Source organism: Janthinobacterium sp. PSPC3-1 (assembly GCF_049896105.1).
GTDB lineage: Bacteria > Pseudomonadota > Gammaproteobacteria > Burkholderiales > Burkholderiaceae_D > Janthinobacterium.
Genome location: NZ_JAFCTQ010000033.1, coordinates 1 through 56,321, shown reverse-complemented (window position 1 = coordinate 56,321; position 56,321 = coordinate 1). Strand labels below are relative to the sequence as shown.

The following is a 56,321-nucleotide window of genomic DNA, read 5'->3' as shown; positions in this document are numbered from 1 at the left end:
CCTTCGAACAGAAGGACATGGCGCTGGAAGAGGGCATCGTCACGGCGCAAGTGCACCATATCACCCTGACCGGCGACGAGCACGACTGGTACAAGGTCGAGTCGACCGAGGAAGTGCTGCTGTCGACCTTTGACGCTATCATCGAGCGCAAGGACCCGCCGTTCGACATGGAATATGTGTACGGCACGTATTTGCTGGAACTGGCCGAAAAGCAGGGCGCGCGCGTGTTCAACAAGCCGTCGGCGATCCGCGACAACAATGAAAAACTGGCGATCGCGCAGTTTTCGGAATTTACCTCGCCGACCCTGGTGACCTCGAGCGAAGCGCGCCTGCGCGCCTTCCACGCCAAGCACCAGGACGTGATCTTCAAGCCGCTCGACGGCATGGGCGGCACCGGCATTTTCCGCGTCAAAGCCGATGCGCTGAACCTGGGCGCCATCATCGAGACCCTCACCGAGAACGGCGCGCAGACCATCATGGCGCAGCGTTTCATTGCCGACATCGACAAGGGCGACAAGCGCATCCTGGTGATCGGCGGCAAACCGGTGCCGTATTGCCTGGCGCGCATCCCGCAAAACGGCGAAGTACGCGGCAACCTGGCCGCCGGCGGCAAGGGCGTGGCCCAGCCATTGACGGCGCGCGACCTGGAAATCGCCGAAAAGCTGGGCCCCATCCTGGCCGCGCGTGGCCTGATGCTGGTAGGATTGGACGTGATCGGCGACTATCTGACGGAAGTCAACGTCACCAGCCCGACATGCTTCCAGGAAATTGCGCAGCAGACCGGTTTTGACGTGGCCGCCATGTTCATCGATGCGGTCGAGCAGGGCGTGGCGCAGTCGCCAGAGCGCCCGGCATAAGGAAGCCATATGGTAGGGATTTTGCTCATGACACACGCGCCGCTGGGCCAGGCTTTCATTGCCGCCTGCGCGCACGTGTTTCGCGGACCGACCGAGCGTTTTGAAGCGATCGACGTGCTGGCCGACCAGGACCTGGCCGAAGTGCAGAAGCTGGCCTCGGCCGCCATCTGCCGCCTCGACGACGGCGCCGGCGTGCTGGTGATCACCGACGTGAAAGGCGGCACGCCGTCGAACTGCTGCAACAAGCTGGCCGATGCGGGCCGCGTGGAAGTGATCGCCGGCATCAGCCTGCCGATGCTGCTGCGCGCCATCACGTATCGCCGCGACACGCTCGACGTGGTGGTCGAGATGGCGCTGGCCGGTGCGCAAAGCGGCGCCGTGCGCGTCGACAACCGCATTCGCGTGGGCGAATAAAGCAGGACATGGCCGCCGCCCTGAAGGCGGCGCAAGTTTTTTTTCAGGGATAGAGACTAGACAAAAATGATTCAAAAAGAACTCGAAATCATCAACAAGCTGGGACTGCACGCACGCGCCTCGGCCAAATTTACCCAGATGGCCGCCCGCTACAAGAGCGATGTCTGGCTGACCCGCAACGCGCGCCGCATCAACGCCAAGTCCATCATGGGCGTGATGATGCTGGCCGCCGGCAAGGGCGCGAAAGTGACCCTGGAAGCGGAAGGCGCCGATGAGCAGGCCTGCGTCGATGCCTTGAGCGCCCTGATCAACGACAGGTTTGGCGAAGGCGAGTAATGCCCGCCGAACGCAGCCGCAGCCGCTTTCCCACAGGTCATCCCATGGCTTCTTTCACGCTCCACGGCATTCCGGTCTCGCGCGGCATCGCCATCGGCCGCGCGCACTTGCTGGCGCCGGCGGCGCTTGACGTCAAGCATTACCTGGTGGCCCAGGAGCAGATCGAAGCTGAAGTATTGCGCCTGCAAAACGCGATCGCCGCCGTCCACAAGGAATTGCAAACCCTGTGGAACGAGCTGCCGAAAGATGCCCCCACCGAGCTGGGCGCCTTTATCGACGTGCATGCGCTGATCCTGTCCGACCCGATGATTTCCGAAGCGCCGCTCGACATTATCCGTTCGCGCCACTACAACGCCGAATGGGCGTTGCTGACGCAGATCGATGAATTGTCGGCCCAGTTCGACGAAATCGAAGACCCGTATTTGCGCGAGCGCAAGGCCGACATCCAGCAGGTGGCCGAACGGGTGCTGAAAGTGTTGCTGGGCACCGAGCAGCTGTTGCCGAAGGCGGCCGCCGAAGACGAATTCACGGCGCAGATGATCGTTGTCGCGCACGATATCTCGCCGGCCGACATGCTGCAGTTCCGCGACCGCTCGTTTGTCGGTTTCATTACCGACGTCGGCGGACAGAACTCGCACACGGCCATCGTCGCGCGCAGCCTCGACATTCCGGCCGCGGTCGGCATGTCGCAGGCCTCGACCCTGATCGAGCAGGACGACTGGCTGATCATCGACGGCGACGCCGGCGTGGTGATCGCCAACCCGAGTCCGCTGGTGCTGGAGCAGTACCGCGAGCGCCAGGTGGCGATGCAGCGCGCGCGCAAAAAGCTGGGCAAGCTCAAAAAAACCCCGGCCGTCACCAAGTGCGGCACCGCCATCACCCTGCTGGCCAATATCGAGCTGCCCGACGATTGCCCGTTCGCGCTGGAGTCCGGCGCGGTCGGCGTGGGCCTGTTCCGCTCCGAATTTTTGTTCATGGGCCGCGCCCACAAGATTCCGTCCGAGGACGAGCAGTTCGAGGCCTACCGCAAGACCGTCATGTCGATGAAGGGCAAGGTGGTCACCATCCGCACGCTCGACATCGGCGCCGACAAGCCGCTCGACCAGTCCGACCATACGGCCCTGAACCCGGCGCTGGGCCTGCGCGCGATCCGCTATTGCCTGGCCGAGCCGCAGCTGTTCCTGACCCAGCTGCGCGCGATTCTGCGCTCCTCGGCCTATGGCAAGGTGCGCATCCTGATCCCGATGCTGGCGCATGCCTTCGAGATCGACCAGTCGCTGGCCATGATCGCGCAAGCCAAGGCGGCCCTGCGCGACGAGGGCGTGAAATTCGACGATGCGGTCGAAGTGGGCGCCATGATCGAGATCCCGGCCGCCGCGCTGGCGCTGCCGATGTTCGTCAAGCGGCTCGACTTCCTGTCGATCGGCACCAACGATCTGATCCAGTACACGCTGGCGATCGACCGCGTCGACTACGAAGTGGCGCACCTGTACAATCCGTTGCATCCGGCGGTGCTGCAGCTGATCTCGATGACGATCGCGGCCGGCCACAAGGCGGGCATCGACGTGGCCGTCTGTGGCGAGATGGCGGGCGACGTGAAACTCACGCGCTTGCTGCTGGGCCTGGGCCTGCGCGAGTTTTCCATGCATCCGGCCCAGCTGCTGGCCGTCAAGCAGGAGATCCTCAATAGCGACCTGGCGCTGATTGCGCCACAAATGCGCAAAATCATGCGCTCGATGGAGCCAAATGTGATCGCCGAAGCTGTCGAGCAGCTGCAGCTGATGTAAACTGTCGTTTCAACACCAGCAGGATGCATTGCGCGCGGCAAGATGCGTCCTGCTGAAGCTGCGGAGCCTTTCATCGCGACTCCGCATCGATCATGGCCCGTGGGGCCGCCCCCTAGATAAACCGACACACTCATGTCACCCATTGGAATCGTCTCGCCGCAAACCATGTATTTTGCGCAACCCCTGCAGCTGCAAAGCGGAGCATCGCTGCTGGACTATATGTTGATGTATGAAACCTACGGCACCCTGAACGCCGACAAATCGAACGCGGTGCTGGTCTGCCACGCGCTGAACGCCTCGCACCACGTGGCCGGCACCTATGCCGACGATCCGAAAAGCACCGGCTGGTGGGACAATATGGTCGGTCCCGGCAAGCCGCTCGATACCGACAAGTTCTTCGTCATCGGCGTCAACAACCTCGGGTCCTGCTTCGGCTCGACCGGCCCGATGCACACCAATCCCGCCACCGGCAAGCCATATGGCGCCTCGTTCCCGGTGGTGACGGTGGAAGACTGGGTCAGCGCGCAGGCGCGCCTGGCCGACGAACTGGGCATCACCCGGTTCGCCGCCGTGATGGGCGGCTCGCTGGGCGGCATGCAGGCGCTGGCCTGGAGCATCATGTACCCGGACCGCCTGGCTCACTGCGTGGTGATCGCTTCGACGGCCAAGCTGTCGGCACAGAATATCGCCTTCAACGACGTCGCCCGCCAGGCGATTCTGTCGGACCCCGACTACCGTGGCGGCGATTTCTATGCATACGGCGTGGTGCCGAAGAACGGCCTGCGCGTGGCGCGCATGGTCGGCCATATCACCTATCTGTCGAATGACGACATGGCCGAAAAATTCGGCCGCAAGCTGCGCGACGCGGCAAAGACGGGCGATTACAAATTCGGCTTCGGCATCGATTTCGAGATCGAATCGTATCTGCGCTACCAGGGCGACAAGTTCTCCGAGTATTTTGACGCCAACACCTATCTGTTGATCACCAAGGCGCTCGATTATTTCGACCCGGCGCGCGCCCATGGCGGCAACCTGGCCAAGGCGCTGGCCGGCACGAAAGCAAAATTCTTCCTGGCCTCGTTTTCCACCGACTGGCGTTTTTCACCCGAACGCAGCCGCGAAATCGTCGAGGCGCTGGTGTGCAACCGCCGCCAGGTGACCTACGCAGAGATCGACGCGCCGCACGGCCACGACGCCTTTTTGCTGGAAGACGCGCGCTACATGAACATGGTGCGCGCCTATTACGGCCAGGTGTGGGACGAGATCAAGGCCGGCGTGCCGGCCGTACAGAATAATCATCTGCGCCAGGGCGCCAGGGAGACCGCATGAATTTCGAAGAACTGAGCGCGCTGCGCCCCGACCTGGCCTTTATCGCCCACTGGGTGCCGGACCAGGCCCATGTGCTCGACGTCGGCTGCGGCGACGGCGTGATGCTGGAATACCTGCAAAGCAGCGGCAAGGGCTGCAGCGGCTACGGCCTGGAGATCGCCGACGACAAGGTGCTGGCCAGTACCCGCCGCGGCGTGCAGGTGATCCAGCAGGACATGGAAAAAGGCCTGGCGATCTTTGGCGACAACAGCTTCGACACGGTGCTGTGCCTGTCGTCGCTGCAGATGATGAAGCAGGTCGAGCCGCTGCTGCGCGACATCGTGCGCGTCGGTACCGAGGCCATCGTCTCGTTCCCGAATTTCGCCTACTGGCCGCACCGCGTATCCTTGCTCAAGGGCCGCATGCCGGTGTCGAAATCGCTGCCCTACCAGTGGTACGATACGCCCAACGTACGCTGCGCCACCATCAACGACTTCCGCGAACTGGCCGAGGAATGCGGCTTGGAAGTGATCGATTGCGTGGCGCTGGCCGAAGGCAAGATGGTGTCCGTGCTGCCCAACCTGCGCGGCGACCTGGCCGTGTTCCGCCTGCGCAAGAAGAAAATGCACTGAGTCTCTTGCACTGAGTCCAGCACGAGTGTTGGCGTAGTGCAATATGGCGGACGGCCTGTATGCTAATGTATAACATTGTTTCCGGAGGCTTCCCAAATGACGTACTACCCCAACTCGTTCAAACGTTTTACGATCGCCGCCAGCCTGTGCGCTGCGGCTGTACTGGCGCCCCTGCCGGCCCTGTCGCAACAGGCCGTGGTCCAGGACGGCATCAAGGTCCGTCCCTTGTCGAGCACGCGCATGTTTGCCGGCGGCGTCGATTTCAATGAACAATCGAAGCAGCAATATACGCAGCTGGTCAACGAGGCCAGGGAAAAAAACGCGCTGGTGCCCGACAGCGACCCGCAGGTCAAGCGCCTGCGCGCGATCGCCCAGCGCATCATCCCGTTCGCCACGCGCTGGAACGACGCTTCCTCCAGTTGGAACTGGCAGGTCAACCTGCTCAATTCCGACCAGGTCAACGCCTTCTGCATGCCGGGCGGGCAGATCGCTTTTTACAGCGGCATTATCACCAAGCTGAACCTGACCGACGACGAAGTGGCCATCGTCATGGGCCATGAAATTTCGCATGCGTTGCGCGAGCACTCGCAGGCGCAGGCCGGCAAGGGCAACCTGGCCGCCGTCGGCTCGAAGCTGGTCGGCGCTGGCCTGTCGGCCTGGCTCGGTGTGGACCCGAATATCACCGGCACCGCCACCAATATGGCGGCGCAGGGCGTGATGCTGAAGTTTTCGCGCGACGACGAACGCGAAGCGGACCTGATCGGCATGGACCTGGCCGCGCGCGCCGGTTTCGACCCGCGCGCCGGCGTCATCCTGTGGCAGAAAATGGCCGCGCTGAACAAGGGCGCGCCACCGGAATTCCTGTCGACCCACCCGTCGGGCAAGGACCGCATCGCGCAGATGAACAGCCATATGGCGCAGGTGCTGCCGCTGTACGCACGTACCAAAGGCGTGTCCGTCAACGACTTGCCGGCCTACCGCAGCAACGCCGTCGCCTCGCGCTAAGGACATGACGGCCTCTCCACTGCCCATGCGCGACGGCGTGGCGGCCAGCTACCTGTGGCTGCCGCAAGGGCAGTGGCCCGACATGCTGGCGTTTCTCGTCGAGCGCTACCCGCAGGTCGGCGCCGCGCAATGGCTGGACCGCATGGCGCGCGGCGAGGTGGTCGACGGCGATGGTGAACGGCTGGCGCCCGGCAGCGCCTGCCGGCGCGGCATGCGCATTTTTTATTACCGCGAACTGGAACGCGAAACGCCGATCCCGTTCCAGGAACAGATATTGTTCGAAGACGAGCACCTGGTGGTGGTCGACAAGCCGCATTTTTTGCCGATGACCCCCGGCGGGCGCTTCGTGCACGAGACCTTGCTGACGCGGCTGAAGAAAAAGCTGGACAATCCCGAGCTGACGCCGATCCACCGCCTGGACCGCGAGACGGCCGGCGTGGTGATTTTTTCACGCCGCCAGGCCAGCCGCGGCGCCTACCAGACCCTGTTCCAGCGCCGTGAAATCCATAAAGTCTATGAAGCGCTGGCGCCGCGCCTGCATGGCCGCGAGTTTCCGTTCATCTACCGCAGCCGCATGGTCGACGGCGACAAGTTTTTCATCATGCGCGAGGAAGCGGGCGAGCCGAACTCGGAAACCATCATCGACATCATCGAAGAGCGTGGCGAGTTCAATCTGTACCGCTTGCAGCCGCACACGGGCCGCAAGCACCAGCTGCGCGTGCACCTGGCCGCGCTGGGCATCCCCATCGTCAACGACGCGTTTTATCCGGTGGCGCTGCCGTGCAAGGAAGACGACATGTCGCAGCCCTTGCAGCTGCTGGCGCGGGCGATTGCATTTAGCGATCCGTTGACAGGCGAGATGCGCCGCTTTGAAAGCCGGCGCAGTTTGTGAAATTTACGTCCGGACCGTGTAATCGATAATCAACGGTGCATGGTCCGAAAACTTCTCGTCCTTGTACACGCTGACCGTATGCGCCTGGGCCGCGATGCCGGGCGTGGCGACGTGATAATCGATGCGCCAGCCGACGTTTTTGGCGTAGGCCTGGCCACGGTTGCTCCACCACGTATATTGGTCTTCACGCTTGTCCAGGCCGCGGTGCACGTCGACAAAGCCCACTTCATCGAACACGCGCGTCAGCCATGCGCGCTCTTCCGGCAGGAAGCCCGAATTCTTCTTGTTGCCCTTCCAGTTTTTCAGGTCGATCTCGTGGTGGGCGATATTCCAGTCGCCGCAGATGACCACTTCGCGGCCCAGCGCCTTGAGCTGCAGCAGATGGGGCAGGAACACTTCCATGAAGCGGAACTTGGCTTCCTGGCGCTCGGGGCCGGACGAGCCGGACGGGCAGTAGACGGAAATCACCGACAGACTGCCGAAGTCGCAGCGCACGTAGCGGCCTTCGGCGTCGAATTCAGGGCAGCCGAAGCCGATATGCACGGCGTCCGGCTCCACCTTGCTGTAGACACCGGTGCCGGAATATCCCTTCTTTTCGGCATAGTGAAAATGGCCATGATAGCCGTGCGGATTGAGGAATTCCGGCGTCATGTCGGGCAGTTGCGCCTTCAGTTCCTGCACGCAGATGAAGTCGGCCGTTTGCGTGCCCATCCAGTTGAAAAAGCCTTTTTTGGCGGCGGAACGGATGCCGTTCAGGTTGGCGGAGATAATTTTTGGCATACAGGGCAGTCGAAAGGGCGCGGGCCGCAAGGGGCGGCGCGGCATGGCGATTGTCTCGCCGGTGCGCGCGGATTAAAATACAGGCACTTTTAAAAAATGAGGCTCATGTGAATAATTTACGCCAGCAGTTTATCGCGTTTTCGGTATCCAAGGGAGTCTTGCGGTTCGGCGAGTTCACCACCAAGGCCGGCCGCCAGTCGCCGTACTTCTTCAATGCGGGCCTGTTCCATGACGGCGCCACCCTGGCCGAACTGGCCCAGTTCTACGCGCAGACCCTGCTCGATTCGGGCGTTGAATTCGACATGCTGTTCGGTCCCGCCTACAAGGGCATCACCCTGGCTTCGGCCACCGCCGTGGCGCTGGCCGGCAAGGGCCGCAACACCTCGTTCGCCTTCAACCGCAAGGAAGCCAAGGACCATGGCGAAGGCGGCACGATCGTCGGCGCCAAGCTTCAAGGCAAAGTCGTCATTATTGACGACGTGATCTCGGCCGGCACCTCGGTGCGCGAATCGGTGGACATGATACGCGCCGCCGGCGCCGAACCGTGCGCCGTGCTGATCGCACTGGACCGCATGGAACGCTCGGGCCCGGACGGCCAGCTGTCGCCCAGCTCGGCGGTGCAGGAAGTGTCGAAACAGTATGGCATTCCCGTTATCTCGATCGGCAACCTGGACGACCTGTTCGGCTACCTGAACGGCGCGGGCGCCGATCCGGAACTGTTGCAATATAAAGAAGCCGTGTCGGCCTACCGCACGCGCTACGGCATCTGACGCAGTTGAACGTCCTGTTCGTCTGCAGCCGCAACCAGTGGCGCAGCCCGACGGCGGAGCGGGTATGGCGCCGCCATCCCGCGCTGTCGGTGCGCTCGGGCGGCACCAGTTCGAATGCGCGCCATCCCGTCAGCGAGCAGGATGTGGCCTGGTGCGAGATCATCTTCGTGATGGAAGAAAAGCACCAGTCGCGCCTGCGCGCGCAGTTCGGCCGGCTGCTCGAGGGCAAAACCATCCACGTGCTCGATATTCCCGACGACTATCGGTTCATGCAGCCGGAACTGGTCGAGCAGCTCGAATCGTCGGTCGCGTCCATCCTTGGCCTGGATTGATGTTGTTTAACCCAGCCAGGGTTTGAGCGCCGAATGCAGGCCCAGTACGAACAGGCCGGTAAAAAAGCACTTTTTGAACAGCTCCGGCGCGATGCGTCCGCGCAGCCACTGGCCGGCCAGCATGCCGCCCAGCGCGGGCAGCAGCGCATAAGCGGAAGCCTGGGCGTCGCCCATATGAAAATCGCCGTGCAGTGCCAGGCTGGCGGCCAGCGCCACGGTCGACGCGGTAAACGCCATGCCCAGCGCCTGCACCAGTTCATCGCGCTTGAGTCCCAATCCCTGCAGATACGGCACGGCGGGAATCACAAATACGCCGGTGGCCGCCGTCACCAGCCCGGTCAGCGCGCCGATCAAGGGCGCCAGCCAGCCTTCATGGCGCGGCTGTATCGTCAGCCGCAGCGAACATAGTCCCGCCAGCGCATACGCCATCAATGCCACGCCCAGCGCCACCACTGCCCACGTACCGCCATCCGTCGGCAGCAGCGCGCCGCCCAGCAGCGTGCCGGCCATGGTCCAGGCCAGCAGCGGCCATAGCCGGCGCAGCAGCAGCATTACGCCAGGGCCGGCCGCCAGCTGCCACAGATTGGTCACCATCGACGGCACGATCAGCAGGGCCGCGGCCTGCACCGGTGGCATGGCCAGGCTGAGCAGGCCCATGGCCACGGTCGGCAAGCCCAGGCCCACTACGCCCTTGACGAAGCCAGCGAGGATAAAGCTGGCGCCGACGGCCAGTAAAAAGGAAGTCTGCATGGTGTATCAATCAGAATGAACGTGGCGAGATTCTGCGCGCCAGGCGCGATTGTGAACAGCGCGATTTCGCAGCGCCAGCCTCAGTCTCAAACGAAGGCTGATAAGATGGCGGCAGGAGGTGGCCATGCGTTTTGACCTGGTTGATTTGCAGCTGTTCGTCCACGTGGTGGAAGAGGGCAGCCTGACGGCGGGCGCCGCGCGCAGCCATCTGGCACTGGCGTCGGCCAGCGCCCGCGTGCGCGGCATGGAAGACGCGCTGGGCATGGCGCTGCTGCTGCGCGGACGGCGCGGCGTGGCGGCGACGCCGGCCGGGCAGACCCTGCTGCACCATGCGCGGCTGGTGTTGCAGCAGATGGACAAGCTGCGCGGCGACCTCGGTGAATTTGCGCACGGCCTGAAAGGGCAGCTGCGTTTGCTGTGCAATACCTCGGCGCTCAGCGAATTCCTGCCCGAAGCGCTGGGTACTTTCCTGGACCGTCATCCGAATCTGACCATCGACCTGGAAGAGCGCCTCAGCTACGATATCGTCAAGGGAGTCTCGGAGGGGCTGGCCGACATGGGCATCGTCTCCGATTCGGTCGACCTGCGCGGCTTGCAGACGTTTTTGTTCCGGCCCGACCGGCTGGTGGCGATTGCGGCGGCCGACGGCGTGCATCACCGCGCCATCGGGAGCGCGGACACCGTCGATTTTGCCAGCCTGCTCGGCCACGACTTTATCGGCCTGGCCGACGACAGCGCGCTGCAGCAGTACCTGGCCCTGCACGCGGCGCGCCTGGGACGGCCATTGAAAATGCGCGTGCGCCTGCGTAGTTTCGACGCCGTCTGCCGCATGGTGGCCAGCGGCGTGGGTATCGGCGTGGTGCCGCAGGCGGCCGCGCGCCGCTGCCAGCAGACGATGGCGCTGCGCAGCATTACCTTGCTTGACCCCTGGTCGGTGCGCAACCTGACCATCTGCGTGCGCCAGTTCAGCGAATTGCCCCTGTACGCGCGCCAGCTGATCGAGCATCTGAAGGCGTAACGATGCAATGCGTAGTGTGCGATGGCGCGCGGACACGGCGTTGCGGCACGCCTATAATAAGTTTTACACAGTACAAAACAAGGAAACCACCATGCGCTTATTGATTGCCCTGATTCTTCCATGGCTGACCTTTTTCACCATCGGCCGCCCTATCGCCGGCATCATCTGCCTGATCCTGCAGATCACCCTGATCGGCTGGCTGCCGGCCGCCATCTGGGCCGTGTATGCACTGAGCCAGTTCAAGACCGACCAGAAGATCGCCGACGCCACGCGCCGGTATTAAGCCCATCTGACCTGAGGAGCCTCTTATGCAAAGCCATCGATTCGCCCTAGGCGCGACCGCTGTACTGAATGCGATCGTGTTGTCTGCCGTGATGCTGCAGGTGCCGGCCCATGCGCAAGCTGAAGGCGCGCTGCCGGCGGTGCAGAAAAGCGGCGCGGTGGAATACCTGACGGGTGGCATTGGCCTCGATGAATCGACGGCCATCAAGAGCGCCAGCGGCCAGTGGCCATTGAGCCTGGTGTTTTCCGTGCAGGCCGATGGGCGCGCCCAGTTTGCCTCGGACGTGAAGCTGCAAATCCACGACGCGAAAGGCGCGCTGGCGCTGGACGTCACCGCCACCGGCCCGTATCTGCTGGCGCGGCTGGCGCCCGGCAGCTACAGCCTGCGCGCCACGCTGGCGGGCAAGACGCTGGAGCGCAAGGTGCAGGTCAAGGCCGGCAGTTCGGCGAAAGTGGAACTGGTCTGGCCGGCCGGCACCAACCAGAACGCTTCCTGATATTACGCCGCAGCGGACACGTTCAGCACGCGGCCTTCGCTTGAGCTTTGCAGCGCCAGTTCGATCAGCCTGATGGTCAGCAGTGCATCCTCGGCCGCCACCGGCGCCGGTTTGCCTTCGCGGATGGCGTCGGCCATGTCCTGGTAAAAATCCTGGTAGCGGCCCGGCTGCAGGTCCAGATGGTCGAACTGGCCATCGGGCTGCGTGCCCAGGTGCAGCGCGCCGCGCACGCCATCCTGGCCCCAGCCCGGCTGGCCTGGCCTGCCGCCCGCCCTTAACGCGTCTTCCTGCGGATCGAGGCCGAATTTCACGAAGCTGCCCTGGTCGCCATGCACGGCAAAACGCGCCGTCGGCGCCTTGACCAGGCAGCCTGCCTGCAGCACCACGCGCAAGCGGTCGTAATACAACACGATATGCATGTAGTCGACCGCTTCGGCGCCGTCGCGCTGCAGCACGATATCGGCGTAAATTTTTTCGGGTGTGCCAAACAGCTGCACCGCCTGGTCCAGCATATGCGGCCCCAGGTCGTACAGCAGGCCGCCACCGGGTGCGGCGGACTCGCGCCAGCGCTGGCGGATCTCGGGCCGGAAGCGGTCGAAATGCGACTCAAAACTGGTGACGCGGCCCAGGGTGCCCTGCGCCAGCAGCGATTGCAAGGTGAGGAAATCGCCATCCCAGCGGCGGTTGTGGTACACGCTGAGCACCAGCTTGCGTTCTTTGGCCAGGGCGATCAGCGTCTGCGCCTGGGCGCTGGTAATCGTGAAGGGCTTGTCGACCACCACATGCTTGCCTGCCTGTAGCGCCGCCTGCGCCAGGCCGAAATGCGCTTCGTTGGGCGCGGCGATGACGACCAGTTCGATCGAGGCATCGGCAAACAGCTGGGCCGGATCGGCATACACGGTGGCGTGCGGCCAGTCCTTGTGCACGAGGTCGGGCTTGCTGGAAGCGACGGCAGCCAGTTCCAGGGCATCGATGGTGGACAGGACGGGAGCGTGAAAGGTGGAGCCGGCAAAGCCGTAGCCGACCAGGCCGGTTTTGATTTTTTTCATGGCGGTCATCATGGTGCGTGAGAGGAGCCATGATCATACCTGCAAGCGGACGCACACAGTATCGCGACGCTACGTCCGCATCATGCTTGGCTCAAAAAGCGATGCCGCCTATGCTCTGTTTGCTACGACGGTGCTTGGCCGGAGACCACATTGTTCACCCCCTCCAGGCCATACTGTTTGCCCTACGCAGCGAACGGGACGCGTCTTATATTAATGCCATGCTTCAATTTTTTGAACAAGTCCATGCCAGGGGCACTATTTAAACTTTCAGCCTGTGTATTTTCAAATGTCAGGAGGAGCAAATGGCCCGTCCGCTCATCGTACTTGGCGACAAGACCGATCATGGTGGCACCGTGATCAGTGCCGACATGACAGTCGATATCAACGGCAAGTATGTGGCCAGGATGGGCGACATGACCGTATGCCCCAAATGCAAGGGGACATTCCCGATCAACTCTGCCGCCGACGACCTGGTCGACGGATCAGGCAAGGGTTATGCCCGGCACCTGGACACGACCGCCTGCGGCGCCAGGCTTATATCCGGACAGATCACGACGATCTGGTTGGACCAGTCCAGCCTTGGCGACCCGGCTGATGTCGATGCGAACGAGATGACGGAAGCTGCCGGCAAGATTGCCGCAAATACCGACTCCGGCATTTGCCTCGAATGCTTGGTGTCTGCGGCGGCCGCTGGCGCGACCACCTTTATCCGGGAGTAATATATTGATCGACGTCCTGGAACGCCTGAACCAGCTTCAGCAACATCATTCGGCGCTGTGCTTGTACGCACTGGTCGACGGTGTTCAATATGAGACACACCGCCAAACGCGCATGACGGAGGATGCGACGCGCTACCCGCTATTTACCGGCACAGCCGACGCTGCGCTTGCGCATGCAGGCCCCTGGTTGGTGGATTTGGCGAGATCGGTGCCTTCTTTTCTTGAAGAGCTGGCCGCATTGGAGCAAGAGAGTCCTTCCGTTACCTGGCTATTTACCGTACAGGACCTTGGTGGCCCGCCGCGCGTGATTATCAGGCCCGGATCAGTGGTTTCCTTGGGTGTTTGCAGGCAAGGATTTTGACGGCTTCCAATCCCGTTTATGCTTGTTACAGGAAGCGAAAGCGGATTATGACCAGTTTTTTAAGGCAAGCGGTAAATTTAAATACGATTTTCAAGAAAATATTTTCCTGAGGATGGAATTAAAGCAGGCCACGGACCAGTCAAAGATTGTCAGGCGTAACCCGCCGGCCTCGCTGAAATGGTATTTCCAAACGCCCTATGCTTACGAATATATGGAACCCAAATTAGCTGCGTTGGGGATTACTACCTACTACGTCCCATAATTATATGACAATAATCAATGTTTCCTATAAGCGCGATGCAACGCGCACTTCCCTTGCTTTCCGACCCAACCTTGAGGAAATCGCTATCATTGTCCAGTTTTTGAATAAAACTGCGGCATTTGGGAAAAACTGGTTTCTATCGCAAGATACAGAAGCAAAGTCGTTTCTTTATCCGGTTTTCGATGCGTCGGGAGAGCTCACGACAGTGGCCGAAGCCGTACTCGAGACCGAATTCAAGGGTGAGACATCCCGATTTCTCAGCGCCTGGAATGGCGAGCTCGGCGACGATGATGGCGCGACCATGGCGCTTGGATTCAGCGACAGCGATTGGCCCGCCCGGACCTTCCGGATCAGCGATCACGGTCAAGGCGTGAAACGGCTTGGTATTGATGGGGTAAAAGAGCTCCTGTCCATAATCGCGGGGTCTCTGCGGCCGGCCTTTATCACGGTAGCACGTAATCAGTATTTTAAAAAACAAGTCTTCAAGGATCGTCCAGGTGTAGGCTGGATGTTGTACCTGCCGCGTGTACTGACGGTCCAGCAAGTGCCGGAAGCCCGAGCCCTGGTGCCCGTGATGGCGGTGGGCGAGCAAGGCAAAGACCAGCAGATCGGCACTATCATCGTCAGCGTCACCGACGAGCCTTTTTCTGATGAGAATCCCGAGCACGTCAAGATCGCCAATGCCATTGAAATTCGTCTGGTCGATCAGGACTTGCTGCCACGCTATGTCGATATTTGACGCACGACAACGCGTTCTGTTCGCGCGAAAATTTTCAGCCATGCATGGCGACACCTTCATGAGAAGGTGTCGCACTTGGCTTTAGAGGCTGCCCAGTTTAACCGGCCAGCTTGGCCTTCAGCAGTTCCGTCAGCTGGGCCGGGTTGGCCTTGCCTTTAGACGCCTTCATGGCCTGACCGATCAGCGCATTGATGGCCGCTTCCTTGCCGGCGCGGTACTGCTCGACCGACTTGGCGTTGGCTGCCAGCACTTCGTCGACGATCGCTTCCAGGGCGCCCGAGTCCGAGATCTGTTTCAGGCCCTTGGCCTCGATGATGGTGTCGACCAGGTTTTCATCGCTGGACTTCGCTTCCCACATGCCGGCGAAGACTTCTTTTGCGGCCTTGTTGGAAATCGTGCCGTCGGCGATACGCTTGAGCATGGCGGCCAGCTGGGCCGGCGAGACCGGCGCCGCATCGAGGTCCGTGCCTTCGCGGTTGACGGTCGAGGCGACGTCGCCCATCAGCCAGTTGGCGGCGGCCTTGGCGTTGTCCTTGCCGGCCTTGTCGACCACGGCGACGAAATAGGTGGCCATCGCTTTCGACTGCGTCAGCACCAGCGCGTCGTACTCGGGCAGCGCGTATTCGCTGATGAAGCGCGCGCGCATGGCGGCCGGCAGTTCCGGCATGTCGGCTTTCACGCGGGCGATCCACTCGGGCGAGATGACCAGTGGCGGCAGGTCCGGGTCCGGGAAGTAGCGGTAGTCCTGGGCGTCTTCCTTGCTGCGCATTTCGCGCGTTTCCTTGCGGTCCGGATCGTACAGGCGCGTGGCCTGCACCACCTTGCCGCCGTCTTCGATCAGTTCGATCTGGCGGCGCACTTCGACGTGCACGGCTTCTTCGATAAAGCGGAACGAGTTCAGGTTCTTGATTTCGCAGCGGGTGCCGAATTCCGTCTGGCCGACCGGGCGCACCGAGACGTTGACGTCGCAGCGGAACGAGCCTTCCTGCATGTTGCCGTCGCAGACGCCGAGCCACATCACCAGCGAGTGCAGGGCCTTGGCGTAGGCCACGGCTTCGGCGGCGCTGCGAATTTCCGGTTCCGAAACGATCTCCAGCAGCGGCGTGCCGGCGCGGTTCAGATCGATGCCGCTCATGCCGGCGTAGTCTTCGTGCAGCGACTTGCCGGCGTCTTCTTCCAGGTGGGCGCGCGTCAGGTTGACGGTCCTGGTGACGAATTGCCCATCCTTTTCATAGCCGAAGGTCAGCGCGCCGCCGATCACCACCGGATCTTCGAACTGGCTGATCTGGTAGCCCTTGGGCGAATCCGGGTAAAAATAGTTCTTGCGCGCGAAGACCGAATGCGGCGCGACGGTGGCGCCCACGGCCAGGCCGAAACGGATGGCGCGGTCGACCGCCTGCTTGTTCATCACCGGCAGCACGCCCGGCAGCGCCAGGTCGACCGGGCTGGCCTGGGTGTTGGCCTCGGCGCCGTACTTGATCGGCGAACCGCTGAAAATTTTGGAGTCGGTCGTGAGCTGCACGTGGTTCTCAAGACCGATGACGACTTCCCATTGCATAGTGTTCTCGCTTCTTTTTTTAGTTAAACGCCTGGGGCGCGCGTGTGCCAGTCCGTCACCAGCTGGAACTGGTGGGCCACGTTCAGCAGCCTGGCCTCGCCAAAGTAATTGCCGATGATTTGCAGGCCGACCGGGCGCCGGCTGTTTTTCTCGCCGTCGCCGAAGCCGCACGGGACCGACATGCCGGGCAGGCCGGCCAGGCTGGTCGACAGGGTGTAGATGTCGGCCAGGTAGTTCGCCACCGGGTCGTCGGTCTTGTCGCCCAGGTCCCAGGCCACGGTCGGTGCGACCGGTCCCATGATCACGTCGCATACCGCGTTCGGGCCGTTCAATACCGCGTCGAAGTCCTGCGCGATCAGGCGGCGGATCTTTTGCGCCTTCAGGTAGTAGGCGTCGTAGTAACCGTGGCACAGCACATAGGTGCCGACCATGATGCGGCGCTTGACCTCGGCGCCAAAGCCTTCGGCGCGGCTTTTCTTGTACATGTCCTGCAGGTCCTTGTAGGCGCTGGCACGGTGGCCGTAGCGCACGCCGTCATAGCGCGACAGGTTGGACGAGGCTTCGGCCGGCGCGATCATGTAGTAGGCGGGAATCGACAGCGCCGTGTTCGGCAGCGAGATATCGACCAGGGTGGCGCCCAGTTGCTCGTATTGCGCCAGCGCGCCGCGCACGGCCGCTTCCACGTCCTTGGCCAGGCCGTCGCCGAAGTATTCGCGCGGCACGCCGATGCGCAAACCTGTGAGGGGTTGATCCAGGCTGCGCGTAAAGTCTTCGGCCACGCCGCCCTGTTCCGGCGTCAGGCTGGTCGAATCGCGCTCGTCGAAACCGGCGATCACGTTCAGCAGCAGCGCGCAGTCTTCGGCGGTTTTCGCCATCGGGCCGCCCTGGTCCAGCGAGGAGGCAAACGCGATCATGCCGAAGCGCGACACGCGGCCATAGGTGGGCTTGATGCCGGTGATGCCGCAAAAAGCGGCCGGCTGGCGGATCGAGCCGCCCGTATCGGTGCCGGTGGCGGCCGGCGTCAGGCGCGCGGCGACGGCGGCGGCCGACCCGCCGGACGAGCCGCCCGGTACGGCAGTCGCGTCCCACGGATTCTTCACGGCGCCGAAGGCCGAGTTCTCATTGCCGGAACCCATGGCGAATTCGTCGCAGTTGACCTTGCCCAGGCTGACCATGCCGGCCGCCAGGCATTTTTCCACCACCGTGGCGTCAAACGGGCTGACGTAGTCGGCCAGCATTTTCGAGCCGGCCGTGGTGCGCCAGCCTTTGGTGACAAACAAGTCCTTGTGCGCGATCGGCACGCCGGTCAGGGCGGTGGCGGTGCCGGCGGCGATGCGCGCGTCGGCCGCTTCGGCCTGTGCCAGGGTCAGCGCACGGTCGACGTGCAAAAAGGCGTTCGAGCCGTCGGCTTCGATGCGGTCGAGGAAATGCGTCGCCAGTGCCACGGCGGAAATTTCCTTGTTCTGCAAGAGCGCGGACAGCTGTTTGATGGATTTTGTATGCATGGCGTTTCTATTCTGATATTCGACAGGAGGACAGGGCGCAGTGGTCGCCGATGATTATTCGATCACTTTGGGCACCAGGTACAGGCCATCCTGGACTTTCGGCGCCATCGCCTGGTAGTCGTCGCGGTGGTTGGTTTCGGTGGCCTGGTCTTCGCGCAGGCGCAGCGCGATATTGTCCATATGGGCGGCCAGCGGGTGGCTCAGCGGCGCCACGCCGTCGGTATTGACGGCCTGCATTTGTTCTGCCAGCGCAAAAATTTTGTTCAATTGTTCCAGTGACGTGGCGGCCTGGTCGTCGGCCATGTCGAGTTGTGCCAAATGGGCAATGCGTTTTACATCGGAGAGTGTCAGGGACATGGCGAAAGGTGCGCGGGGCACGCAATAAGTATTAAGTTGGCGCTTTGATAAAACGCGGGTATTTACTGCTCTTTTGCTCACAAAAACTCGGGAATGCCGCGTAACTCGCGGCGGCAAGCGTCGCACTTTTCCATGGTTTTTGAGCAAATCGCATTCAAATTATAAGGTAGAATGGCGGGTTAATGCGTTGCCGGCGCCGATGGACTGCTGCCGCAGCATAGAAACGATTGCGCAAGCGCCAAGCGAACCGCCGAAAAACGCCCGTATGGGTTTTCGAAGGAGCCTGAAAGCGCCCGCTTTGAAACTCCCCATAAACAGCTTTTGCGCAGCTCGATGCGCTACAGGACACTCATGTTTGGTTTTTTACGCAGGTATATCTCCACCGATCTGGCCATTGACTTGGGCACGGCCAACACTCTGATCTATGTACGCGGCCTGGGCATCGTCCTGGACGAACCGTCGGTCGTCGCGATCCGCCAGGAAGGCGGCCCGAATGGCAAGAAAACCATCCAGGCGGTCGGCAAGGAAGCCAAGCAGATGCTGGGCAAGGTACCGGGCAATATCGAAGCGATCCGTCCGATGAAAGATGGCGTGATCGCCGACTTCACCGTCACCGAACAGATGCTCAAGCAGTTCATCCGCATGGTGCATGACTCGAAATTCTTCCGTCCGTCGCCGCGCATCATCATCTGCGTGCCGTGCGGCTCGACCCAGGTGGAACGCCGCGCGATCCGCGAATCGGCGCTGGGCGCGGGCGCCTCGCAGGTCTACCTGATCGAAGAACCGATGGCTGCGGCCATCGGCGCCGGCCTGCCCGTGTCGGAAGCGACCGGCTCGATGGTGGTCGATATCGGCGGCGGCACCACGGAAGTGGGCATCATTTCGCTGGGCGGCATGGTCTACAAGGGCTCCGTGCGCGTCGGCGGCGACAAGTTCGACGAAGCCATCGTCAATTACATCCGCCGCAACTACGGCATGCTGATCGGCGAACAGACGGCCGAAGCGATCAAGAAGGCCATCGGTTCGGCCTTCCCCGGTTCGGAAGTGAAAGAGATGGAAGTCAAGGGCCGCAACCTGTCCGAAGGCATCCCGCGCTCGTTTACCATTTCGTCCAACGAAATCCTCGAAGCGCTGACCGACCCGCTGAACAATATCGTCTCGGCCGTGAAAAACGCGCTGGAACAGACGCCGCCGGAACTGGGCGCCGACATCGCCGAAAAAGGCATGATGCTGACCGGCGGCGGCGCGCTGCTGCGCGACCTGGACCGCCTGCTGATGGAAGAAACCGGCCTGCCGGTACTGGTGGCCGAAGACCCGCTCACCTGCGTGGTGCGCGGTTCCGGCATGGCGCTGGAACGCATGGACAAGCTCGGCTCGATCTTTTCCTACGAGTAATCGGATCAACGGGCCGGAAAGCGGGTTTCCGGCGTTGGTTTTGGCGCCGGCGTGAGGCCGGGGCCCGCACGTTGGCGCACTGCGCCTGGCCTGATTATTGGAAGTCATGGAATACAGTCCTCCGCCACTTTTCAAACAGGGCGCCTCCGCCCGCGTCAAGATGATGGTGTTCGCCGGCATTTCGATCGCCTTGCTGCTGGTCGATTCGCGCATGCATGCGCTGACCGCCGTGCGCCAGGCGGTCGGCACCGTGCTGTATCCGGTGCAGATGGCGGCGCTGGTGCCGCGCGACGTGGCGCTCGGTGTCGGCACGTATTTTTCCTCGCTGTCGGCGCTGGAAAAACAGGTGCGCGACCTCAAGCACGAACAGATCGCCTCGGCGCAGATCCTGCAGCAGGCGCAGCTCAATATCGTGGAAAACAACCATCTGCGCAAGTTGATGGAAGCGCGCGAGCGCGTGCCGGTGAAATCCATGCTGGCCGAAATCCTGTACGACACGCGCGATTCGGCCACCCGCAAGATCGTGCTCGACCGCGGCATCCAGCATGGCGTGGAACTGGGCCGGCCCGTGATCGACAACCTGGGCGTGGTCGGCCAGGTCACGCGCGTGTTTCCGTTTACCTCGGAAGTGACCCTGCTGACCGATGAAGAGCAGGCGATTCCCGTGCAGCTGCTGCGCAACGGCGTGCGCAGCGTGGCCTATGGCCGCGGCAAGTCCGGCACCATGGAATTGCGCTTCACGGAGCCGACCGCCGACATCCAGATCGGCGATATCGTGATTACGTCGGGCCTGGACGGCCTGTACCCGGCCGGCCTGGCCGTGGCGCGCGTGACCCTGGTCGAGCGCAATGCGCATGGTCCGTTCGGCCGCGTGGTGTGCCAGCCGCTGGCCGGCATCGAGCGCAACACGCAGCTGCTGATATTGACCAGCTCGCCCGATATTCCGCCGCGTCCACCGGTCGAAGAAATCAAGGTCGGCCGCAAGATCGCCGGCAAGATGGCGCCGATCAAGGATACGGCCAAGCCGGCCACCCCTACGCCGGCTGCTGGCGCACCCGCCGCTACGCCCGCTGCGGCGCCGGCCGCCAAGCCGCCTGCCGCCGCCCCTGCCAACCCGACCACCGAGGCGACACGATGAACCGCCCGCATTACATCCTGCTGCCGGTCAGCCCCCTGTTCATCGGCTTTTCGCTGCTGTGCGCGTTCCTGCTGAACCTGCTGCCCTGGGGCCATTTCGTCGGCGTGCCCGATTTTGTCGCGCTGGTGCTGGTGTTCTGGGGCATCCACCAGCCGCGCAAGGTCGGCATCGGCGTGGCCTTTTTCATGGGCCTGATGATGGACGTGCACGATTCGACCCTGCTGGGCGAAAATGCGCTGGCCTATACCTTGCTGTCCTATTTCGCCATCATGATGCACCGCCGCGTGCTGTGGTTCCCGATCATGACGCAGGCGCTGCATGTGCTGCCGCTGCTGCTGCTGACACAGGCGCTGCAACTGGTGACGCGGCTGATCGTGTCGGGCCGCTTTCCTGGCTGGCTCAATTTCATCGAGAGCTTTATCGCCGTGATCCTGTGGCCAATCATTACCTGGATGCTGCTGGCGCCACAGCGCCGCGCCGTGGACCGCGACCATAACCGGCCGATCTGACCTTGACCCGCGATGACCGAACTTAAAAACACCGAGCGCGAACTGCATTTCTTCCGGCTGCGCCTGACGATACTGGGCGCGCTGGTCTTTGTCTGCTTTTCGCTGCTGCTGGCGCGCTTTATCTGGCTGCAGGTGATCAAGCATGAAGACTATGCCACCAAGGCCGAGGACAACCGCATCGCGCTGGTGCCCATCGTGCCCACGCGCGGCCTGATCCTGGACCGCAACGGCGTGGTCCTGGCGCGCAATTATTCGGCGTTTACGCTGGAAATCACGCCGTCCAAGCTGAGCGCCAGTCTGGATTCGGTGATCGATGAACTGGGCACCCTGGTCCAGATCGACATCAAGGACCGCCGCCGCTTCAAGAAACTGCTGGAAGAATCGAAAAATTTCGTCAGCGTGCCGCTGCGCACCCGCCTGACCGACGAGGAAGTGGCGCGCTTCTCGGCGCAGCGCTTCCGCTTTCCCGGCGTCGAGGTGCAGGCGCGCCTGTTCCGCCAGTATCCGATGGGCGAAGTGGCTTCGCACGTGGTGGGCTTTATCGGCCGCATCAACCGCAATGAATCGAAGGCGCTGGAAGAGGGCGACGACGCCGCCAACTACAATGGCACCGACCACATCGGCAAAGAGGGCCTGGAAAAAAGCTACGAAAAGCAGCTGCACGGCACCACCGGCTATGAAGAGGTGGAAGTGTCGGCCGGCGGGCGCGCCATGCGCACCCTGTCGCGCACGGCGGCCGTACCCGGCAATAACCTGGTCCTGTCGATCGACATCGAGCTGCAAAAAGTGATGGAAGAGGCCTTCGGCGAATGGCGCGGCGCGGCCGTGGCGATCGACCCGGCCACCGGTGATATCCTGGCGTATGTCTCCAAGCCCGGCTACGACCCGAACCTGTTCGTCGATGGCATCGACCAGCAAAGCTGGAACGAACTCAATACCTCGCTGGACCGGCCGATGGTCAACCGGCCATTGTCCGGCACCTATGCGCCCGGTTCCACCTTCAAGCCCTTCATGGCGCTGGCGGCGCTGGAACTGGGCAAGCGCACGCCCAGCCAGGCTATCTCCGACCCCGGTTTCTTCATGCTGGGCGGCCATATGTTCAGGGACGACAAGGTCGGCGGCCACGGCACGGTCGACATGCACAAGTCGATTGTCGTCTCTTGCAACACCTATTATTACCAGCTGGGCCGCGACATGGGCATCGACGCCATCCACGACTTCATGAAGCCGTTCGGTTTCGGCCAGCTGACCGGCATCGACCTGAATAACGAAAAGACCGGCGTGCTGCCCTCGACCGAATGGAAGCGCAACCGTTTCAAGACGGCGCAGCAAAAGAAATGGGTGGGCGGCGACACGATTTCGGTCAGCAACGGCTCCGGCTACAACTCCTATACGCCACTGCAGATCGCCCATGCGACGGCCACCCTGGCCAACAACGGCGTGGTGATGAAGCCGCACCTGGTCAAGATCATCGAAGACGCCGCCACCCGTGCGCGCACCCTGACGGTGCCCAAGGAAAGCTATCGCATTCCTTTGAAACAGGAAAACATCGACACCATCAAGCGCGCCATGGTTGGCGTCACCAGCGAAGCGGGCGGCACGGCAGCGAAAATCTTTACCGGCGTGCAGTACACGGTGGGCGGCAAGACCGGTACGGCGCAGGTGGTGGGCATCAAGAAGAACGAGAAGTACAATGCCAAGCTGCTGGCCGAACGGCTGCGCGACAACGCCTTGTTTACCGCCTTTGCGCCGGCCGACAAGCCGCGCATCGCGATGGCCATCGTGGTGGAAAACGCCGGCTTTGGCGCGGGCGTGGCCGCGCCGATCGCGCGCAAGGCGCTCGATTACTACTTGCTGGGCAAGCGTCCGGGCGAAAAGGAGCGCGACACCACCAAGGTGCCGAAGGAAGACGTCGACGAAGTGCGCACCCTGGAAGAAATCACCGACGAGCAGGCCGGCGCGCCGCCTGCGACGCAATAAGGAAATGCATGTCCATTAACGAAAGGCGCTCGCTGTGGCGGCGCGCCAAACCCTATCTGGCGGTATTCGATCCGCCGCTGATGCTGATCATCCTGATGCTGCTGGCCACCAGTTTGCTGACCCTGGCGTCGGCCAGCCTCGGTATCCCCGGCAAGATCGAAGACCACCTGCGCAATATCGTGCTGTGCTTTTTCGTGATGTGGCTGACGGCCAATGTGACGCCGCAGATGATGATGCGCATCGCCGTGCCCGCGTATACGATCGCGGTGCTGCTCCTGATTGCGGTGGCGCTGTTCGGCACCATCAAGCTGGGCGCGCGGCGCTGGCTGCATATCGGCGTGATCGATATCCAGCCGTCGGAATTTTTGAAGATCGCCGCGCCGCTGATGCTGGCCTGGTTCTTCCAGCACAATGCGGGTTCGCTGCGCTGGCAGTCGTTCGCCATCGCCGCCGTGCTGCTGCTGGCGCCCGTCTACCTGATCGCGCGCCAGCCCGACCTGGGCACGTCGCTGCTGGTGGTGGCGGCCGGCTTTACGGTGATTTTCCTGGCCGGCCTGCCGTGGCGTATCATGCTGGGACTGGCGATTGTCGTCAGCTGCTACCTGCCGATCGCCTGGTCGCACATGCATGACTACCAGCGCGACCGCGTGATGATGCTGATCGACCCCACCAAGGACCCGCTGGGCAAGGGCTTTCACATCATCCAGTCCATCATCGCCATCGGTTCGGGCGGCATGACGGGCAAGGGCTGGACCCACGGCACCCAGGCCCACCTGGAGTTCGTGCCGGAACGCACCACCGACTTCATCTTCGCCGTGTATTCCGAAGAATTCGGCCTGGCCGGCAACCTGGTCCTGATGCTGATGTATTTGCTGCTGGTGGGCCGCGGCCTGATGATCGCCGCCAATGCCCCCAGTTTTTTCACTCGCCTGCTGGCAGGAGCGATTACCATGATTTTCTTTACTTACGCCTTCGTCAACATGGGCATGGTCAGCGGCATCCTGCCGGTGGTCGGCGTGCCCTTGCCTTTCCTCAGCTATGGCGGCACCGCCCTGATCACGCTGGGCGTGGCCACCGGCATCCTGATGAGCATACAGCGCCACCGCAAGCTGGTGCAGACCTGATGCGCGCGCCCCTCGACACCCTGTTTTCCCGTGGTTGTGGCCTGGCCGTCCTGCTGACCCTGGCCGCCTGCGGCACGGCGCCGCAAAAGCCGGACAATGTCAGCATGCCGCGCGCTGGCAAGGTCAAGATTCCCGTGCGCCAGGATCCGACCCTGCCGGCCTTGCCGGCAGCCGGTTCCGGCCGTGGCGGCTACTACAAGGATGACGGCCCGGGCGACAATCCGCCGGCCAACCTGCGCGACGTGCCCGATGCGGAAGTGCGCAACGAACCGTATTCGACGCGCTCGAACCGTCCCTACGTCGTGTTCGGCAAGACCTATACGCCGATCACCGACAACGAACCGTTTACGCAGCGTGGCACGGGCACCTGGTATGGCAAGAAATTCCACGGCCAGCGCACCTCGTCGGGCGAAATCTACGATATGTACAAGATGACGGCGGCCCATCCGACACTGCCGATTCCGTCGTATGCGCGCGTGACCAGCATCGACAGCGGCGAACAGGTGATCGTGCGCATCAACGACCGCGGACCGTTCCACGCCACGCGCGTGATCGACGTGTCGTACACGGCCGCGCTGAAACTGGGTTTCCTCGGCAAGGGCAGCCACCAGGTGATCGTCGAACGGCTGCTGCCGGCCGAGATCGACGCCATCCTGGCCGCCCGCGCGGCGCCGAAACCGGTGCCGTCGGTGGTGGCCAGGTCGATCGAGACCCCAGACGACAGCGAACCGGAATTGAAAGCCGTGGTGCAGCCGGAAATCACCGCGCTGTCAGCGGTCGACGCGACCGTCGCGGCGCCCGCGCCCAGCGCGCTGGCCACCGGTTTTTATCTGCAGCTGGGCGCCTATTCGCGTGCGGACAATGCGGAAGCTGGCCGCGCGCAGCTGGCGCCGTATGCGCAGACGCTGGGCAACCTCGACGTGGTGCCGGCAGGCCCGCTGTTCCGTTTGTACGGCGGCCCCTTCACCAGCCGCGCCGATGCGGCGCGCGCGGCGGCCAGCCTGCCGGCATCGGCTGGCGTCAAGCCAATCGTGATCGAACGCTAGGTTTTACTTGCAGCTGCGCAGTTCCTGCTCGTCGAACTGCGCAGTGATGGCGGCCAGCCGCGTGCGCGTGGCCGCGTCGAGGTTGCGGAACTGGTAGGCGAGCTGCTTGCTGGAGCTGTAGCGCGGCGCCACGCGGGCGCTGTGCACGCCCTGTTTCTGCAGCGAGGCCAGATGGCTTTGCGCGCTGGTTTCCGACTTGAAGACGCCCAGCGAAATGCCCCAGCGCTGCGGGCTGCCTTCTCCCATGATGAAGTAATTCGTCACGCCCAGCTGCTTGAGTTCACCGGCCTTGCGGTCGGCGCCTTCCTTGCTGCCCTGCGGCGGAATGAACACCATATAACTGGAAATATCCTGGCCAGCCACGTTGCGGCGCGACTGGCGCTCGCCCAGCTCCAAAGGTTCGAGCCTGGCTTCGAACTTGCGCGCGTCCGCCAGCACGAAGTTGCCCACTTCGGTGCAGGCGAACACCTGCGGCGCAGCGGCTGGGGCCGGCACCGGTACTGGCGCAGTTGTGGCCGCCGCCGGTGTTGCCGCTTCGGCTGGCGCGGTCGCCTGGGCTTGCGTCAGCAGGGTGATTTTTTCGGCGTGCAGCTGGTTTTTCAGGCGCGCCGGTTCACGCGTTTCGGTGCGAAAGCTGCCCAGGTAGCCCTGGCCGATGGCCAGCACCAGCAGGTTGATGGCGGCCAGCAGCCAGAAGACGAATTTCAGCATGGTTGTGTTCCTTGCGCACGGTTTGCCCTGGCCGCCGTCTGCAGGCCGAGCATGACGATATTGTCCACCAGTTGAAACGGCAATGCCAGCGCTGGGGCGATGCGTGGCGCGGCGCCGCCCGACAGCAGACAGGCTTGCGCGCCATGTATGCGCACGGCGCGCTCGATGGCGCCGGTTTGCGCCGCCAGGCAGCCGGACAGGATGGCGTCATCGGTATTGTCGGCAAAACCGGCCGGCAGCGGGGCCATATCGGCAATCTGCGGCAGCTGCGCCGTATTGCGCGCCAGCGAACTGGCCATCAGGCCCAGTCCCGGCAATATCATGCCGCCCAAAAACACGCCCTCGGCGGTGAGGGCGTCGATGGTGGTGGCGGTGCCGCAATTGGCGACGATCACGGCTTGATCCGGCGCCAGCGCGCGCGCGCCGATGGCGGCGGCAAAGCGGTCGCAACCGAGCTGGGCCGGGTTGCGGTAGCCGTTGGTCACGCCGGCCAGCTGCGGCAGCGAGATAAAATCACGCGGCGCGACTGGCAGCATGGCGCGCAGGCGTGCGGCGATGGCGGCACCCGCCACATTCGACAGCAGCGCCCCGGTGATCGGCAGTGGCGCCCACTGCGCGCCCAGGGTATCGAGCTGCGCATGCGCCACCGCGCCGCTGGCCAGCCAGCCGCCCAGCGGCGCATCGGGCGCCACCAGTACCCATTTGATGCGCGTATTGCCCGCGTCGATCAGCAGTAGCATGCGCTTACTCCTGCGCCAGGCGCAAGGAGACGTCGCCGGACATGATCTCCACCAGGCCGCCCTCGGTCGCCAGCAGCAGCCGGCCCAGCTGGTCGACGCCGGCGGCGATGCCCTGTTGCAGCAGCTGGCCGTTGTCGAGGATTTTCACTTCCCGGCCCTGCCAGGCGTGCAGGGCGTTCCAGCGCTCCGTAAACGGCGCGAAACCGGTATCGTCGAATTCGGCCAGCACGCCGGCCAGCCGGCTGAGCAAGGCGGCGACCAGGGCGTTGCGTTCCATCTGCGCCAGCCAGGGCACGGCCGACACGCTGCGCCCGATCTGCTGTTCCAGCGCATCGGGCATGGTCAGATTGATGCCGCAGCCGATCACGGCCCATACGCCGCCGTCTTGAGCCTGCCGGGTTTCGACCAGGATGCCGGCCAGCTTGCTGCCGTCCTTGATCAGGTCGTTCGGCCATTTGAGTTGCACCGGCACGCCCAGCGAACCCATGGTCTCGGCCAGCGCCACGCCGACGGCCAGGGGCAAGCCGACCATGGCGGGCAACGGCCCCTTGAAACGCCAGGCCAGCGAGAACATCAGGCTGGCGTCGGCCTGCGACAGCCACGGCCGGCCCGCGCGGCCGCGGCCCGCCGTTTGCTGGCCGGCGATGCGCAAAGTAGCACCGGCCAGCTGCGCGCAGCGCGCCAGCAGGTCGGCATTGGTCGAGCCGGTTTCGGCGACCACCTCGATGGCGACGTGGGATGCGCCGGTGGCGCAAAGGGCGGCGATGGCCGCGCTGTTCAGGTCAAGATGAGAAGTCATGGAAGTGGTGGCTTGCCCGCCGACGGCTGGCGGGCTTTGTGGGGGGCGTTGGCAAACGCCAGGTCGTAGACGGCATTGGGCAGCAGGCGCAGCAGCTTGGCCACCACGCCCATCTGCCAGGGGATCACGCGGTAGCTGTCGCCGTCGGCAATCGCGCGCGCGGCGCGCTGGGCAAAGGCTGCGGCCGGCATCAGGAACGGCATGCGGTAGGCGTTGTGGCGCGTCATCGGCGTGTCGATATAGCCGGGCGTGATGGTGATGACCTTGATGCCGGCAGGTTTCAATTCCAGGCGCAGCGATTCGCAGTAGCTGATCACGGCCGCCTTCGACGCGCTGTAGGCTTCGGCGCCGGGCAAGCCACGAATGCCGGCCACGCTGGCGATGCCGACCAGCCGGCCGCCGCCTTGCGCTTTCATGGTGGCGACAAAGGGGGCAAAGGTGGCGACGGTGGCGGTGACGTTGATGGCCATCACCTGCTCGAACACCGACAGGTCTTGCGCGTGTTCGGTCAGGGTGCCCACCGAGACGCCGGCGCTGGCGATGACGATGTCGATGCGCCCGGCACAGGCCAGGAAATCATCGGCCGCCCGCTTGAGCGCGGCGTGGTCGCACACATCGACGGCGTAGGCGCGGTGCAGTTCGGGCCGGGGCAGGGAGGCGATCAGCTGATCGAGCGCCTCGCCGCGGCGGGCCAGCAGGCCCAGTTGCGCGCCTTCGTCGGCGTACTGGCGCGCCAGCGCGGCGCCCAGGCCGCTCGACGCACCGGTGATGAATACTGCATAAGGAACGCGCTGCATCAGCTGATGCCCACGTTTATTTCTTTTCCGCTTTGGCCTTGGCCACCAGCACGTCCATCACGGTCAGTGCCTGGGCGTTCAGCTGTTCTTCGTTCTTCGCCGATTTGCTGCCCTGGTCGGCCTGCGATGGCGAAGTGATGTAGCGGCCATCGATGGCGATCATCGGCCAGAAGGTGACGTTATAGCCTTGCATCATGGCGTCGGCCTTGCGCACGCGGCCGGAAATGCCCATCGAGCGGTAGGTGTCGATGAACTTCTGGCGGTCCACGCCCTGTTTGGCCACGAAGTCGAACACGGCGTCATCGGTATTCAAGCGGTTGTGCTCGACGTGCATGGCCTGGAACACCTTGGCGTGTAATTGGTCCGTCAGGCCCATCGCCTGCAAGGTGAAGAACAGCCGCTGTTGCGGCGCCACGCTGGCGTCGCGCGACACGTGCACGCGCTTGAAGACAATATTGTCGCCCTGTTTCTTGACCCATGCCGCCAGTTGCGGTTCCAGCACATTGCAATGCGGGCAGTAATAGGCGAAGAATTCCGTCACTTCGATCTTCTTGCCCGCTTCGGTCGGCTGGGCCGTGGCCAGGGTTTCATATTCGACGCCGTTCTTCGGCTCGGCCGGCGAGGCATAAGCGCCCGCAGCGGCGCCGCACAGGGCGGCGGCAAACAGGACTTTTTTCAGAAAACGCATGCTGCTTCCTTGTTTTGATGACTTACTTGGACTTATTTTGAATTCCGGACCACGGCGACATCGATGCCGTTGTCGGACAGTTTGGTGCGCGCGCGGTTCATGGCGTCGACCTGGTTGAAGGGGCCGATACGCACGCGATGCAGCACGCCGGCATCGGTGCTGCGGTCGCTGATGGCCGCTTCAAAGCCCAGCAAGGCCAGTTTGCCGCGCGTGCTTTCGGCGTCCGCCATGTCATGGAAGGCGCCGGCTTGCAGATAATAAATCCATTTGTCGCTGGCTGCATCGGCCTTGGCTTGCGCCGGCGGCGTGGCCGGTGCTGCCGCCGGTGCGGCTGGCGCTGGCGCGGCGGGCGCCGTGGCTTTCGGCGCCGGCTTGTCCTTCAGCGTGCCGATCAATTCCTGCAGCGCGTCCGGCGGTGGCGGCCGTGGCGTGGTGGCCGGCGCGGCCGGCGCCGTGATCTGGCCCGGCAAGGCCAGTTCGCGTGGCTCCTTCGAGAAATCGCGTGCCGCTTCCCGCGCCGCTTCCTTGTTGCCATACATCGGCTTGTTCGGATCGGCGATCTGGCCTGCCGTCGGCTCAAGCGACTTGCCGACCTTGCCCGACTTGTCGGTGAACGGCGAATTGCCTTTGGAGATCACCAGCGCCACCACCACGGCGATGCCCAGGCCGACCACCAGGCCGATGATGATGCCGACCAGCGTATTGCCCTGCTGGCGGCGGCTGGAAGTAAAGCGGGAAGCTTGATTCATGAAGGTTCAGACCTTTGCGTTTACATTTTGTTTGGCGCGGACACGCCGATCAGTGCCAGGCCGTTGCGCAGCACCTGGCGCGCGGCCAGTACCAGCGCCAGGCGGGCCATTTTCACGGCCTCGTCCTCGACCAGCACTTTTTCCGCAAAATAGAAGCTGTGCAGGTTGGCGGCCAGGTCGCGCAGGTAGAAGGCCACCTGGTGCGGTCCCAGTTCGGCTTGCGCGCGCGCCAGCATTTCCGGGTAGGCGGCCAGGGTCGCCAGCAGGGTCGCTTCCGTCGGCGCGCTCAGGGGCGACAAATCGGCGCCGGCGATGGTGCTCTCGTCGCCGCCCCAGTTTTCCAGGATGCGGCAGATGCGCGCGTGCGCGTACTGCACGTAATAGACCGGGTTTTCGTCGGTGGTTTTCAAGGCCACGTCGACGTCGAACACGAATTCGGTGTCGGCCTTGCGCGAGATCAGGAAGAAGCGCACGGCGTCGCGGCCCTTGGCGATATCGCCGCCGCCCGACCATTCGATCAGGTCGCGCACGGTCACGTAGGAGCCGGCGCGTTTCGAGATTTTCACCTCTTCGCCATCCTTCATGACGGTGACCATCTTGTGCAGCACGTAGTCGGGGTAGCCTTGCGGGATGCCCATGTCGAGCGCCTGCAGGCCGGCGCGCACGCGGGCGATGGTGCCGTGGTGGTCGCTGCCCTGGATATTGATCGCCTGCACGAAACCGCGCTGCCACTTGACCAGGTGATACGCCACGTCCGGCACGAAATACGTGTAGGTGCCGTCGGTCTTGCGCATCACGCGGTCCTTGTCGTCCGCATAGTCGGTGGTGCGCAGCCACAGCGCGCCGTCCTGTTCATAGGTGTGGCCGGCCTTGACCAGCGTTTCCACTGCGCTGTTGACCTTGCCGTCCTGGTACAGCGACGATTCCAGGTAGTAATTGTCGAATTTCACGCCGAAGGCCTGCAGGTCGATGTCCTGCTCGTTGCGCAAATAGGTGACGGCGAACGGACGGATCGACTCGATGTCCTCGACGTCGCCATTGGCGGTGGCGGGCTGGCCATCGCTGGCCGAGACCGTCTTGCCGGCCTTGAAGTCGTCGGCGATTTCGCTGATGTAGTCGCCGTTGTAGGCCGACTCCGGCCACTCGGCGTCACCGGGCTTGTAGCCGCGCGCGCGCGCCTGCACCGAATTGGCCAGGGTCTGGATCTGCACGCCGGCGTCGTTGTAGTAGAACTCGCGCGTCACCTGATAGCCTTGCGCATCGAACAGGGACGACAGCGCGTCGCCCAGCGCGGCCTGGCGGCCGTGGCCGACGTGCAGCGGGCCGGTCGGATTGGCCGAGACGAATTCCAGGATCACCTGCTTGCCGGCGCCGGCCGTGCTGCGGCCATATTGCTCGCCTTCGGCCAGGATGGTATTGACGACGGCCTGCTTGGCGGCGTTCGACACGCGCACGTTGATAAAGCCGGGGCCGGCGATCTCGACGGCCTCGACCAGGCCCTTGCCGGCCGGGTTGGCCAGCACGGCGGTGACGATGGTTTGCGCCAGCTCGCGCGGGTTTTGTTTCAGCTGCTTGGCCAGCTGCATGGCGATATTGCAGGCGACGTCGCCATGCGATGCGTCGCGTGGTCGCTCCAGCACCACGGCAGGCGCAAGCGAAGTGCCGGCCAGGACGGGAGCGAGGGCGGCCTGGAACAGGGCGATGATTTCTTGTTTCTGTTGGGCGAGCATGAGCAGGATGGCGGCGGAACCGCGTTAAGATTGAATAGAATGAATCAGAAAGCAAAACGGACGACGGTCGATGCCGTCGTCCAGACTGCGGTAATTATACTGGTTTGCTGGCGGGAACAATACGCCGCAGGGCAGGGCGGCGTGCCGGCCATTGGTGCATGAAAACATCAACCTGGCCGGTTCCGCTTGTATATATGCACTTTTTTGCAGCGAATTGCCCGGATCGCTGCAATCGCTTGGTGCAGAGGGCCTGACAAACGCTACAATCGACCCTTTATGATGACGCGCGTGCGTGATTTTTCCGCCGCGCGCAGCCACACCGGATAATTTATGAACAAGCGCCCCACGCTGAAATTGAACCCCAAGCCGGCGCCTGCCGCCGCGCCTGCCGCCGCAAAATTGCGTCCCAGCTACCACCCCGACCTGAAACCGGTGCTGCAACCCGGCTTCCAGCCCGACCTGCGCGCCGATTCGCTGGCTTTTTGCCTGCTGGGCGCGGCCAATGCGGTGGCCCAGGTGCGCACCGGCACGGCCCTGCCGCAGGCGCTGGCCAAAGTGTTTGCACAATCGAACGCCAGCCCGCAGGCGCGCGGTGCGATCCAGGATATTTCCTATCGCACCATGCGCCAGCTGGGCCGCAGCGAAACCCTGGTCGGCCTGATGACCTCCAAGGCACCCGAGCCGCCGATGCTGGCCGCGCTGCTGTGCTGCGCGCTGTCCCTGATGTCGGCCGAGCCGGGCGAGCAGCCGTATGAAGAATTCACGGTGGTCGACCAGGCCGTCACGGTGGCCACTTCGCACCCGGACCTGGCGCACGCCAAGGGCATGGTCAACGCCGTGCTGCGCCGTTTCCTGCGCGAACGCAAGTCCCTGCTGGAGGCGGCCTTGCAGCAGCCGCTGGCGCAATGGAATTATCCGCAGTGGTGGATCGACGCGCTGCGCGTGGCCTATCCGCGCGACTGGCAAGCCATCCTGACGGCCGGCAATGCCGTGCCGCCTTTGACCCTGCGCGTAAACCGCCGCAAGAGCACGGTGGAAGATTATCTTGCCGTATTGCAGCAGGCCGGCATCGCCGCGCGCCAGGTGGGGCCGTTTGCCGTGCGCCTGGACAAGCCGATCGGCGTGGCGCTGATCCCCGGCTTCGAGCAGGGCGTTGTTTCCGTGCAGGACGCCGGCGCGCAGCTGGCCGCGCCGCTGCTCGATCTGCAGGACGGCATGCGCGTGCTGGACGCCTGCGCCGCGCCCGGCGGCAAGACCTGCCATATCCTGGAATTGGCCGAGGTGCAGGTGACGGCGATCGACGCCGACGCCAAGCGCCTGCCGCGCATCGCCGAAAACCTCGAGCGCCTGGGCCTGGAGGCGACATTGAAGGCGCAGGACGCGCAGTCAAACGCCTGGTGGGACGGCCAGCAGTACGACCGCATCCTGGCCGACGTGCCGTGCACGGCCTCGGGCATCGTGCGCCGCCACCCGGACATCCGCTGGCTGCGCCGCAAGGGGGACGCCTTGCAACTTGCAACACTTTCCTCGAAAATTCTGGACAATCTGTGGCAGATGCTGCGCCCCGATGGTAAATTGTTGTTCGTGACTTGTTCATTGTGGCCGCAAGAGTCCGAAGCACAAGCGGCAGCATTTGCGGTGCGCAATAATGCGACCCGTTTGACAGCCCCTGGCCAGCTGTTGCCGACCGGCAGCGCGGAACAGGACCATGACGGTTTGTTCTATGCGCTATTTCAAAAAAATGCGGCTTGAGCGATTTGTCGCCCCTTTTTCCACGGATACGACCGGCACGCTTGTGACATTTTTCCGCCTCCTGACCCTGCTGCTGATGCTGGCATGCCTGACGCCACGCGCGCATGCCGCCGATGTGGTCGAGATCACGCGTGCCTATATCGAAGCGAGCGACGAGGGTTACAAGCTGGCGGCCAGTTATTCCTTCGACCTCAATCACGACCTGGACGACGCCGTGCAGCATGGCGTGCCGCTGTTTTTCACGACGGAAATCGAACTGACCCGGCCACGCTGGTACTGGTTCGACGAAAAAGCGATTGTTGCGCGCCAGACCAGCCGGCTGTCGTACAACGTGCTGACGCGCCAGTATCACGTCTCGCTGGGCGGCTTGCAGCAAAGCTTCGCCACCTTGGACGACGCGCTGTTCCTGATCCGGCGGCCCAGCCGCTGGCTGGTGGCGGCGCGCGGCGCGCTGAAAGTGGGGCAGACCTATAACGTCACCTTGCGCATGGGCATGGACCGCGACTACCTGCCCAAGCCGATCCAGGTCAACGCCTTCAACAACAGCGACTGGCGCCTGGCTTCGAACAAAAAAACCTTCTTGTATACGGCGGAGTAGTGAGCCAGGCATTGCGCTATCTGCTGGTGGTGGGCGGCGGCATCGTCAGCATCCTGCTGTTCCTGCTGGCGTCGGCATCCGACAATTCCGGCTTTTTCGACCGTTACTACACCTGGCTGCTGGGCCTGAACGCGGCCGTCGCCGTGTCCTTGCTGGCGCTGGTCGGCATTTCCCTGGGCCGGCTGTATGCGCGCTACAAGAGCGGCAAGTTCGGCTCGAAGCTGATGATGCGGCTGGTAATGCTGTTTGCCGCCGTCGGCATCCTGCCGGGCCTGGTGATCTTTCTCGTGTCGGTGCAGTTCGTTACGCACTCGATCGAATCGTGGTTCAACGTCAAGATCGAAGCGGCGCTGGAATCGGGCCTGGAGCTGGGCCGCGCCGGCCTGGACGCGGCGCTGGTCGAACTCGACCACCGCGGCAAGAAGGCGGTCGATGAATTGCGCAGCGATCCCGTCACCGGCCCGGCAGTGCTGACCAGCCTGCTGCGTGAAGAGGGCATGCAGAACGTGATGGTCGTCAGCGGCGACGGCGTGCTGCTGGCCAGCGCGGGCCCGCACAGCGGCGCCGACCTGCCGACGGCGGCCATGCTGGCGCAGGCGGCCACGCCAGCCGGCTATGCCTCGGCCGAAGGCGGCGCCGAGCTGCATGACGATGGCAACGAGTCGGGTGGTGGCGGCATGCGCGCCGGCCCGCTGGGGCCAGAGGCGACCGCCAGCCTGCGCCTGCGCGTGCTGGTGGCCGTGCCCGGACCATCCGTGTCGCCACGCTACCTGCAATTGCTGCAAACCGTGCCGCCCAAGCTGGCCACCAATGGCGAGATGCTGCGTGGCGCGTACAGCGAATACAAGGAACGTTTCGTGGCGCGCGTGGGCCTGCGCAAGATGTACATGGAAATTCTCACCTTGACCCTGCTGCTGGCCATTTTCGGTGCCATCGGCAGCGCCTTTCTGATCGCCAGCAAGCTGGCCCAGCCGCTGCTGCTGCTGGCCGAAGGCACGCGCGCGGTGGCCGAGGGCGATCTGTCGCCGCGCCCCATCGTTGCCTCGCGCGACGAACTCGGCACCCTGACCCAATCGTTCAACATCATGACGCGCCAGCTGCTCGACGCGCGCACGGCGGTGGAAAGCAACCGCGCCGCCTTGCAGAACGCCAAGGCCCACCTGGAGTCGGTGCTGGCCAATATGTCGGCCGGCGTGATGGTGCTCGACGGCGACTTCAAGCTGGTCACCTGCAATGAATCGGTGGAGCGCATCTTGCAGCATGCGGGCGTGACCATGGTCGGCCAGCCGCTGGTCAGCATTACCGGCATGGAAGAATTTGGCATGGCCATCGTCAGCGCGTTTTCGGCGCAGAGCGCGCAATCGGCCTCGGGACGCCATTTGCAGCGCCTGCACTGGCAGCGCCAGATGGAAATTCCGCGTCGCCTGGGCAGCAGCGCAGACGAGCACGACATCACCCTGCTGGCGCGCGGCTCGCGTTTGCCGCTGGAGTCCGGCAGCGGCTACATCGTCGTCTTCGATGATATTTCCGACGTCATTTCGGCCCAGCGTTCGATCGCCTGGGGCGAGGTGGCGCGCCGCCTGGCGCATGAAATCAAGAATCCGCTGACACCGATCCAGCTGTCGGCCGAACGCCTGCAGATGAAGCTCGAAGGCAAGCTGGAGCAAAGCGACGCCGACCTGCTGGGCCGCGCCACCACCACCATCGTCAAGCAGGTCGATGCGATGAAGCGCATGGTCGACGACTTCCGCGACTATGCGCGCACGCCGCCGGCGGTGCTCACGCCGCTGCGCCTGAACGAGCTGATCGAGGAGATATTGAACCTCTACCTGGGCGGCGACGACGGCGACATCATCCACCCGCTGCTGGCGCCGAACCTGCCGATGGTGATGGGCGATCCGACCCAGTTGCGCCAGGTGATCCACAACTTGCTGCAGAACGCGCAGGACGCGATGGCGGACTTGCCGGAGGGCACACCGCATCCCCGCATTGACGTGCGCACCGAAGCAATTCATTATCGCAGTGCGGACGGTGGCGTGAACGTCGCCGTGCGCATGGCCATCACCGATAACGGCCCCGGTTTCGCGCCCAAGATCCTGGCGCGCGCGTTCGAGCCGTATGTCACGTCCAAGGCGCGCGGCACCGGCCTGGGCCTGGCGATGGTGAAGAAAATCATCGATGAACACGGTGGGCGCATCGATATCGAGAACCGCGTCGACAGCAGTGGCGCTTCGGTCGTCATTTTGCTGTTAAAGTTAGCTCCCGACGCTGTGGCTTAGCATTGTGCTGGCGAAAGCGTCTGGTTTAGTATTTAAAACACTAATAAAATCATAGTTGTCCGCCGCGTGCCGTTTGGGTGCGCGGGGCGGCGAAATGAGGAAGGCAAGACACGAATGGCAAACATACTCGTAGTGGATGATGAAATGGGTATCCGTGAGTTGCTCTCGGAGATACTGGGTGACGAAGGCCATGCTATCCAGCTGGCTGAAAATGCGCAGCAGGCGCGCGAAGCACGTGCCGCCGGCGCGCCCGACCTGGTGCTGCTGGACATCTGGATGCCCGATACCGACGGCGTGACCCTGCTCAAGGAGTGGCAGCGCGATGGCTTGCTGACCATGCCGGTGATCATGATGTCGGGCCACGCCACCATCGATACGGCAGTCGAAGCGACACGCATCGGTGCATTGAACTTCCTGGAAAAACCGATCGCCCTGCAAAAGTTGTTGAAAGCCGTGCAGCAAGGCCTGACCCGCGCCCAGGAAACCGTGCGCGCGCCGGCCGCCGCGCCGCGCCCGGTGGCGCCGACGCCCGTCGAAGAGAACAGCAGCCATCCGGTGCCGAGCTTTGGCGGCAGTGCGCCGCAGCAGATGATGGTGCGTCCCGGCATCGCCGCACCGGCCCAGGCCGAAGGCCATGGCTACAATCTGTCGTTCGACCTGCCGCTGCGCGAGGCGCGCGACGCCTTCGAGCGCATGTATTTCGAACACCACCTGGGCCGCGAAGGCGGCAGCATGACCCGCGTGGCGGAAAAGACGGGCCTGGAACGCACCCATCTGTACCGCAAGCTCAAGCAACTGGGCGTCGAACCGGGCAAGCTGGCCAAGAAAAACCTGTGACGGCACCGGCAAGGCGTCTGACGCCGCTGACCCTGGTCAGCGGCGGCCATGCCAGCCTGCGCGAGGCCGCCATCGCGCAAGCCTTGCCGCCGGGGCAATCCACTGCCGTGATCCTCGAAGGATTGGCTGACGGCAACTCCATCCTGGCCGACCTGGCCGAACACACTTCCCCTCCCGCCGCATTGCAGTTGCTCCGCATCGCACCCGGTTGCCTGTGCTGCAGCGGCAATCTGGTATTGCGTGTAACATTGAATCGTCTTCTGCGCCATCCGCCCGCGCATTTGTTCCTCAGCCTGGCAGACGCCACGCATATCGAACAACTGCGCAGCTGGCTTGCCGCCAGTCCCTACGATGCCTGGCTGGCGCTGGAGCCTGAGCTGACCGTCACCGCCTGACCGTTATTGCCGTAGCCGTCCCGATCGCAGTTTGCACGCAGTTTGCATCTCGTTACAACTACTTTCCCTGCAGAGCGGGATCGCGCTTGAAATGCCATGGCATGGTCCCCACCTCTGTTCTGAAACCGCAGGAGTTCCTCCTGCTTGAGCGAAGGACGCACAATGAACCTGATCTATAACAGCGAGCAATATAGCGTCGTGGAATTCGGCGCCGACCGCAACCTGGACGCCTTGCGTTTCGGCGGCTATGAAATCGTCGACAAGAGCGGCAAGCGCGAAACCTTTATCGCCGGCGTGCTGGCGCAAAACTTTCGCCGCGATGTCAGCGAGCTGATCGCCAGCGAACCGACCATGGAAGAAATCGATGAATTTCTCGGCAGCTACGATTCCCTGATGAGCCAGCCGGTGCTGCTGCACTAGACACGGCGGGTTGGTGGCGATCGCCACCAACCCCATTCCCTTGACGGCATGGTAAGGTGGCGGGGTTACCTTGCTGCAAAGTCATCATGTGCCAACTTCTCGGAATGAATTGCAATGTCCCCACCGACATTGTCTTTAGTTTTACCGGCTTCGCCATGCGCGGCGGCCATACCGATACCCACCACGACGGCTGGGGCATCGCCTTTTTCGAAGGCGCCGGCGTGCGCCATTTCGTCGATCACCAGGCGGCCATCGCCTCGCCGGTGGCCGAGCTGATCAAACGCTATCCGATCAAGTCGCGCAATGTCATCGCGCATATCCGCAAGGCCACGCAAGGCCGGGTAGCGCTGGAAAACTGCCACCCCTTCGTGCGCGAACTGTGGGGCCGCTACTGGGTCTTCGCCCACAATGGCGACTTGAAGGAATTCAATCCCGTGCTGAATGGCAGCTATCGCCCGGTCGGCTGTACCGACAGCGAGCGGGCTTTCTGCTATCTGCTGCAGGAGCTGCACGCGCGCTTCGGCGACGCGCCGCCCGCCTTGCCGCAGCTGCACGCGGCGCTGGCCGAGCTGTTGCCGGGCATCGCTGCGCACGGCACCTTCAACATGATGCTGTCGAGCGGCGAGGCGCTGTTTGCCCACTGTTCCACCAGTTTGCACTATCTGGTGCGACAGCATCCGTTTCCAACTGCTAAACTATCCGACGAAGACCTCAGCGTGGACTTTTCCCAGGTCACCACGCCGCAGGACCGGGTGGCCGTGATCGTCACGCAGCCATTGACGACCAACGAGCAATGGACGGCGTTCGCGCCCGGTGAACTGAAGCTGTTTGTAGACGGCGCTGTACAAGAAGCGCCCGTGATTTAATTTGTTGACGACAATACCGGGCAATGCTGCCAAAATAGCCAACAGCGCGGGCACATGGTATGGTCAATAGTGAACCCTGACGCAGGCGTGGCGCCGCCAGTGTCACTCGACGTGATTGATGAAGATTTAATGATCGATATTTCCAGCAACGACATCACCCCGAAACCCTTGCGCGTGCGCGAGTTCTATCTGGGGCGACAGCCCATCCTCGACCGCAACCAGGCCCTGTTCGGCTATGAGTTGCTATTTCGCAACGCTCCGGTCGGGCCTGCCAATATCACCAGCGACCTGTCGGCCACGGCCACCGTGATCGCCCATGCCTCGCAGCTGGGCATGGAAAAGGTGGTCGGTGACGCGCTCGGTTTCGTCAATGTCGACGCCGATGTGATCATGAGCGACATCTTCAGTTTCCTGCCGCGCGAAAAAGTAGTGCTGGAAATCGTCGAATCGATGCAGGTGACGCCGGAACTGCGCGCGCGCATCAGCGAGCTGGCCGGCCATGGCTTTGTGTTTGCGCTGGAAAACGTGGTGGCCGACACGGCGCAAGTGCAGGAATTGCTGCCGCTGGTGCAATACGTCAAGATGGACATGCGCACGGTCGAGCCTGCGGCCCTGGCCAGCCTGGCGCTGCGCTTCAAGCGCGAGCAAAAGAAACTGGTGGCCGAAAAAGTCGAAACGCGCGAAGAATTCAAGTCGACCCTCGACCTCGGTTTCGATTACTTCCAGGGCTATTACTTTGCCAAGCCCGCCATCATGACGGGCAAGAAGCTGTCGCCGTCGCAGCTGGCCGTGATGGAACTGATGACCCTGGTCACCTCGGACGCCGACAATATGGACATCGAGCGCGCCATCAAGCGCGACGTGTCGCTGGCCCTGAACCTGCTGCGCCTGGTCAACACGCCGGCCGTCGGCGCGCGGCAGCGCATCGATTCGCTGAGCCAGGCCGTCAGCGTGCTGGGCCGCCGCCAGCTGCAGCGCTGGCTGCAAATCATGCTGTATGCGGAGCCAAGCAAGCGCGGCCACAGCATGACGCCGCTGCTGATGCTGGCCACCACGCGCGGCCGCCTGCTCGAATTGCTGGCCAGCAAGCTGCGCCCGAACCACGCCCATTCGGCCGATATCGCCTTTACGGTCGGCATCATGTCGCTGATGGACACGCTGTTTGCCGTGCCGATGGCCGATATCCTGAAACAGATCGAAGTGATCGACGAAGTGGCCGAAGCGCTGCTGTCGCGCGGCGGTTTCTATGGCGACTTGCTGCGCCTGGCCGAATGCATCGAGCGCATCGAAGACATGGAAGGCGAGATCGTGCCGACCCTGCGCGACCTGGCGATGTCGCCCGACGACCTGGTCGAGCTGGAAATGGCCGCGTTCGAGTGGAGTGACAACGTCGTCAGATACGCGCTGTAATCCTGCACCACCATGGGCATGGCCAACACTATTGTCGGATTACGGCCCGATGGGCCTAATCCGACCTACGCGGCTTCAAATGGCCGTAGGTCGGGTTAGCGTAGCGTAACCCGACACTACCGCCACCGCCAACAATGTTGTTTAGGCCGCCGCCCCCGGCCAATGCTTGTGCAGCTCGGGATCGGTGCGCAGCTCCCACAGGGCCAGCACCACCACGGCGATGCCGGTAATCAGGCAATTCCACAGGATGGGGCCCTGGTCGGCCAGGCGCAGCACCCATGGCGACACCGCCACCCACACCCCCACCAGCAGGTTGACGACGACGGCCCAGAAATAGGTCTTGTACAGGTCGAAGGCGGCCAGCACGGCGATCACCAGCCCGGACGCGAGGGCATTGATCATCTGCGGCGAACCTTCCGCATAGCCCAGGGCCCAGGGCGACACGATCAGCCACAGGCCCAGCAGCAGGATCACCTGGTCCTGCCAGCGTTTCAGTTTGAATTGCGTTGCCATATTGCCTCCCAAGAAGATGCCGGCGCCCCCCGACGCCCGCATACAGCCTTAGTGGCATGGCGGCGGGCGAAAGTTCCGCGCGCCACCTGGCGGGCTTAGGACAAATTCGGCGCCAGCCAGCGTTCGATATCTTCCTTCGGCACGCCACGGCGCTTGACCATGTCTTCCACCTGGTCTTCACCGATCTTGCCGACCACGAAGTATTTCGATTCCGGGTGGGCAAAGTAAAAGCCGGACACGGCCGCGCCAGGGAACATGGCGTAGGACTCCGTCAGCTGCATGCCGATTTCCCCGGCCTGCAGCACGTCGAACATCTCGCGCTTGACGGTGTGCTCGGGGCAGGCCGGGTAGCCCGGCGCCGGACGGATGCCGACGTATTTCTCGGCGATCATGTCGTCGTTGCTGAGCTGCTCGCCGGCGGCATAGCCCCACAGGTCGGTGCGCACGCGCTCGTGCAGGTATTCGGCAAACGCCTCGGCCAGGCGGTCGGCCAGGGATTTGAGCATGATGGACGAATAATCGTCATGCGCGTCTTCAAAGCGCTTTTCGTATTTCTCGATGCCGATGCCGGACGTCACGGCAAACATGCCGATGTAATCCTTCACGCCCGAGGCCTTTGGCGCAATGAAGTCGGCCAGGCACTGGTTTGGCCGCTGCACGCCGTCGACCACCGGTTTCACGCCCTGCTGGCGCATGCCGTAGTAGGTGAAGGCGACGGTGCTGCGCGTATCGTCCGTATAGACTTCGATATCGTCGTCGTTGACGCTGTTGGCCGGCAGCAGCGCCACCACGCCATTGGCCGTCAGCCAGCGCCCGTCGATCAGCTTCTTCAGCAGCGCCTGGCCTTCCGCATACACCTTGGTGGCCGCGTCGCCCACCACTTCATCGGTCAGAATGGCGGGGAAGGGGCCGGCCAGGTCCCAGGTCTGGAAGAACGGACCCCAGTCGATATACTGGGCCAGCGTGGCCAGGTCGACGTTCTTGAAGACGCGCCGGCCGATGAACTTCGGTTTCACGGGCGTGCTGGCGCCGTCAAACGGCAGCGCCATCCTGTTGGCGCGCGCCTTGGCTAACGACAAAATCGGCAGCGCCTTCTTGTTGGCATGCTGCTCGCGGATGCGCGCGTAATCGAGTTCGATGTCTTCCACGTATTTGTCGCGCTGCTCGGGCGTCAAGAGCGACTGCGCCACCGACACCGAACGCGAGGCGTCCGGCACGTAGATGACGGGCCCTTCGTAGTTGTGGGCAATCTTGACGGCCGTGTGGGCGCGGCTGGTGGTGGCGCCGCCGATCAAGAGCGGAATTTTGAGCATGCGGAAGTGTTCGTCGCGCTGCATTTCCTTGGCCACATAGGCCATTTCCTCCAGCGACGGCGTGATCAGGCCCGACAGGCCGATGATGTCGGCGTTTTCCACCTTGGCGCGCGCCAGGATTTCCGAGCACGGCACCATCACGCCCATGTTCACCACTTCAAAGTTATTACATTGCAGCACTACGGTGACGATATTCTTGCCGATATCGTGCACATCGCCTTTCACGGTGGCCATGATGATCTTGCCTTTCGGCTTGGCGACGATGCCGGTGCGCTTTTCTTCCAGCAGTTTTTCTTCCTCGATAAACGGAATCAGGTGGGCCACGGCCTGCTTCATCACGCGCGCCGATTTCACCACCTGCGGCAGGAACATTTTTCCCTGGCCAAACAGGTCGCCGACCACGTCCATGCCGGCCATCAACGGTCCCTCGATCACATGGATCGGGCGTCCGCCGTTGTGCAGCAGTTCCTGGCGCGCCTCTTCCGTGTCCTCCACGATGAATTGCGTGATGCCGTGCACCAGCGCGTGCGACAGGCGCGCCTGCACCGTGCCTTCGCGCCAGGCCAGGTTCTGCACGTCGGCCTTGCCGCCGCCCGCCTTCAGGGTGCCGGCAAATTCGATCATGCGTTCGGTCGAGTCTTCGCGGCGGTTCAGCACCACGTCTTCCACCCGCTCGCGCAGCTCCGGGTCCAGGTTGTCGTACACGCCGACCATGCCGGCGTTGACGATGCCCATGGTCATGCCGGCCTTGATGGCGTGGTACAGGAACACGGTATGGATTGCTTCGCGGGCAGGATCGTTGCCGCGGAAACTGAACGACACGTTCGACACGCCGCCGGAAATCTTGGCATGTGGCAGGTTGTCCTTGATCCAGCGCGTGGCGTTGATGAAGTCGACCGCGTAGTTGTTGTGCTCTTCGATGCCGGTCGCCACGGCAAAGATGTTCGGATCGAAAATGATGTCTTCCGGCGGGAAGTCCAGCGCGTCGACCAGCAGGTGATAGGCGCGCGCGCAGATCTCGATCTTGCGCTCGAAGGTGTCGGCTTGTCCCTTTTCATCGAAGGCCATGACGATCACCGCCGCGCCGTAGCGGCGGCACAGGGTGGCCTGGCGCAGGAACTCCGCTTCGCCTTCCTTCATCGAGATGGAATTGACGATGGCCTTGCCCTGCACGCATTTCAGGCCCGCTTCGATCACCGACCATTTCGACGAGTCGACCATGATGGGCACGCGTGAAATGTCAGGTTCGGAGGCGATCAGGTTCAGGAAGCGCGTCATGGCGGCCAGCGAGTCGAGCATCGCCTCGTCCATGTTGATGTCGATCACCTGGGCGCCGTTTTCCACCTGCTGGCGCGCCACCGACAAGGCTTCATCGTATTGCTCGTTGAGAATCATGCGCGCAAACGCCTTCGAACCCGTGACGTTGGTACGCTCGCCCACGTTGACGAACAGCGAGTCGTCATTGACCACGAACGGCTCCAGGCCGGCCAGGCGCAGGTCGTGGCTCTTGGCGGGCAGGGTGCGCGGCGTATTGTTACCCAGCAGTTCGCCGATGGCCTTGATATGTTCGGGCGTGGTGCCGCAGCAGCCGCCGGCCATGTTCAGGAAGCCCGCGTCGGCAAATTCGCGCAGCAGGGCGGAGGTGTCTTCCGGCAACTCGTCAAAGCCGGTGTCGCTCATCGGGTTGGGCAGGCCGGCGTTCGGGTAGATGCACACGAAGGTGTCGGCGATCTTCGACAGCTCTTCCGCGTACGGGCGCATCAGCGCCGCGCCCAGTGCGCAGTTCAGGCCGATCGTCAGCGGTTTTGCGTGGCGCACGGAATTCCAGAAGGCGGGCACGGTCTGGCCTGACAGGATGCGGCCCGACGCGTCGGTGACGGTGCCCGAAATCATCAACGGCAAACGCACCACCTCCGGGTTCTGCTCGTAGAACAGGTCGATCGCGAACAGCGCCGCCTTGCAGTTGAGGGTGTCGAAAATGGTTTCCACCAGCAGCACGTCGGCGCCGCCTTCGACCAGGCCCCGGGTTTGCTGCAGATAGGACGCCACCAGCTGGTCGAACGTGACATTGCGCGCGGCCGGATCGTTCACGTCCGGCGAAATCGACGCGGTTTTTGGCGTCGGTCCCAGGGCGCCGGCCACGAAGCGCGGCTTGTCCGGCGTGGAATACTTGTCACAGGCGGCGCGCGCCAGTTTTGCCGCCTGCACATTCATCTCATAGGCCAGGTGCGCCATGTGATAGTCGTCCTGGGCGATGGTGGTGGCGCCAAAGGTATTCGTTTCGATCAGGTCGGCGCCGGCCGCCAGGTAGCGCTCGTGGATTTCCTGGATGATATGCGGCTGCGTCAGTGTCAATAATTCATTATTGCCTTTGACGAACAACTCGCGCGCACCCGAGTCGGCCGGCGCGGCGAAGTCGATGAAGCGGCCAGTTGGCCCCCCGCGATACGCCACTTCGTCGAGCTTGTACTGCTGGATGATCGTGCCCATCGCACCATCGAGGATCATGATCCGGCGCGCCATGATGGCGCGCAACGAGGCTTCGGTCGGGGACAGGGCGGGGATCACGGTATCGGTCATTTCATGCTTTCAATAGGCAACGGGCGGCGGCGCGGTGGGCAGGCGTTGCGCATCAGCAGGATCAGCCGACGGAGTGCGCCGGCCGGATAGGCTGGCGGAAGGGGGCAATCGCCTGAGTTCACCGGGTCTAAAATTATACGGCATCGCGCAGTTTTGGTTTTGGGCAAAAGCCCTTGGCGGCTGCGGATAGGCCGTCCACGCAACACATTGGCATGCCAAAAAGCGTGGCGATCGTGCCATCACACTTTCTCTCACATTCTCTCCCGCATTACATTTGTAAAAATCTCGGCCAAATTGTTAATTATTTAAAAGATATCATCTTGATAGTCACTGTTTATGTGGAAAAATCCCCACATTTTTGTAAATCCGTGAAAATTTTTTTTTATGAACCAACTGCCAATGTTCTATTTGAAAACAAAGCTTGATCTATAGCAATACAGAGCGAGAGCGGTAATGCCTAAAATAAAGGTTGTCTGTGAGTTATGTTAATTACTGCCGAGAGTATTTAAACCAAAGTCATTAATAGTTGTCTTTCGGAATTTTATTCAATCATAATGTCGGTTCCTTAGATCAACATTCTCTCCAAAAGTCACCGATATGTCACATACCTCTTTCACTTCTCCTGCTGTCGCGCTGCGCGGAAACGGATGCCAGCCATGAAAAACCATTTGCTTATTGCATTGATTGCCATGCTGGGTCTGTCCGCTTGCGGCGGCGGTGGAGGTGGCGGCGGTACCGGCACCGTGGTGGCGACCACCACCACCAACCCCGCGCCGGCGGTGGTGTCGGCCGTGACGGCCGTCTCGGCCAACAGCGCGGCCATCGGCACCAGCGTGACGGTCACCGGTAGCAACCTCGACCGCGTCTCGGCCTTCCAGGTCGGCGGCGTGACCCTGGTTGCGAGCAATGTCAGCGCCGGCAGCGCCACCCTGGCGATGCCGGCCACGCCGGTCACCGGCGCCCTGACCCTGGTGACCGCCAGCGGCACGGTCGCCACCAGCCAGGCCATCACGGTCTACCTGCCGTTGACGGCCGGCGAACTGACACCGGCCAGCGGCATCGTCGGCGGCAGCGTGACCATCACCGGCAGCGGCATGGCCAATGTCACGGCAGTGGTGTTTGCCAACGGCACCGCCGCCACCGTGCAAAGCCATACCGACAGCAGCGTGACCTTCGTGGTGCCGGTCGGCGCCGTGACGGGCCAGTTGACCGTGCGCGGTACCTTCAACGAAGCGCTGACCAGCGCCGCCTTCACGGTCTTGCCGACCGTTGGCGTGACGTCGATCAGCACCGCCATCAGCGGCGCCAATGTGATTGTGACCGTGGCCGGCAGCAACCTGGACCAGGTCAATGGCGCCACCATCGGTGCGACCACCGCCACGATCGTCAGCGCCAGCGCCACCGAACTGCGCGTGTCGGCGCCAAGCTCGGCCACCGGCAACCTGATGCTGTCGGCGCCGTCGCGCGCCGCCGTCAATGCCGGCACCGTGGCGGCGTTCACCCTGGGCGCCATCGATTTTTCGCAAGTGCTGAACCTGAGCGCCAGCGATGCGGCGCTGCGTTTGACGCGTGGCAAGCCTGCCGCCGTGCGCGTGTCGGTGCTGGGTACCCTGGCCGGCCGCAGCAGCCCGGCGGTGACCCTGGCGGCCACCTCGTCCACCGGCGCCAACCTGGGCAGCCTGGTCCTGAATGGTCCGGCCACCTTGCCAACGGCCAAGAACACCTACAGCTTCGACGGCAACTTCAGCGCCGCCTTGCCGGCCAGCTGGATCCAGCCCGGCCTGCAGGTGCGCGTGACGGCCGTCGGCAACGATGGCACGCAAGTGAGCCAGCAAGCCACGCCGGCCGTGTCGTCGGCCGCCAAGATGCACCTGGTGCTGGTGCCCCTGACCACCAACGACGGCACTTCCGTCCTGCCTGATCCTGAAGTGATCCGTGCCGCCATCGTGCGCGTGTATCCCTACGCCGCCGAAGACATCACCATCACCAAGCGCGTGGCGCTCAATGTCGGCGGCAGCAGCGCGGTCGACACCTGGTGGAGCGAGACCCTGCCGAAGATCGAAGCGGCGCGCAGCCAGGAAGACAGCAGCGCCTTCTACTATGGTTTCGCCACGCAGATGTCGGCCAGCCGCACCGCCGGCCTGGCGTATATCAGCGACCGCACCACGGGTGTTTCCAGCCCGTCGGCACTGGGCCTGGACGCCAGCGCCACCCGCACCGCCTCGGTCGATGCCTTCGGCAATGCCTGGCCCGAGTGGCTGACGACGATGATCCATGAAATCGGCCACAACCATGCGCTGCAGCACGTCGCCTGCGGTTCGCCGACCAATACCGCCGCCGACTATCCGTATGCGAACGGCGACTTGGGCAGCCAGCCACTGTATAACAGCAACTACGGCGCCACTATCGGCCAGTTGAGCCAGGCGACCTACACCAGCAACGGCAGCACCAAGCAGATGAAGGACGTGATGAGCTATTGCAGCGGCGCCTGGTTCTCGGACTACAGCTATGCCCGCATCCAGCAGTTCCTGGAAAGCTACGCCGCCCGCATCGCCCGCACCGGCCGCAGCACCTCGGTGGGCGCCAATGTGCTGGCCGCCGACAATGGTTATCTCACCGTTTCGGGCCGCATCACCGCAAATGGCGTGCAATTGCACCCGGCCGTGGCCTCGGCCACCGCGCGTATCGCTACCGCCGACAGCAGCGCCAAATACAGCCTGCGGATTTTAACGGCGTCCGGACAAACTATTAACGTGCCATTTGATACGCAGCAGCTGGCCGACAGCAGAGTCGACGTGAGCCACTTCCGTGTCAGCTTTGCCAACCCCGGCGACATCAGCGATATCGACGTGCTGGCCAACGGCAAGGTCGTCAGCAAGCTGGACCGTTCGGCACGCCGTGCCGCCGTGGCCAGCGCCGCCTCGCTGGAGGTCAAGCAAACGGCCGCCGCCCTGGCCCTGACGTGGAATGCCGACGTCGAGCCATATGCCGCCGTGCTGTTCGTCGCTGCCGATGGCCGCAAGACCGTGGTCGCCAGCGCCCTGACGGGCGGTACCGCTTCGGTCGATATCAGCGCCTTGCCGGCCGGTGGCCGCTTCGAGGTGAGCCTGTCGTCGTCGGTACGTGGCCGCATGGTGAAGGTGGCGCGCCAGTAAGCGCCCTGGTTTGCCAAGCGCTCAGCCGCCCGGCGTCGGGCGGCTGAGCGTTGACGGATATTGCCGCAGGCGCGTGGCCGTTTCCCTTATTGCTGCACGCTGAAAATCTGCCCGATCAGAAATGCCTGCAGATCATTTTTCAGTACCTGCACGATACCGCCGTTGGGGGTGGCCCACATGACAACAGTCTGTGCGAGGTTGTCGTACAGGTAGTAATGCCCATCGCCTGCGTCGAGCAGGGGAACGGCATTGCGCGGGTAGGTCGGATCGCGACTCAGGTCGGCATGGCTGTTTCTGACATTCAGGTAATAGTCGTCCGGCACGCCAAGCCCGTAGATTTCGATGCCGCCGAATACAATCACGCCGAAGGTTGTTAAAAATAATATGTATTCGGGCGACAGCTTCCATCCCAGTGCGGCTTCGAGGGCCCGCACGCCATCCATGGTTGCCGGGCGGTTTTTTGCCCGGTGGCGCTCGACCAGTTCTTTCAGTTCATTCATCATGCCGTACCCTCTCCACGCTGGTTTTCAATTTGTTGTGCCCGCGCTTTCCAATGCTCGATGCGCTCCTTGCAGAAGTCTGCCCGGTTGATTTCAGTTTCCTTGAGCTTGTCGTGCAGGATATTGTCATTGCCATTGCTGCGGTGTTCGGCGCCGGTCAGTTCGGCTAGCGGAGAATCGGGCTTTTGCCCGATATGATGCAGTTCAATCGGTTTTCCCTGGCTATCGAGCGGCGCCAGGCCCTCCTTCATTCGTTCCAAATTCGTTTCCCCCCACACGTCAGTTTTGTCCAGGTCGATATCGGTACGGATCAGAGCGTCCTTGTCATTGACGACGGTGGCCTCGAGTTCAGCTTTTTCATAGATCCCGCCTTCCGCTTCGCTGCCGATGGCATCGAGTACGGTGTCCGGGTAGTCGCCCTGTTTCAGACGCTCGCGCGTTTCACTACTGAGCGGCGGCAGCTGTTCGCGGCTTTCCTGGGTCAGTCTGAGCGGCTTGTCCAGTTCCGCAAGGTTCATGGTCCTGCCTGGCATGTCCTGCGCTTGCAGTGCCAACTGGCAGGACGCCTCAGGCTGATACATGGAAAACATTTCAATTTTCATACCGTCTCCTTATTCTCCAGACTGGCACGCCAGGCCGAGTAAATATGCACATGGCTTTCGTGCTGCAGGCTATGCTCTTTCATCAGGCAATGTTGTGCTGCCAGCCGCAGTGGGTCGTTCAGGCCATCGACCTGGTCATTGAGCAGCGTGTCGAGCAACCGGGACAGTTCAGGATAGCTGGCGGCCTGCTGTATCATTTGCCGGACCTGCGTGCGACAGCCAAGGATGTCGGTGACCAGCCGCGACAGCTGCTCGAAGCCGGCCTGTCGGCACAGCAGTGGTAACTCGTGCTGCTGGCGAGCCCGGACCGCCCCGAGCAAGGCGATTTTGCTTGATGCCAGCAAGGGCAGCGTATGCAGGGCGGCTTCCACTATCGCCAGGTCCGGTTCGACGGTCCCTGCGACCCGTTCGGCAAGCAGCAATTGCAGAACATGCCGGAGGAGTGTTTTTCTATCAGCCTGATGCTGGCTTTCAGGCTGGTAGACATACGGCCGCTCGACGCCATCGAATTTGCGCACCTTGCACAATACCGGCTCAAGCCAGTCATTCTGGTAAACGATGGCCACGCCTTTCGGCAGGCGGGCAATTTCATCGAGCTGATCGTCATGCAGGGCCACCGACTTACCAATCAGGCGACGGTCCGATTCTTCCGGCAGGCGCATGATGATCTTTGTATTGGTATTGCGGATGGCCGCGATGTCGACCGCCTGCGGCGATTGGTCGACAATGAAGAAGCTTTCGCCGAACGTGCGCATTTCGGCGATCGCATTGGCTAGCATTTCCACCGATTTTCCGGCCAGGCTGGCGCCTTCGGCACCGCCGTCGTTCCCGGTGCGTTTCAGCAGATGGTGGGCCTCTTCCAGCACCGTCACATGGCGCAAGGGCCGGTTCATGCCGCCCTGGGCCATCCGGTATTCGCTCAGGCGCATCACCAGCACGCCCATGATCAGTGACTTGGTTTCCGCAGAGCCAATACGGCTCAGATCCACGATCACCGGACTGTCGAACAGGACATCGCTGGCGATCTCGTTGGCGCTGAAGATCTGGCCGTTCAGGCCATTGGTCAGCGACCGGATGCGGGTGGAGAGCGCACCAATATAGTTGCCCTTGAGTTCAGCCGAGTAGGCAGAACCGGCGATGACTTGTTCCAGGGTGACGAGCAGGTCGGCAAACGACGGGAACAATGCGGCGTCAAAGCGGTTGCTCGACCTGTCGAGATCCCAACCGCATTGCTCGTAGGCTTGCAGGATCGCTTCCTTGAGCACCGCCGGCATGGCGGCATACATCGGCCAGCATACATTGAAGATTTCGATCAGCCGGTCGACGTGTTCAAGTACATGGGTGGCTGCGGGAAACTGGAAGGGATTGATACGCAACAGCGCACCGTAGGCCGGATGGGTGCCGAACACCTGCACGCCGGGAACTTGGCCAAACACATGCTTGTATTCGCCCTTGGCCGGTTCGATGACCAGGAATGGAATGCCGGCCGCGCTGATCTGGCTCAGCATGCCATACACTGTGTTGCTCTTGCCTGCGCCAGTTGATCCACTGACAAAGACGTGGCTGCACAACTGATCGAGACCGAGATCGATGGTCTGAGGCATGTTTTCCCACAGGTGACGGATCTGGCCCAGGACGATGCTGCGGCGGCCCGTTTCCAGACCATTTCCGCCGTCCAGGCGCTGCACCTTGCGGCCGAATGCACGGGTTTCCACCACGGCCACCGTCGACGTCGATCGGCGGGGCAAACTGAGCTGGATGGCCAGTTCCTTGCCCGATACCAGCGTTGCCGGTGTCAGGCAGGCAATCGGTAACTGCTTTGCCAGGGCATGCTGGAGCGGGGGATGGCTGAGCGTTCCCAGCCAGTCGAGTACCGCCGACTTTTTTGCCGAATTCCAGGTCGTCAGCGCAAAATCTTCATGGCTGGAATTGTGGCCACGGATGAGTCCCAAAAAAATGCTGGCCAGCGCTTCGGACGATGCCGTGCTGTCGCCGAGGAAGTAAGCGGCGGCGTTCCAGCCGCCATAGGTCTTTGCTTCGTTGATGCGCGCCAGGTGGTGGTCTATCTTGGCGAGCAATTGTTCGATGCTCTTGTCCGTGGTCTCGATCGTCACCTGGCGGTTGGCGCCAGTGGTACGGTTCGAGGAGCGGCTGTCGGTGCTGCCGCTGGTCGTGGTGCTGGAGGTGGTTTTGCCTGTCGACGTGCCTTCGGACATGGTGTCGCTCTCGCTGTGGCCGGTCGACAGCGATTCGCTGGTGCCGGTGGTACGCTGCTTGTCGAATGCGGTGGCGATGGCGGAGCCAAGCTGGGCGCCGACCATGCTCCCTATAGGTCCGAATGCCGAGCCGCCCACGCCGCCCAGCAAGGGGCCGATAATGGCCGCCGCCTTGGCCGTTCCGGTCTTTGCACTGAACGACTCGGAGCTGCCCCTGGTCGTGGTGGACGAAGTGCCGGCGGTATGGGCCTGGCTGCGCGTTTCCGTCATGGCCAGGCTTTCCCCCAGCGAGGCGCTGATGCTCTGGCTGATGCTCAGGCCGACGCTGTCGCTTTCCTGCTCGCCGAATGACAGCGACAGCTTGTGCAGCGGAGACAGCTGTGTTGCCACCTGTTCATAGCCGATGCGGATCTGTTCCAGGTTCTGCGACGAGACCGGTTCGGCCAGGATCAGCGCCTGGTACACGCGCCGCTCTGCCGCATCGATGAAGCGCTCCAGGCCCTGCATGAAATGGTCGCTGTTATCCGTCGACAGGGCCGGTACGCCGGTGACGGCGGTGATGCTGGCCGCCGGATTGGCTTTTTCCGCCAGCAAGCCGTCGAGCAGATGGTCGGTTTCGCGCGCGGCCAGCGGCAGCAGGGAGCTGCCGGAAAAGTGTCCCTTGAAGGTTTCGAGCAGCAGTTCGCCGGAGTTCTGGCCCAGCGCCTTGCCAGGTTCGCCGCGGGTGCCGATATACAGATCGGTTTCGCTGCCGTTCGAGCGCAAGAACAGGAAGATCGAGTAGCCGGCCGCGCCCAGCGTGGTGTAGGCGGCGGTCGTGCTTTCAAGAACCGATTGCTTGTTGCCCTGGACAATGCGCTCAATGCGAAACAGCCGCAGGTCGCTGGCGCGCCGGAAGGGCAGGGCGTCACTGGCGAAAGCTTGTACCGGATAGTCTTGCAACTCTGCAAGGTAGCTGCGATTGATGAGGGTGCGCCCGGCCTGCAGATTCAGGGCGGCGTTTTCACGAATCTGTTCGGCGGCGCGGAGTGTCAGATTGTTCGACGTCATGTTCACTTTCTCAATGCGAGTATCAGGATGACCACGGCAGCGAGCGCGCCACCGATCAGCAGTGCGGTAAGCATCACGGGCGACAGACCATGCCGGTGACGGACTGGCTGCGGACGGGGTGGCTGCGGGCTCGGGCGTGGCTGCTCATCGTGCAGGCGCGGTCCCCTGGCAGGCGCAGGACTGCTGCTCTTGACCGGCCTGCTATCCGGCGCCATGCTGATGGGACTTTGTCGGCGCAGATATTCACGTACGTCGATCAGATGCAGAAAGCGTTCCTCGGAAAAATTGGTGTCGAGATAGACCGCTTGCAGGCCGTAATAGTCTGCGCTCCATTGTTCGCGGTTCTGCACGATGGCCCGGGCAAAAGCCTTTTCGCTGTACGGTTCGCACAAATCGGTGACACGCGTCCTGGTCCAGGCCAGCGCGGCGCGCAAGGTGTCGGCGTCGAGGCGCTTGTCCTCGAGTTCCACGATCAGCGCGGTGCGCAAGGTGGTCAAATCGCCTTCTTCCACGAATTTCCTGAGGTTGACGGAAGGGGTGTAGCCAGTATGGCTGTCGCTGCGGGCAGCGGCCGGCGCTGGCTGCGCATTTGCCACGAACCCCTTGCGGCCCTCTTGTCGAAAGTGTTCGCGTACCTGCAGCAGATGCTCCAGCCGCTCAAAGGAAAAATTTCTCTCTGCCACCTTCTTTTGCTGGCTGAAATATTGATCGTTCCAATGCAGGGGCTCCGGCCTGATCGCGTCACGATTTTCATCGGCGATATACGGCATGAACAGGTCCGGTTGCGCGGTCCTGAGCTCGCCGGCCATGTTGCGCAGCAGCGCGGTAGCGGTTTGCGGATTGTTGATGGCTTCCAGGAAGCTCTTGCGGGCAGTGGCGAGTTTGTTGGTATCGATGGTCATGGTCAGTTCACACGGCGAGGGCTTGATCGAGTTTGGCCTTGAATGCAGTGATCCACTCCTGCAATTGCCGGGCTTCTGCCAATGCTGCTTCACGTGCTTTCTTGTCGGTCAGTTTGTGGTCGATTGAATTGAGCAGGGCGTCGAATTTTGTATCGAACTCCAGGGTCATGAAAGTCAGGAACTGGTCGATCAGCTTGTCCTTGCCCACTTCGATGCGCATGCGCGCGCTCTTGACCAGTTTCGAGAATTCCCCGCGTACACGCGTCTGGCGCTCTTTCCACAGGTCTGCCAGGTCAATATATTCTTCATTGCCGTAAATATTGCTTGTCCCCGTATCGCCCCAGGTCCACGGCTTGTACCATTTGCTGGTGCTGACCTCGCGCGTGCCGACCACGACCCTGCGCGTCTTGATTTCATTGTCTTCCACGCCAAGATTGAGGGAAATGCCCGCAACCGACTTGCGTATTCCTTCCAGCACCGGCAGATCCAGCTTCCGGCATTCATCAAACAGGTCCGTCACATAACGCTGGTACTGGGCGGCCAGGTCCAGCTTGATCGCCTGCTGGCTGTCTTCAAATTCCGACTCGTACTGGTTGACCAGCGTATTGAAATGGAAGCGCAGATTTTCTTCCGTTTCGTTCATTTTTTGTTCGGCCAGTTCCGGCGTTGTCACACCGACCAACTGTTCGGTGACCTCCTTGATGAACTTGTCGTTGTCGGCCTGCAACCTGGCCAGGGCCAATTCGGTGCCTGGTGGCAGTACCGAGCCTTCCCGCGCAATCTGGTCCTTGTAGGCCGCGGCATTGAAGCCTTTGGCGCGGCGTGCCTGCAAGTCCTGCAACTCGTCTTCGATGAACGCCAGTTCCTTTTCGTCGTGCTCCAGCTGCGACATCAGCTGGCTTTCATTCAGGCCGACGTCAATCGCCTTGGACAGCGCGTCGTAGACGCGCTTCACGCGATGCGGCAGGTTGTATTTGTCGATATATTCGTCGATCATGGCTTCGACCGCTGGCAGGCCGCTGCTGAGCATCAGCGGCGAGTGCTGTCTCGCCTCCAGCGCGCGCGTCACGCGCGACGTGATCGGCATGTACTGCAGCAGGTTCATGCTCGGCACTTCGCTGAACAGGTCCGCCATGGTGTTGTAGTCGCCGCGTTCCTTGCGGGAGTGACGGTCGCCAGGCTTGCGGATCAGGCGGGTCAGGTTGGCCGAAACCGGGTACACGAGCGGATTCTGTATGCCATTGTCGCCCAGGTATTTGCGCACGCGTGTCAGCACCGACGGCAGGTCTTCGCCCTTCTCCGGATCGAAGACATCCATCTTGTTGATGACGAAGATGAAGCGGTCCCTGCTTTGCTTGCCGCCTCTGCGCATGGCGTCCGCCACCAGTCGGAGCAGATTCTTGTCATCGTTCGTGCCCAGCTGGGTGGCGTTCAGCACATACAAGATCAGCGGATTGCGGCGCGAGTCCTGCACAAAGCTCATCGTCACGCGCTCGTGATCCTGATCCTGGCTGTTGTTCGGGCCTGGCGTGTCGGTCAGTACCAGCCGCACGTTGTCACGTTGCTTGACGGCCTGGATATCGCCCTGGATGGCAATTCTCATGGTATCGTCGCGCCTGTTCCAGTCAGTGATGGTGTCAAGCGTCACGTTCTCATGGAAAACGTCTTCCCGGCCCTGCTTGTCATAGCGACTGCCGCGAAATGCGGCCAGTCCTTTGTCGTCAGCGATGGAAGTGATCGTTGCGGTCGTCGCTTCGTTGGCTGCCGGCAGCAAATCGTGGCCGAGCATGGCATTGATCAGCGTCGACTTGCCAGAAGACATGGTGGCCACGACATACACGTCGAAATCCGCGTTGAATGCTTCTTCGAAACATTTTTTCATTTCCTCATCCTCTTCGATGTAGGCATCGAATTTTGGATGGGCGCGCGCTTCGGTCATCAGGCTGCGCATCGACTCAAGACGGTTTTCGGTCGCCTCCGTCGCCTGCCATGTGACGTCGATCTGCATGCCACGCGCGCTTGCCACGCTGGCTGCCTCGACGACGTCCGCATAGTCCGATTCCACGCCATGGAATACGACATGGAAATTGCTGTCGCCATTGAACAGCATGCTCAATTCATCGAACAGCTTTTCGATCCAGAGCTGCAGGCGCGATTCCTTGTAGCTGCTCAGCTTGCAACCGTCGGCTGGCGGCTCGCCGTTGATGACGAAGCGGGTGTCGACGATAAAGGGATTGTGGATGATTTCAATATGATGCATGGCTCACGCGGCGATGTTAGGTTGATTTAAGAGAAACTCGACGGTTCTGATCCCGCTGCGCAGCACCACTTGCTGCAGTGCCACAAGATCCCCGGCGGGAGGCTGGCGGGCAGATCGGTTGCCGGCCTTGCCCGCTTTGGCCTGGCGTCTGCGCACGCCCGACTTGAGCGCATCGGGCAGGGCGGCGGCATGCAACAGGCACTCCTGCTCCACGGCCAGGTCGTCGAGAGCGTGTTTTAGCCTGCTGTGTTCGGTCCGCGTCAAGGTCTGGGCATTCAGGGCTTTTCTGGCATACAGCGCAAGGCTGGACATGGTAGGCACAATGATCGGCTGCTGAAAGCCGCATTGCTCCAGATAATGCCTGGCTTTTTCCACATGGCTGCTGACCAGCTCGCCACGCTCGCGATCCAGCAGGTCGATCTTGTTCAGGATAAATACCAGCCGATGGCCCGAATGCCGGTCCAACTGTTCACGCAACTGCGCCAGCAACTGTTGGTCATCCAGCGTACCCATCTGGCCGGCGTCGAGCACGTAGCACAGCAGCTTGAAAGGAATGGTGTGCAGCGCATCGAGCGTCACCTCGGCGTGGCGCCGATCCTGGCTGTTGTTCGGCCCCGGCGTATCGTGCAGTACCAGCCTGGCAGCGCGGCGGGAATAGCCTGTACCGATCTTGCCGGACAGACGGATATGCTTTACCTGTTCGTCCGCGTTCCAGCTCCTGACCTGCTCAAGCGACGCGTTCTTCTGCATGCCGATACGAATTCCGTCATGGGAGTAGCTCGTGCCACGAAAATATTTTGCCCGGCTGCAGTGTTCGATGCTGGTCACGCAGGCCGTCGTCGCCTCATTTCCAGACGGCAGTAGCTCATGTCCGACCAGGGCATTGATAAAGGACGATTTGCCGGCACTCATGGTCGCCATCACCAGGACATCGAAAGTCTCCTGTTGTTGTGCGGCAGGCGTCGTCTTCGCCCGGACGCTCTTTTTTTCTAGGGCGGCACATTCTGCTTACCTCTCCCGCGGGCACTATTGAAGCGCGTTGCTGTCCAAGGTCGCA

General features: G+C 62.6%; 53 protein-coding genes (1 of these 53 running past the window's edge). 32 read left to right on the top strand and 21 right to left on the bottom strand.

What is annotated here, in order from left to right; all coding sequences use genetic code 11:
• The 8 genes from gshB to ACP7B7_RS25210 form a co-directional block, all read left to right on the top strand.
• Positions 1–857, top strand: partial view of a glutathione synthase gene (gene gshB / locus ACP7B7_RS25245; protein WP_308923767.1) — the 3' portion only. The gene continues 106 nt to the left of window position 1, outside the view; only the last 857 of its 963 coding nucleotides appear in the window; its start codon lies off the left edge, out of view; its stop codon occupies positions 855–857.
• Positions 858–866: 9 nt separating this feature from the next.
• The gene (locus ACP7B7_RS25240; RefSeq protein WP_308923768.1) at positions 867–1,271 is read left to right on the top strand and encodes a PTS sugar transporter subunit IIA; all 405 of its coding nucleotides are present in this window, start codon (positions 867–869) and stop codon (positions 1,269–1,271) included.
• Positions 1,272–1,337: 66 nt separating this feature from the next.
• Positions 1,338–1,607, top strand: a complete 270-nt coding sequence (locus ACP7B7_RS25235) for an HPr family phosphocarrier protein (RefSeq protein WP_308923769.1) — start codon at positions 1,338–1,340, stop codon at positions 1,605–1,607.
• 44 nt (positions 1,608–1,651) lie between these two features.
• Complete coding sequence (ptsP, locus tag ACP7B7_RS25230; RefSeq protein ID WP_426078526.1) at positions 1,652–3,394, top strand: phosphoenolpyruvate--protein phosphotransferase; 1,743 nt, start codon at positions 1,652–1,654, stop codon at positions 3,392–3,394.
• Between the two features lie 132 nt (positions 3,395–3,526).
• On the top strand, positions 3,527–4,723 hold the full coding sequence (gene metX / locus ACP7B7_RS25225; protein ID WP_426078525.1) for a homoserine O-succinyltransferase MetX: 1,197 nt from the start codon (positions 3,527–3,529) through the stop codon (positions 4,721–4,723).
• The gene (gene metW, locus ACP7B7_RS25220) at positions 4,720–5,334 is read left to right on the top strand and encodes a methionine biosynthesis protein MetW (RefSeq protein WP_308923772.1); all 615 of its coding nucleotides are present in this window, start codon (positions 4,720–4,722) and stop codon (positions 5,332–5,334) included. The genes metX and metW overlap by 4 nt, the downstream gene beginning before the upstream one ends.
• A gap of 96 nt (positions 5,335–5,430) precedes the next feature.
• The gene (locus tag ACP7B7_RS25215; RefSeq protein ID WP_308923773.1) at positions 5,431–6,339 is read left to right on the top strand and encodes a M48 family metallopeptidase; all 909 of its coding nucleotides are present in this window, start codon (positions 5,431–5,433) and stop codon (positions 6,337–6,339) included.
• A 4-nt stretch (positions 6,340–6,343) separates the two neighbouring features.
• Positions 6,344–7,231, top strand: coding sequence for a pseudouridine synthase (locus tag ACP7B7_RS25210; RefSeq protein WP_426078524.1), 888 nt, complete (start codon positions 6,344–6,346; stop codon positions 7,229–7,231).
• Positions 7,232–7,234: 3 nt separating this feature from the next.
• Here the strand turns inward: ACP7B7_RS25210 and ACP7B7_RS25205 are convergent, their stop codons facing one another.
• On the bottom strand, positions 7,235–8,011 hold the full coding sequence (locus ACP7B7_RS25205; RefSeq protein WP_308923775.1) for an exodeoxyribonuclease III: 777 nt from the start codon (positions 8,009–8,011) through the stop codon (positions 7,235–7,237).
• Positions 8,012–8,118: 107 nt separating this feature from the next.
• Between ACP7B7_RS25205 and pyrE the strand changes: the two genes are divergently transcribed.
• Positions 8,119–8,781, top strand: coding sequence for an orotate phosphoribosyltransferase (gene pyrE, locus ACP7B7_RS25200; RefSeq protein ID WP_426078523.1), 663 nt, complete (start codon positions 8,119–8,121; stop codon positions 8,779–8,781).
• Between the two features lie 5 nt (positions 8,782–8,786).
• Positions 8,787–9,113 carry a low molecular weight protein tyrosine phosphatase family protein gene (locus tag ACP7B7_RS25195; protein ID WP_308923777.1) on the top strand — a complete coding sequence of 109 codons (327 nt, stop codon included), beginning with the start codon at positions 8,787–8,789 and terminating at the stop codon, positions 9,111–9,113.
• Between the two features lie 6 nt (positions 9,114–9,119).
• On the opposite strand, the gene ACP7B7_RS25190 is transcribed toward ACP7B7_RS25195, so the two are convergent.
• The gene (locus ACP7B7_RS25190; RefSeq protein ID WP_308923778.1) at positions 9,120–9,863 is read right to left on the bottom strand and encodes a sulfite exporter TauE/SafE family protein; all 744 of its coding nucleotides are present in this window, start codon (positions 9,861–9,863) and stop codon (positions 9,120–9,122) included.
• 124 nt (positions 9,864–9,987) lie between these two features.
• Here ACP7B7_RS25190 and ACP7B7_RS25185 point away from each other — a divergent pair, with 124 nt between their 5' ends.
• The 3 genes from ACP7B7_RS25185 to ACP7B7_RS25175 all read left to right on the top strand — a co-directional run bounded on the left by ACP7B7_RS25185 (position 9,988) and on the right by ACP7B7_RS25175 (position 11,660).
• Entirely contained in the window at positions 9,988–10,881 is an 894-nt protein-coding gene (locus ACP7B7_RS25185) for a LysR substrate-binding domain-containing protein (RefSeq protein WP_426078522.1), read from the top strand.
• A 91-nt stretch (positions 10,882–10,972) separates the two neighbouring features.
• Positions 10,973–11,164, top strand: a complete 192-nt coding sequence (locus tag ACP7B7_RS25180) for a YqaE/Pmp3 family membrane protein (protein WP_308923780.1) — start codon at positions 10,973–10,975, stop codon at positions 11,162–11,164.
• 25 nt (positions 11,165–11,189) lie between these two features.
• Positions 11,190–11,660 carry a carboxypeptidase regulatory-like domain-containing protein gene (locus tag ACP7B7_RS25175; RefSeq protein ID WP_426078521.1) on the top strand — a complete coding sequence of 157 codons (471 nt, stop codon included), beginning with the start codon at positions 11,190–11,192 and terminating at the stop codon, positions 11,658–11,660.
• 2 nt (positions 11,661–11,662) lie between these two features.
• Here ACP7B7_RS25175 and ACP7B7_RS25170 read toward each other — a convergent pair whose 3' ends face one another.
• Complete coding sequence (locus tag ACP7B7_RS25170; RefSeq protein ID WP_426078520.1) at positions 11,663–12,709, bottom strand: oxidoreductase; 1,047 nt, start codon at positions 12,707–12,709, stop codon at positions 11,663–11,665.
• 302 nt (positions 12,710–13,011) lie between these two features.
• Between ACP7B7_RS25170 and ACP7B7_RS25165 the strand changes: the two genes are divergently transcribed.
• From ACP7B7_RS25165 to ACP7B7_RS25150, 4 genes are read left to right on the top strand one after another with little or no spacing between them, the layout of a single operon-like run.
• Positions 13,012–13,428, top strand: coding sequence for a PAAR domain-containing protein (locus ACP7B7_RS25165; protein ID WP_308923783.1), 417 nt, complete (start codon positions 13,012–13,014; stop codon positions 13,426–13,428).
• Between the two features lie 4 nt (positions 13,429–13,432).
• On the top strand, positions 13,433–13,789 hold the full coding sequence (locus tag ACP7B7_RS25160) for a DUF4123 domain-containing protein (RefSeq protein WP_308923784.1): 357 nt from the start codon (positions 13,433–13,435) through the stop codon (positions 13,787–13,789).
• Positions 13,767–14,051, top strand: a complete 285-nt coding sequence (locus ACP7B7_RS25155) for a Tox-REase-5 domain-containing protein (protein ID WP_308923785.1) — start codon at positions 13,767–13,769, stop codon at positions 14,049–14,051. The genes ACP7B7_RS25160 and ACP7B7_RS25155 overlap by 23 nt, the downstream gene beginning before the upstream one ends.
• A 4-nt stretch (positions 14,052–14,055) precedes the next feature.
• The gene (locus ACP7B7_RS25150; protein ID WP_308923786.1) at positions 14,056–14,790 is read left to right on the top strand and encodes an immunity 52 family protein; all 735 of its coding nucleotides are present in this window, start codon (positions 14,056–14,058) and stop codon (positions 14,788–14,790) included.
• Between the two features lie 97 nt (positions 14,791–14,887).
• Here ACP7B7_RS25150 and gatB read toward each other — a convergent pair whose 3' ends face one another.
• The 3 genes from gatB to gatC are packed head-to-tail and all read right to left on the bottom strand — an operon-like array spanning position 14,888 to position 18,210.
• The gene (gene gatB / locus ACP7B7_RS25145; RefSeq protein WP_308923787.1) at positions 14,888–16,348 is read right to left on the bottom strand and encodes an Asp-tRNA(Asn)/Glu-tRNA(Gln) amidotransferase subunit GatB; all 1,461 of its coding nucleotides are present in this window, start codon (positions 16,346–16,348) and stop codon (positions 14,888–14,890) included.
• Positions 16,349–16,371: 23 nt separating this feature from the next.
• A complete protein-coding gene (gene gatA, locus ACP7B7_RS25140) occupies positions 16,372–17,853 on the bottom strand; it encodes an Asp-tRNA(Asn)/Glu-tRNA(Gln) amidotransferase subunit GatA (RefSeq protein WP_308923788.1) in 1,482 nt (493 codons plus the stop codon).
• 54 nt (positions 17,854–17,907) lie between these two features.
• The gene (gatC, locus tag ACP7B7_RS25135; protein WP_308923789.1) at positions 17,908–18,210 is read right to left on the bottom strand and encodes an Asp-tRNA(Asn)/Glu-tRNA(Gln) amidotransferase subunit GatC; all 303 of its coding nucleotides are present in this window, start codon (positions 18,208–18,210) and stop codon (positions 17,908–17,910) included.
• A 351-nt stretch (positions 18,211–18,561) separates the two neighbouring features.
• Between gatC and ACP7B7_RS25130 the strand changes: the two genes are divergently transcribed.
• The 6 genes from ACP7B7_RS25130 (at position 18,562) to ACP7B7_RS25105 (ending at position 25,402) form a co-directional block, all read left to right on the top strand.
• The gene (locus ACP7B7_RS25130; RefSeq protein WP_010393186.1) at positions 18,562–19,605 is read left to right on the top strand and encodes a rod shape-determining protein; all 1,044 of its coding nucleotides are present in this window, start codon (positions 18,562–18,564) and stop codon (positions 19,603–19,605) included.
• A gap of 106 nt (positions 19,606–19,711) precedes the next feature.
• The gene (gene mreC / locus ACP7B7_RS25125) at positions 19,712–20,743 is read left to right on the top strand and encodes a rod shape-determining protein MreC (protein ID WP_308923790.1); all 1,032 of its coding nucleotides are present in this window, start codon (positions 19,712–19,714) and stop codon (positions 20,741–20,743) included.
• The gene (gene mreD / locus ACP7B7_RS25120; protein ID WP_308923791.1) at positions 20,740–21,252 is read left to right on the top strand and encodes a rod shape-determining protein MreD; all 513 of its coding nucleotides are present in this window, start codon (positions 20,740–20,742) and stop codon (positions 21,250–21,252) included. The genes mreC and mreD overlap by 4 nt, the downstream gene beginning before the upstream one ends.
• 12 nt (positions 21,253–21,264) lie before the next feature.
• Complete coding sequence (gene mrdA / locus ACP7B7_RS25115) at positions 21,265–23,232, top strand: penicillin-binding protein 2 (protein WP_426078519.1); 1,968 nt, start codon at positions 21,265–21,267, stop codon at positions 23,230–23,232.
• An 8-nt stretch (positions 23,233–23,240) separates the two neighbouring features.
• Positions 23,241–24,356 (top strand): rod shape-determining protein RodA, encoded by a 1,116-nt coding sequence (gene rodA, locus ACP7B7_RS25110; RefSeq protein WP_426078518.1) that lies wholly within the window; start codon positions 23,241–23,243, stop codon positions 24,354–24,356.
• A complete protein-coding gene (locus ACP7B7_RS25105; protein ID WP_426078517.1) occupies positions 24,356–25,402 on the top strand; it encodes a septal ring lytic transglycosylase RlpA family protein in 1,047 nt (348 codons plus the stop codon). The genes rodA and ACP7B7_RS25105 overlap by 1 nt, the downstream gene beginning before the upstream one ends.
• Before the next feature lie 3 nt (positions 25,403–25,405).
• On the opposite strand, the gene ACP7B7_RS25100 is transcribed toward ACP7B7_RS25105, so the two are convergent.
• The 7 genes from ACP7B7_RS25100 to argS are packed head-to-tail and all read right to left on the bottom strand — an operon-like array spanning position 25,406 to position 31,616.
• The gene (locus tag ACP7B7_RS25100; RefSeq protein WP_426078516.1) at positions 25,406–26,113 is read right to left on the bottom strand and encodes an SPOR domain-containing protein; all 708 of its coding nucleotides are present in this window, start codon (positions 26,111–26,113) and stop codon (positions 25,406–25,408) included.
• Positions 26,107–26,853, bottom strand: a complete 747-nt coding sequence (locus ACP7B7_RS25095; protein ID WP_426078515.1) for a type III pantothenate kinase — start codon at positions 26,851–26,853, stop codon at positions 26,107–26,109. Before ACP7B7_RS25095 ends, ACP7B7_RS25100 begins: the two co-directional genes overlap by 7 nt.
• 4 nt (positions 26,854–26,857) lie before the next feature.
• Positions 26,858–27,652 (bottom strand): biotin--[acetyl-CoA-carboxylase] ligase, encoded by a 795-nt coding sequence (locus ACP7B7_RS25090; protein WP_308923797.1) that lies wholly within the window; start codon positions 27,650–27,652, stop codon positions 26,858–26,860.
• On the bottom strand, positions 27,649–28,449 hold the full coding sequence (locus ACP7B7_RS25085) for an SDR family oxidoreductase (protein WP_426078514.1): 801 nt from the start codon (positions 28,447–28,449) through the stop codon (positions 27,649–27,651). The genes ACP7B7_RS25090 and ACP7B7_RS25085 overlap by 4 nt, the downstream gene beginning before the upstream one ends.
• Positions 28,450–28,465: 16 nt before the next feature.
• Positions 28,466–29,137, bottom strand: coding sequence for a thiol:disulfide interchange protein DsbA/DsbL (locus tag ACP7B7_RS25080; protein ID WP_426078513.1), 672 nt, complete (start codon positions 29,135–29,137; stop codon positions 28,466–28,468).
• Between the two features lie 32 nt (positions 29,138–29,169).
• Positions 29,170–29,886 (bottom strand): SPOR domain-containing protein, encoded by a 717-nt coding sequence (locus tag ACP7B7_RS25075; RefSeq protein WP_426078512.1) that lies wholly within the window; start codon positions 29,884–29,886, stop codon positions 29,170–29,172.
• A gap of 20 nt (positions 29,887–29,906) precedes the next feature.
• Positions 29,907–31,616: an arginine--tRNA ligase gene (gene argS / locus ACP7B7_RS25070; protein WP_426078511.1), complete on the bottom strand. Its 1,710-nt coding sequence runs from the start codon at positions 31,614–31,616 to the stop codon at positions 29,907–29,909.
• Positions 31,617–31,946: 330 nt separating this feature from the next.
• Here argS and rsmB point away from each other — a divergent pair, with 330 nt between their 5' ends.
• From rsmB to ACP7B7_RS25030, 8 genes are all read left to right on the top strand, one after another.
• Positions 31,947–33,368, top strand: a complete 1,422-nt coding sequence (gene rsmB, locus ACP7B7_RS25065; protein WP_426078510.1) for a 16S rRNA (cytosine(967)-C(5))-methyltransferase RsmB — start codon at positions 31,947–31,949, stop codon at positions 33,366–33,368.
• Positions 33,369–33,444: 76 nt separating this feature from the next.
• A complete protein-coding gene (locus ACP7B7_RS25060; protein WP_308925650.1) occupies positions 33,445–33,966 on the top strand; it encodes a DUF4390 domain-containing protein in 522 nt (173 codons plus the stop codon).
• Entirely contained in the window at positions 33,966–36,245 is a 2,280-nt protein-coding gene (locus tag ACP7B7_RS25055; protein ID WP_308923803.1) for a sensor histidine kinase, read from the top strand. Before ACP7B7_RS25060 ends, ACP7B7_RS25055 begins: the two co-directional genes overlap by 1 nt.
• Positions 36,246–36,359: 114 nt before the next feature.
• Complete coding sequence (locus ACP7B7_RS25050) at positions 36,360–37,082, top strand: response regulator (RefSeq protein ID WP_308923804.1); 723 nt, start codon at positions 36,360–36,362, stop codon at positions 37,080–37,082.
• Complete coding sequence (locus ACP7B7_RS25045; protein WP_308923805.1) at positions 37,079–37,477, top strand: GTPase; 399 nt, start codon at positions 37,079–37,081, stop codon at positions 37,475–37,477. The genes ACP7B7_RS25050 and ACP7B7_RS25045 overlap by 4 nt, the downstream gene beginning before the upstream one ends.
• A gap of 162 nt (positions 37,478–37,639) precedes the next feature.
• Positions 37,640–37,897 (top strand): BTH_I0359 family protein, encoded by a 258-nt coding sequence (locus ACP7B7_RS25040; RefSeq protein ID WP_308923806.1) that lies wholly within the window; start codon positions 37,640–37,642, stop codon positions 37,895–37,897.
• An 86-nt stretch (positions 37,898–37,983) separates the two neighbouring features.
• Positions 37,984–38,763 (top strand): class II glutamine amidotransferase, encoded by a 780-nt coding sequence (locus ACP7B7_RS25035; protein WP_308923807.1) that lies wholly within the window; start codon positions 37,984–37,986, stop codon positions 38,761–38,763.
• Positions 38,764–38,892: 129 nt separating this feature from the next.
• Positions 38,893–40,173 carry an EAL and HDOD domain-containing protein gene (locus ACP7B7_RS25030; protein WP_308923808.1) on the top strand — a complete coding sequence of 427 codons (1,281 nt, stop codon included), beginning with the start codon at positions 38,893–38,895 and terminating at the stop codon, positions 40,171–40,173.
• 141 nt (positions 40,174–40,314) lie between these two features.
• On the opposite strand, the gene ACP7B7_RS25025 is transcribed toward ACP7B7_RS25030, so the two are convergent.
• Both ACP7B7_RS25025 and metH read right to left on the bottom strand, forming a co-directional pair.
• Positions 40,315–40,686, bottom strand: a complete 372-nt coding sequence (locus ACP7B7_RS25025) for an SPW repeat protein (RefSeq protein ID WP_308923809.1) — start codon at positions 40,684–40,686, stop codon at positions 40,315–40,317.
• Positions 40,687–40,781: 95 nt separating this feature from the next.
• Positions 40,782–44,579, bottom strand: coding sequence for a methionine synthase (metH, locus tag ACP7B7_RS25020; protein ID WP_426078509.1), 3,798 nt, complete (start codon positions 44,577–44,579; stop codon positions 40,782–40,784).
• 656 nt (positions 44,580–45,235) lie between these two features.
• Between metH and ACP7B7_RS25015 the strand changes: the two genes are divergently transcribed.
• A complete protein-coding gene (locus ACP7B7_RS25015; RefSeq protein WP_426078508.1) occupies positions 45,236–47,734 on the top strand; it encodes an IPT/TIG domain-containing protein in 2,499 nt (832 codons plus the stop codon).
• Positions 47,735–47,820: 86 nt separating this feature from the next.
• Here the strand turns inward: ACP7B7_RS25015 and ACP7B7_RS25010 are convergent, their stop codons facing one another.
• From ACP7B7_RS25010 to ACP7B7_RS24985, 6 genes are read right to left on the bottom strand one after another with little or no spacing between them, the layout of a single operon-like run.
• Positions 47,821–48,237 carry an SMI1/KNR4 family protein gene (locus ACP7B7_RS25010; protein WP_308923812.1) on the bottom strand — a complete coding sequence of 139 codons (417 nt, stop codon included), beginning with the start codon at positions 48,235–48,237 and terminating at the stop codon, positions 47,821–47,823.
• Entirely contained in the window at positions 48,234–48,836 is a 603-nt protein-coding gene (locus tag ACP7B7_RS25005; protein WP_308923813.1) for an HNH/ENDO VII family nuclease, read from the bottom strand. Before ACP7B7_RS25005 ends, ACP7B7_RS25010 begins: the two co-directional genes overlap by 4 nt.
• On the bottom strand, positions 48,833–52,102 hold the full coding sequence (locus ACP7B7_RS25000) for an ATP-binding protein (RefSeq protein WP_308923814.1): 3,270 nt from the start codon (positions 52,100–52,102) through the stop codon (positions 48,833–48,835). The genes ACP7B7_RS25005 and ACP7B7_RS25000 overlap by 4 nt, the downstream gene beginning before the upstream one ends.
• Before the next feature lie 2 nt (positions 52,103–52,104).
• Positions 52,105–53,004 carry a hypothetical protein gene (locus tag ACP7B7_RS24995; RefSeq protein ID WP_308923815.1) on the bottom strand — a complete coding sequence of 300 codons (900 nt, stop codon included), beginning with the start codon at positions 53,002–53,004 and terminating at the stop codon, positions 52,105–52,107.
• Between the two features lie 7 nt (positions 53,005–53,011).
• Positions 53,012–55,264, bottom strand: coding sequence for a dynamin family protein (locus ACP7B7_RS24990; protein ID WP_308923816.1), 2,253 nt, complete (start codon positions 55,262–55,264; stop codon positions 53,012–53,014).
• 3 nt (positions 55,265–55,267) lie between these two features.
• Positions 55,268–56,185, bottom strand: coding sequence for a dynamin family protein (locus tag ACP7B7_RS24985; RefSeq protein WP_426078529.1), 918 nt, complete (start codon positions 56,183–56,185; stop codon positions 55,268–55,270).
• Between the last annotated feature and the right edge of the window lie 136 nt (positions 56,186–56,321).

What these genes read in the sequence shown, in the direction of transcription:
- ACP7B7_RS25240 (WP_308923768.1), top strand. Translation starts at nt 867, where the DNA reads ATGGTAGGGATTTTGCTCATGACACACGCGCCGCTGGGCCAGGCTTTC.
- ACP7B7_RS25235 (WP_308923769.1), top strand. Translation starts at nt 1,338, where the DNA reads ATGATTCAAAAAGAACTCGAAATCATCAACAAGCTGGGACTGCACGCA.
- ptsP (WP_426078526.1), top strand. Translation starts at nt 1,652, where the DNA reads ATGGCTTCTTTCACGCTCCACGGCATTCCGGTCTCGCGCGGCATCGCC.
- metX (WP_426078525.1), top strand. Translation starts at nt 3,527, where the DNA reads ATGTCACCCATTGGAATCGTCTCGCCGCAAACCATGTATTTTGCGCAA.
- metW (WP_308923772.1), top strand. Translation starts at nt 4,720, where the DNA reads ATGAATTTCGAAGAACTGAGCGCGCTGCGCCCCGACCTGGCCTTTATC.
- ACP7B7_RS25215 (WP_308923773.1), top strand. Translation starts at nt 5,431, where the DNA reads ATGACGTACTACCCCAACTCGTTCAAACGTTTTACGATCGCCGCCAGC.
- ACP7B7_RS25210 (WP_426078524.1), top strand. Translation starts at nt 6,344, where the DNA reads ATGACGGCCTCTCCACTGCCCATGCGCGACGGCGTGGCGGCCAGCTAC.
- ACP7B7_RS25205 (WP_308923775.1), bottom strand. Translation starts at nt 8,011, where the DNA reads ATGCCAAAAATTATCTCCGCCAACCTGAACGGCATCCGTTCCGCCGCC.
- ACP7B7_RS25190 (WP_308923778.1), bottom strand. Translation starts at nt 9,863, where the DNA reads ATGCAGACTTCCTTTTTACTGGCCGTCGGCGCCAGCTTTATCCTCGCT.
- ACP7B7_RS25185 (WP_426078522.1), top strand. Translation starts at nt 9,988, where the DNA reads ATGCGTTTTGACCTGGTTGATTTGCAGCTGTTCGTCCACGTGGTGGAA.
- ACP7B7_RS25180 (WP_308923780.1), top strand. Translation starts at nt 10,973, where the DNA reads ATGCGCTTATTGATTGCCCTGATTCTTCCATGGCTGACCTTTTTCACC.
- ACP7B7_RS25175 (WP_426078521.1), top strand. Translation starts at nt 11,190, where the DNA reads ATGCAAAGCCATCGATTCGCCCTAGGCGCGACCGCTGTACTGAATGCG.
- ACP7B7_RS25170 (WP_426078520.1), bottom strand. Translation starts at nt 12,709, where the DNA reads ATGAAAAAAATCAAAACCGGCCTGGTCGGCTACGGCTTTGCCGGCTCC.
- ACP7B7_RS25165 (WP_308923783.1), top strand. Translation starts at nt 13,012, where the DNA reads ATGGCCCGTCCGCTCATCGTACTTGGCGACAAGACCGATCATGGTGGC.
- ACP7B7_RS25150 (WP_308923786.1), top strand. Translation starts at nt 14,056, where the DNA reads ATGACAATAATCAATGTTTCCTATAAGCGCGATGCAACGCGCACTTCC.
- gatB (WP_308923787.1), bottom strand. Translation starts at nt 16,348, where the DNA reads ATGCAATGGGAAGTCGTCATCGGTCTTGAGAACCACGTGCAGCTCACG.
- gatA (WP_308923788.1), bottom strand. Translation starts at nt 17,853, where the DNA reads ATGCATACAAAATCCATCAAACAGCTGTCCGCGCTCTTGCAGAACAAG.
- gatC (WP_308923789.1), bottom strand. Translation starts at nt 18,210, where the DNA reads ATGTCCCTGACACTCTCCGATGTAAAACGCATTGCCCATTTGGCACAA.
- ACP7B7_RS25130 (WP_010393186.1), top strand. Translation starts at nt 18,562, where the DNA reads ATGTTTGGTTTTTTACGCAGGTATATCTCCACCGATCTGGCCATTGAC.
- mreC (WP_308923790.1), top strand. Translation starts at nt 19,712, where the DNA reads ATGGAATACAGTCCTCCGCCACTTTTCAAACAGGGCGCCTCCGCCCGC.
- mreD (WP_308923791.1), top strand. Translation starts at nt 20,740, where the DNA reads ATGAACCGCCCGCATTACATCCTGCTGCCGGTCAGCCCCCTGTTCATC.
- mrdA (WP_426078519.1), top strand. Translation starts at nt 21,265, where the DNA reads ATGACCGAACTTAAAAACACCGAGCGCGAACTGCATTTCTTCCGGCTG.
- rodA (WP_426078518.1), top strand. Translation starts at nt 23,241, where the DNA reads ATGTCCATTAACGAAAGGCGCTCGCTGTGGCGGCGCGCCAAACCCTAT.
- ACP7B7_RS25105 (WP_426078517.1), top strand. Translation starts at nt 24,356, where the DNA reads ATGCGCGCGCCCCTCGACACCCTGTTTTCCCGTGGTTGTGGCCTGGCC.
- ACP7B7_RS25100 (WP_426078516.1), bottom strand. Translation starts at nt 26,113, where the DNA reads ATGCTGAAATTCGTCTTCTGGCTGCTGGCCGCCATCAACCTGCTGGTG.
- ACP7B7_RS25095 (WP_426078515.1), bottom strand. Translation starts at nt 26,853, where the DNA reads ATGCTACTGCTGATCGACGCGGGCAATACGCGCATCAAATGGGTACTG.
- ACP7B7_RS25090 (WP_308923797.1), bottom strand. Translation starts at nt 27,652, where the DNA reads ATGACTTCTCATCTTGACCTGAACAGCGCGGCCATCGCCGCCCTTTGC.
- ACP7B7_RS25085 (WP_426078514.1), bottom strand. Translation starts at nt 28,449, where the DNA reads ATGCAGCGCGTTCCTTATGCAGTATTCATCACCGGTGCGTCGAGCGGC.
- ACP7B7_RS25080 (WP_426078513.1), bottom strand. Translation starts at nt 29,137, where the DNA reads ATGCGTTTTCTGAAAAAAGTCCTGTTTGCCGCCGCCCTGTGCGGCGCC.
- ACP7B7_RS25075 (WP_426078512.1), bottom strand. Translation starts at nt 29,886, where the DNA reads ATGAATCAAGCTTCCCGCTTTACTTCCAGCCGCCGCCAGCAGGGCAAT.
- argS (WP_426078511.1), bottom strand. Translation starts at nt 31,616, where the DNA reads ATGCTCGCCCAACAGAAACAAGAAATCATCGCCCTGTTCCAGGCCGCC.
- rsmB (WP_426078510.1), top strand. Translation starts at nt 31,947, where the DNA reads ATGAACAAGCGCCCCACGCTGAAATTGAACCCCAAGCCGGCGCCTGCC.
- ACP7B7_RS25060 (WP_308925650.1), top strand. Translation starts at nt 33,445, where the DNA reads ATGCTGGCATGCCTGACGCCACGCGCGCATGCCGCCGATGTGGTCGAG.
- ACP7B7_RS25050 (WP_308923804.1), top strand. Translation starts at nt 36,360, where the DNA reads ATGGCAAACATACTCGTAGTGGATGATGAAATGGGTATCCGTGAGTTG.
- ACP7B7_RS25040 (WP_308923806.1), top strand. Translation starts at nt 37,640, where the DNA reads ATGAACCTGATCTATAACAGCGAGCAATATAGCGTCGTGGAATTCGGC.
- ACP7B7_RS25035 (WP_308923807.1), top strand. Translation starts at nt 37,984, where the DNA reads ATGTGCCAACTTCTCGGAATGAATTGCAATGTCCCCACCGACATTGTC.
- ACP7B7_RS25030 (WP_308923808.1), top strand. Translation starts at nt 38,893, where the DNA reads ATGATCGATATTTCCAGCAACGACATCACCCCGAAACCCTTGCGCGTG.
- ACP7B7_RS25025 (WP_308923809.1), bottom strand. Translation starts at nt 40,686, where the DNA reads ATGGCAACGCAATTCAAACTGAAACGCTGGCAGGACCAGGTGATCCTG.
- metH (WP_426078509.1), bottom strand. Translation starts at nt 44,579, where the DNA reads ATGACCGATACCGTGATCCCCGCCCTGTCCCCGACCGAAGCCTCGTTG.
- ACP7B7_RS25015 (WP_426078508.1), top strand. Translation starts at nt 45,236, where the DNA reads ATGAAAAACCATTTGCTTATTGCATTGATTGCCATGCTGGGTCTGTCC.
- ACP7B7_RS25010 (WP_308923812.1), bottom strand. Translation starts at nt 48,237, where the DNA reads ATGATGAATGAACTGAAAGAACTGGTCGAGCGCCACCGGGCAAAAAAC.
- ACP7B7_RS25005 (WP_308923813.1), bottom strand. Translation starts at nt 48,836, where the DNA reads ATGAAAATTGAAATGTTTTCCATGTATCAGCCTGAGGCGTCCTGCCAG.
- ACP7B7_RS25000 (WP_308923814.1), bottom strand. Translation starts at nt 52,102, where the DNA reads ATGACGTCGAACAATCTGACACTCCGCGCCGCCGAACAGATTCGTGAA.
- ACP7B7_RS24995 (WP_308923815.1), bottom strand. Translation starts at nt 53,004, where the DNA reads ATGACCATCGATACCAACAAACTCGCCACTGCCCGCAAGAGCTTCCTG.
- ACP7B7_RS24990 (WP_308923816.1), bottom strand. Translation starts at nt 55,264, where the DNA reads ATGCATCATATTGAAATCATCCACAATCCCTTTATCGTCGACACCCGC.
- ACP7B7_RS24985 (WP_426078529.1), bottom strand. Translation starts at nt 56,185, where the DNA reads ATGGCGACCATGAGTGCCGGCAAATCGTCCTTTATCAATGCCCTGGTC.